This window comes from Streptomyces flavochromogenes (assembly GCF_000717595.1).
Classification (GTDB): domain Bacteria; phylum Actinomycetota; class Actinomycetes; order Streptomycetales; family Streptomycetaceae; genus Streptomyces; species Streptomyces flavochromogenes.
Map to the genome: position 1 here is coordinate 1 of NZ_JNZO01000043.1, position 57,671 is coordinate 57,671.

General features: G+C 73.4%; 44 protein-coding genes and 1 tRNA gene (1 of these 45 running past the window's edge). 19 read left to right on the plus strand and 26 right to left on the minus strand.

Annotated elements, in window-relative coordinates; all coding sequences use genetic code 11:
• Window positions 1-517: 517 nt before the first annotated feature.
• Both IF00_RS0136680 and IF00_RS0136685 read right to left on the minus strand, forming a co-directional pair.
• Window positions 518-1,777 carry an MFS transporter gene (locus IF00_RS0136680; RefSeq protein ID WP_030325769.1) on the minus strand — a complete coding sequence of 420 codons (1,260 nt, stop codon included), beginning with the start codon at window positions 1,775-1,777 and terminating at the stop codon, window positions 518-520.
• 120 nt (window positions 1,778-1,897) lie between these two features.
• Window positions 1,898-2,512 (minus strand): hypothetical protein, encoded by a 615-nt coding sequence (locus IF00_RS0136685; RefSeq protein WP_245234729.1) that lies wholly within the window; start codon window positions 2,510-2,512, stop codon window positions 1,898-1,900.
• Window positions 2,513-2,761: 249 nt separating this feature from the next.
• On the opposite strand from IF00_RS0136685, the gene IF00_RS0136690 reads away from it, so the two are divergent.
• Window positions 2,762-3,745, plus strand: a complete 984-nt coding sequence (locus IF00_RS0136690) for a GNAT family N-acetyltransferase (protein WP_030325773.1) — start codon at window positions 2,762-2,764, stop codon at window positions 3,743-3,745.
• Between the two features lie 169 nt (window positions 3,746-3,914).
• Window positions 3,915-4,358 (plus strand): pyridoxamine 5'-phosphate oxidase family protein, encoded by a 444-nt coding sequence (locus IF00_RS0136695; RefSeq protein WP_030325777.1) that lies wholly within the window; start codon window positions 3,915-3,917, stop codon window positions 4,356-4,358.
• Window positions 4,359-4,463: 105 nt separating this feature from the next.
• On the opposite strand, the gene IF00_RS0136700 is transcribed toward IF00_RS0136695, so the two are convergent.
• Window positions 4,464-5,498: a sigma-70 family RNA polymerase sigma factor gene (locus tag IF00_RS0136700; RefSeq protein ID WP_078944997.1), complete on the minus strand. Its 1,035-nt coding sequence runs from the start codon at window positions 5,496-5,498 to the stop codon at window positions 4,464-4,466.
• A 185-nt stretch (window positions 5,499-5,683) separates the two neighbouring features.
• A tRNA-Arg gene (locus IF00_RS0136705) sits at window positions 5,684-5,756 on the minus strand.
• Window positions 5,757-6,058: 302 nt separating this feature from the next.
• Here IF00_RS0136705 and IF00_RS0136710 point away from each other — a divergent pair.
• From IF00_RS0136710 to IF00_RS0136740, 7 genes are all read left to right on the plus strand, one after another.
• Entirely contained in the window at window positions 6,059-7,669 is a 1,611-nt protein-coding gene (locus tag IF00_RS0136710; RefSeq protein ID WP_030325780.1) for a dynamin family protein, read from the plus strand.
• A 1-nt stretch (window position 7,670) separates the two neighbouring features.
• Window positions 7,671-9,566 (plus strand): GTP-binding protein, encoded by a 1,896-nt coding sequence (locus tag IF00_RS0136715; RefSeq protein ID WP_078944998.1) that lies wholly within the window; start codon window positions 7,671-7,673, stop codon window positions 9,564-9,566.
• Between the two features lie 240 nt (window positions 9,567-9,806).
• A complete protein-coding gene (locus IF00_RS41825) occupies window positions 9,807-10,367 on the plus strand; it encodes a single-stranded DNA-binding protein (protein WP_037639987.1) in 561 nt (186 codons plus the stop codon).
• Between the two features lie 226 nt (window positions 10,368-10,593).
• Window positions 10,594-12,027 carry a Cys-Gln thioester bond-forming surface protein gene (locus IF00_RS0136725; protein WP_030325786.1) on the plus strand — a complete coding sequence of 478 codons (1,434 nt, stop codon included), beginning with the start codon at window positions 10,594-10,596 and terminating at the stop codon, window positions 12,025-12,027.
• Window positions 12,028-12,323: 296 nt separating this feature from the next.
• Window positions 12,324-13,988: an energy-dependent translational throttle protein EttA gene (ettA, locus tag IF00_RS0136730; RefSeq protein ID WP_030325788.1), complete on the plus strand. Its 1,665-nt coding sequence runs from the start codon at window positions 12,324-12,326 to the stop codon at window positions 13,986-13,988.
• Window positions 13,989-13,990: 2 nt separating this feature from the next.
• On the plus strand, window positions 13,991-14,413 hold the full coding sequence (locus tag IF00_RS0136735; protein ID WP_030325789.1) for an acyl-CoA thioesterase: 423 nt from the start codon (window positions 13,991-13,993) through the stop codon (window positions 14,411-14,413).
• On the plus strand, window positions 14,410-15,084 hold the full coding sequence (locus tag IF00_RS0136740) for a DUF8185 domain-containing protein (protein WP_030325790.1): 675 nt from the start codon (window positions 14,410-14,412) through the stop codon (window positions 15,082-15,084). The genes IF00_RS0136735 and IF00_RS0136740 overlap by 4 nt, the downstream gene beginning before the upstream one ends.
• Before the next feature lie 153 nt (window positions 15,085-15,237).
• Here IF00_RS0136740 and IF00_RS0136745 read toward each other — a convergent pair whose 3' ends face one another.
• From IF00_RS0136745 to IF00_RS0136765, 5 genes are all read right to left on the minus strand, one after another.
• Window positions 15,238-15,831: a hypothetical protein gene (locus IF00_RS0136745; protein WP_030325792.1), complete on the minus strand. Its 594-nt coding sequence runs from the start codon at window positions 15,829-15,831 to the stop codon at window positions 15,238-15,240.
• A gap of 159 nt (window positions 15,832-15,990) precedes the next feature.
• Entirely contained in the window at window positions 15,991-16,977 is a 987-nt protein-coding gene (locus IF00_RS0136750) for an ABC transporter ATP-binding protein (protein ID WP_030325795.1), read from the minus strand.
• The gene (locus tag IF00_RS0136755) at window positions 16,974-19,814 is read right to left on the minus strand and encodes an FtsX-like permease family protein (RefSeq protein ID WP_030325797.1); all 2,841 of its coding nucleotides are present in this window, start codon (window positions 19,812-19,814) and stop codon (window positions 16,974-16,976) included. The genes IF00_RS0136750 and IF00_RS0136755 overlap by 4 nt, the downstream gene beginning before the upstream one ends.
• 89 nt (window positions 19,815-19,903) lie before the next feature.
• Complete coding sequence (locus IF00_RS0136760) at window positions 19,904-23,260, minus strand: FtsX-like permease family protein (protein WP_030325799.1); 3,357 nt, start codon at window positions 23,258-23,260, stop codon at window positions 19,904-19,906.
• A gap of 243 nt (window positions 23,261-23,503) precedes the next feature.
• Window positions 23,504-23,908 carry a globin gene (locus tag IF00_RS0136765; protein WP_030325801.1) on the minus strand — a complete coding sequence of 135 codons (405 nt, stop codon included), beginning with the start codon at window positions 23,906-23,908 and terminating at the stop codon, window positions 23,504-23,506.
• An 85-nt stretch (window positions 23,909-23,993) separates the two neighbouring features.
• On the opposite strand from IF00_RS0136765, the gene IF00_RS0136770 reads away from it, so the two are divergent.
• Window positions 23,994-24,968, plus strand: coding sequence for a methyltransferase domain-containing protein (locus tag IF00_RS0136770; RefSeq protein WP_030325803.1), 975 nt, complete (start codon window positions 23,994-23,996; stop codon window positions 24,966-24,968).
• Here IF00_RS0136770 and IF00_RS0136775 read toward each other — a convergent pair.
• From IF00_RS0136775 to IF00_RS41830, 4 genes are all read right to left on the minus strand, one after another.
• The gene (locus IF00_RS0136775) at window positions 24,949-26,301 is read right to left on the minus strand and encodes an FHA domain-containing protein (RefSeq protein ID WP_030325805.1); all 1,353 of its coding nucleotides are present in this window, start codon (window positions 26,299-26,301) and stop codon (window positions 24,949-24,951) included. The genes IF00_RS0136770 and IF00_RS0136775 overlap by 20 nt on opposite strands.
• Before the next feature lie 40 nt (window positions 26,302-26,341).
• Entirely contained in the window at window positions 26,342-27,673 is a 1,332-nt protein-coding gene (locus tag IF00_RS0136780; protein WP_030325807.1) for a vWA domain-containing protein, read from the minus strand.
• A gap of 62 nt (window positions 27,674-27,735) precedes the next feature.
• Window positions 27,736-29,151, minus strand: coding sequence for a PP2C family protein-serine/threonine phosphatase (locus IF00_RS0136785; RefSeq protein ID WP_030325809.1), 1,416 nt, complete (start codon window positions 29,149-29,151; stop codon window positions 27,736-27,738).
• A 2-nt stretch (window positions 29,152-29,153) separates the two neighbouring features.
• Complete coding sequence (locus IF00_RS41830; RefSeq protein ID WP_063740715.1) at window positions 29,154-31,433, minus strand: tetratricopeptide repeat protein; 2,280 nt, start codon at window positions 31,431-31,433, stop codon at window positions 29,154-29,156.
• 10 nt (window positions 31,434-31,443) lie between these two features.
• Here IF00_RS41830 and IF00_RS48140 point away from each other — a divergent pair, with 10 nt between their 5' ends.
• A complete protein-coding gene (locus IF00_RS48140) occupies window positions 31,444-31,749 on the plus strand; it encodes a hypothetical protein (protein WP_051820798.1) in 306 nt (101 codons plus the stop codon).
• Window positions 31,750-31,794: 45 nt separating this feature from the next.
• Here IF00_RS48140 and IF00_RS0136795 read toward each other — a convergent pair whose 3' ends face one another.
• The 10 genes from IF00_RS0136795 to IF00_RS0136840 form a co-directional block, all read right to left on the minus strand.
• Window positions 31,795-33,072, minus strand: a complete 1,278-nt coding sequence (locus IF00_RS0136795) for a coiled-coil domain-containing protein (protein ID WP_030325815.1) — start codon at window positions 33,070-33,072, stop codon at window positions 31,795-31,797.
• 53 nt (window positions 33,073-33,125) lie between these two features.
• Window positions 33,126-34,163, minus strand: coding sequence for a glutamate ABC transporter substrate-binding protein (locus IF00_RS0136800; RefSeq protein WP_051820799.1), 1,038 nt, complete (start codon window positions 34,161-34,163; stop codon window positions 33,126-33,128).
• A gap of 11 nt (window positions 34,164-34,174) precedes the next feature.
• The gene (locus tag IF00_RS0136805) at window positions 34,175-35,602 is read right to left on the minus strand and encodes a hypothetical protein (RefSeq protein ID WP_030325819.1); all 1,428 of its coding nucleotides are present in this window, start codon (window positions 35,600-35,602) and stop codon (window positions 34,175-34,177) included.
• 283 nt (window positions 35,603-35,885) lie between these two features.
• Window positions 35,886-36,875 (minus strand): N-acetylglucosamine kinase, encoded by a 990-nt coding sequence (locus tag IF00_RS0136810; RefSeq protein WP_030325821.1) that lies wholly within the window; start codon window positions 36,873-36,875, stop codon window positions 35,886-35,888.
• Window positions 36,866-38,131, minus strand: a complete 1,266-nt coding sequence (locus tag IF00_RS0136815; RefSeq protein ID WP_030325823.1) for a 6-phospho-beta-glucosidase — start codon at window positions 38,129-38,131, stop codon at window positions 36,866-36,868. Before IF00_RS0136815 ends, IF00_RS0136810 begins: the two co-directional genes overlap by 10 nt.
• A gap of 8 nt (window positions 38,132-38,139) precedes the next feature.
• Complete coding sequence (locus tag IF00_RS0136820; protein ID WP_030325825.1) at window positions 38,140-39,036, minus strand: carbohydrate ABC transporter permease; 897 nt, start codon at window positions 39,034-39,036, stop codon at window positions 38,140-38,142.
• A gap of 3 nt (window positions 39,037-39,039) precedes the next feature.
• Window positions 39,040-40,038, minus strand: coding sequence for a carbohydrate ABC transporter permease (locus IF00_RS0136825; RefSeq protein ID WP_030325826.1), 999 nt, complete (start codon window positions 40,036-40,038; stop codon window positions 39,040-39,042).
• A 16-nt stretch (window positions 40,039-40,054) separates the two neighbouring features.
• A complete protein-coding gene (locus IF00_RS0136830; RefSeq protein WP_030325828.1) occupies window positions 40,055-41,401 on the minus strand; it encodes an ABC transporter substrate-binding protein in 1,347 nt (448 codons plus the stop codon).
• Window positions 41,402-41,463: 62 nt separating this feature from the next.
• Entirely contained in the window at window positions 41,464-42,678 is a 1,215-nt protein-coding gene (locus tag IF00_RS0136835; RefSeq protein WP_030325838.1) for an ROK family transcriptional regulator, read from the minus strand.
• A gap of 226 nt (window positions 42,679-42,904) precedes the next feature.
• Complete coding sequence (locus tag IF00_RS0136840) at window positions 42,905-43,984, minus strand: mechanosensitive ion channel family protein (protein ID WP_030325840.1); 1,080 nt, start codon at window positions 43,982-43,984, stop codon at window positions 42,905-42,907.
• A gap of 238 nt (window positions 43,985-44,222) precedes the next feature.
• Here IF00_RS0136840 and IF00_RS0136845 point away from each other — a divergent pair, with 238 nt between their 5' ends.
• Entirely contained in the window at window positions 44,223-44,786 is a 564-nt protein-coding gene (locus IF00_RS0136845; RefSeq protein WP_030325842.1) for an HNH endonuclease, read from the plus strand.
• A gap of 79 nt (window positions 44,787-44,865) precedes the next feature.
• Here the strand turns inward: IF00_RS0136845 and IF00_RS0136850 are convergent, their stop codons facing one another.
• Window positions 44,866-48,069 carry a beta-N-acetylglucosaminidase domain-containing protein gene (locus IF00_RS0136850; protein ID WP_078945000.1) on the minus strand — a complete coding sequence of 1,068 codons (3,204 nt, stop codon included), beginning with the start codon at window positions 48,067-48,069 and terminating at the stop codon, window positions 44,866-44,868.
• Window positions 48,070-48,307: 238 nt separating this feature from the next.
• Here IF00_RS0136850 and IF00_RS0136860 point away from each other — a divergent pair, with 238 nt between their 5' ends.
• From IF00_RS0136860 to IF00_RS0136870, 3 genes are read left to right on the plus strand one after another with little or no spacing between them, the layout of a single operon-like run.
• Window positions 48,308-48,505 carry a hypothetical protein gene (locus IF00_RS0136860; RefSeq protein WP_030325844.1) on the plus strand — a complete coding sequence of 66 codons (198 nt, stop codon included), beginning with the start codon at window positions 48,308-48,310 and terminating at the stop codon, window positions 48,503-48,505.
• A 1-nt stretch (window position 48,506) separates the two neighbouring features.
• Window positions 48,507-50,627 (plus strand): 4-alpha-glucanotransferase, encoded by a 2,121-nt coding sequence (gene malQ, locus IF00_RS0136865; RefSeq protein WP_030325845.1) that lies wholly within the window; start codon window positions 48,507-48,509, stop codon window positions 50,625-50,627.
• Window positions 50,628-50,647: 20 nt separating this feature from the next.
• Window positions 50,648-50,875 carry a hypothetical protein gene (locus tag IF00_RS0136870; protein ID WP_030325846.1) on the plus strand — a complete coding sequence of 76 codons (228 nt, stop codon included), beginning with the start codon at window positions 50,648-50,650 and terminating at the stop codon, window positions 50,873-50,875.
• Window positions 50,876-51,036: 161 nt separating this feature from the next.
• On the opposite strand, the gene IF00_RS0136875 is transcribed toward IF00_RS0136870, so the two are convergent.
• Window positions 51,037-51,555: a MarR family winged helix-turn-helix transcriptional regulator gene (locus IF00_RS0136875; RefSeq protein ID WP_030325847.1), complete on the minus strand. Its 519-nt coding sequence runs from the start codon at window positions 51,553-51,555 to the stop codon at window positions 51,037-51,039.
• Window positions 51,556-51,689: 134 nt separating this feature from the next.
• On the opposite strand from IF00_RS0136875, the gene IF00_RS0136880 reads away from it, so the two are divergent.
• The 4 genes from IF00_RS0136880 to alc are packed head-to-tail and all read left to right on the plus strand — an operon-like array spanning window position 51,690 to window position 55,749.
• Window positions 51,690-52,661, plus strand: coding sequence for an EamA family transporter (locus tag IF00_RS0136880; RefSeq protein ID WP_030325850.1), 972 nt, complete (start codon window positions 51,690-51,692; stop codon window positions 52,659-52,661).
• A 5-nt stretch (window positions 52,662-52,666) separates the two neighbouring features.
• A complete protein-coding gene (locus tag IF00_RS0136885) occupies window positions 52,667-53,608 on the plus strand; it encodes a DMT family transporter (RefSeq protein WP_051820801.1) in 942 nt (313 codons plus the stop codon).
• A gap of 20 nt (window positions 53,609-53,628) precedes the next feature.
• Window positions 53,629-54,555, plus strand: coding sequence for a LysR family transcriptional regulator (locus tag IF00_RS0136890; protein ID WP_030325854.1), 927 nt, complete (start codon window positions 53,629-53,631; stop codon window positions 54,553-54,555).
• 48 nt (window positions 54,556-54,603) lie between these two features.
• Window positions 54,604-55,749, plus strand: a complete 1,146-nt coding sequence (gene alc / locus IF00_RS0136895; protein ID WP_030325856.1) for an allantoicase — start codon at window positions 54,604-54,606, stop codon at window positions 55,747-55,749.
• 156 nt (window positions 55,750-55,905) lie between these two features.
• Here the strand turns inward: alc and pepN are convergent, their stop codons facing one another.
• A protein-coding gene (pepN, locus tag IF00_RS0136900) for an aminopeptidase N (RefSeq protein WP_030325858.1) crosses the window boundary here: on the minus strand, window positions 55,906-57,671 show its 3' portion. The gene runs 811 nt beyond the window's last position; 1,766 of the gene's 2,577 nt are visible here — the last part of the coding sequence; its start codon lies beyond the right edge, outside the window; the stop codon is at window positions 55,906-55,908.

Here is a 57,671-nt window from a genome sequence, read left to right on the forward strand (position 1 = left end):
GCCGAGGGGGCGGGGGAGGCGGCCGAGGGCGTCGGGGAGGGGGCTGCGACCGGGGGAACGAGCGACACGGGACCCGGCGCGCCGGTGGACGTACTGGCACCGTGATCGCCGGGGGCACCGTCAACGCCCGCGCAGCCGGCCGATGCGGTGAAACCCACGACGACGGCGGCGACCACGCCGACGAGAGCCGAGCGTGACCCTCGGCCGCGACTCCGCCTCTTTCCCGGGGACCCACCAGGTACGGCACCCATACCCCAAGAATGACCCACCTTCCCCGCCGGGGCACCCACGGCGAGACGCCCGGGCCTTCACGGGCGAGACTCCCGGGCCTTCATGGGGGAGACGCCCGGGTCCCGCGGCGAGACGCCCGGGGTACCCACCCGGCGAGGCGCCCGGGTACCCACCCGGCGAGGCGCCCGGGTACCCACGGCAGGAGCGCCCACGGGGCGGAAGGCACACGGCGCCCGGCGCCCACCCGGGCGGACGGCACACGGCGCCTGGTCCGGCTGGTCCCCGGTCACCCCGCCGCTTCCATGGCCACGGCCGGCTGCGGGCGGGTCCGGACGCCCCAGCGGGCGACCGCGGGGCCGGCCGCGCCCAGGGCCGCGAAGAACCCCGCGAGGAGCAGCCAGCCCGCCGTGCCGAGGCCGAGCACCACCGTGGTGAGGATCGCGGGGGCCAGGGCCTGCCCCGCGGTGAAGCCGAGGCCGAGGAGGCCTTGGTACTGGCCCTGGGCGTGGTCGGGCGCGAGGCCGAAGCCCAGGGCGAAGCCCGCCGAGGACTCCCAGATCTCCCCGAGGCTGTGGACGAAGATCGCCGCGACGAGCAGGCCCGCCGCCGCCCAGACCGGCGTGTACGCCGCCAGCGCCATCATCGGGCAGCTGACGAGGAAGAGCAGGCCCGCGTTGCGGAACGCCCTGCCGCCTTCCTGCGGGGTTTCGATACGGGACCCGATCCGAGTCTGGAGGAGCACGCAGAAGGCCGCGTTGACGGCGAACACCGCCGCCACCGTCCAGCGCGGTGCCTCGGTGTGCTGGGAGATCCAGATCGGCAGGAGCAGGGACACCGCCGAGTACTGCAGCCCCATGGCCCCGTACAGGGCGGTGAACGTCAGGTACGCGCCGTCCGAGAAGGCCGGCCGGCGACGCTCCCGCGGTGGTGGCGGCAGCACCGGGTAGTTCGGCAGGAGGAGGAGAAGCAGGGCGCACAGGGCGAAGCTCGCCGCGTTGCCGAGGATCAGCGCGACATAGGCGCCACGGGTGTCCGTCGCCACCGCCAGCCCGGAACCCACCGTTCCGAAGATGACGCCCAGATTGACGAAGGTGCGCAGCTTCGCCCGGAACAGCGCCGGCCGGTCGGTCCCGACCCGGGCCACCAGAGCGCCCGCGGCCGCCCCGCCGACCGCAGCGGCGATCTGGTCGACCGTCGCGAGGACCGTGAGCGCGGTCCAGCTCTCGACGAGCACGAGAGCCGACATCGACACCGCCTGGACCGCGAGGGCCAGCATCATGACCGTGCGCGCGCCGCGCCGGTCGGCGAGGTGGCCCCCGGGTATCCCTGCGAAGAGACCGACCAGTCCGGCGAGGGTGAGCGCGGACCCGACCTGCACGGCGGACAGTCCCACGATCAGGGTGAAGTAGAGCGCCGACGCCGCGTTGAACAGACCGTTCCCGACCCGGTTGACGAAACTGGCGGCGATCAGCACGCGCTCCGGCCTGTCGGCCCCTGCCACGCGGGCCAGGCGGGCTGTTCGACCGGCCGGACTGCCCTTGATCATGAGCAGCAGGCTAGCAGCGGTCCCGGACGCCGCCCAGGCCGCGCGGAGCCCCGCTGTGCGGAGTCCGTCGTCCTTGGCTCCTCGCACGAAGTCCTGCGCACGGAGCCCTCGTACGGAGTCCTACCCGGCCGATTCCCCCAGCCTCCCCACACGATCGGCCAGGTCCTCCCACGGGCGCGGAGCGACGACCGGCACGCCGGCCTCCCGTGCCCGCGCGGCGAGCCAACGGCCGTACAGCACGCTGACGCGGGCGCGATGGCGCTGCGGCCCGGCCGCCGGCTCCCGGCTCAGGTAGCCGGCCGTCACCCGCGCCTCGTCGTCCTCGTGGAGGAAGACGCCACGGACCGGCCCTCCGGGTGTCACCACTCGGGGCAGGAGGTAGTCCCCCTCCAGGATCACCGGGGTGTCGGTGTCCACATGGTTGGCCACCACCGCCTCGATCGCCGGGGCCAGCGCCTCGGCGATGGCGATCTGCCGCTCGACCACCGACTCGGGCGCCCGACGGGCCTCCTCCGGGTGGGTGCGCCAGAAGTGGACCTCCGGCAGGTGCTCGGGCCGCGTCACCGCGAGCAGCGCCTCCACGATGTCGTCGACCTCCACGACGGGGACGTCGTACCGCCGCGCCAGTGCCCGTCCGACACCGGTCTTCCCCATGCCCGACGCGCCCCCGACGACGAGAACCCGCCAGGGCGGCTCGGCCGGAGCGGCCGCCGGGCCGGGGGTCGTGAACCGCATTCCGTCCCTCCGGGAGCCACAGCACGTACGTCGACGAAGCAGAAAGCACCGGAAATGTATCAAGATCCACTAGCGGAGGCGGGCGGCTGGGCTCCGACCGGAAAATCACGGCGACCCGAACGCGAGCGATGGCACAGTCAGGGCCGGATCGTGTGAGCCGGCCCCCGGCGCACGCGCTCAAGCACCCGCGTGCACGCGCACGTACGGACATGAACGGGAGAAACAGTCATCGCCACCGATGCGTTCCACATGATCAACGTCGTCCCCCTCGCTCAGGTCTCGCCCGAGGACGCCGCCGCATGGCACGCGGTCGTGGAGGCCTCGCTCGCCGCCGATCTGCCCGAGGAGCAGGGGCCCACGTTCGAGCAGATCCACGCCCAACTCTCCGTCACCGGGCGGGACAACCGCCGACTGCTGTGGCTGGCCGCCGACGCCGGCGGCGCGGTGGTCGGTGTGGCCGGACTGCGGCTGTTCACCTCGCCCGGTCAGCAGCACCTGGCAGAGATGGAGTTGCACGTCACCCCGGACCGGCGGCGCTCGGGAGTGGGCTCGCACCTGCTGGCCACGGTCGTACGAGCGGCACGGGACGAGGAGCGCCGCAGCCTGGTGGCCGCCGCCCCCGGCGAGGGACCGGCCGGCGCGTTCGGCGCGGCCCGCGGCTTCCGGCGCGTCCTGGCGTTCGACCACCTGCTGCTCGACGTCGCGGACGCCGACATCGCCGACGCCGAGGCCGAGGCCGAACACCCCGGCTACGAACTGGTCAGCTGGACCGGCACGGTTCCCGACGAGCTCGCGGAGGCGTTCGCCTCGGTCAAGAACGCGATGAACGACATGCCCATGGGGGACATGGACTACGGCAGCCAGACCTGGACCGTCGACCGGGTCCGTGCGATGGCCGAAGTACTGGCCGACCGCGGTGACCTGCTGCTGACGACCGCCGCGCTCGGCAAGGGCGAGATGGCCGGATACACCGAGATCGTCATCCGCTCCGGGGAGACCCACCGGGCCCTGCAGTACGACACCGTCGTGGCGCCCGCCCACCGCGGCCACGGGCTCGGGCTGTGGGTCAAGGCGGAGATGGTGCGCCGGCTCCGTGCCGAGCACCCCGGAATCGAGGAGATCGAGACGGACAACGCACAGGACAACACCCACATGATCGCGGTGAACCGCCGACTGGGCTTCCGCTTCCACCGCAGCACGCACGAATACCAGTTGGACCTGCTCGCCGACTGACCCCTGCGCGCCGGGTGTGGCCGGCAGGGCCGCAGGTGGAACCGCATACGGGTCCGAGACCGATAGTCTGCAACAAAACTATCTGCTACGGTTCCTCGTGTGCGCCAACGGCCGGGAGGGGGCGCATGTTTGCCGCCGCACCCACCCCGATCACCGAAATGGGCCGTCCATGAGCGAGCACGCCGCCACCGAATCCGACACCGCCGGCACCACCCGGAACGACGGCCCGGCCCCTCGCGCGCTCACGGACGGGGAGCTCTCCCGGCTGCTGAGCGGGCAGCGGTTCGGCGTCCTCGCGAGCGTCAGGAGCACCGGTCACCCGCACCTGTCGACCGTCCTCTACGACTGGAACGCCGAGGAGCGCGTCCTGCGGGTCTCCTCGACGGCAGATCGCCTCAAGGTCCGCCAGCTGCGGCGCGACCCGCGCGCCTCGCTGCACGTCGGCGGTCCGGACGTCTGGTCGTTCGCCGTGGCGGAGGGTGAGGCGGAGATCGTGGACCCGGCGGCCGGGGCGGGCCCCGGCGAGCAGCCGCTGCCGGACCGGCGCGTGGTGATCCTGATCAAGGTCTCCCGCCTGTACGGAACCGCCCTGGACGTCCCCGCACAGGACTGAGGAGCCCGGCGCGCACGCCGACTCGCGGAAGGCGCGCCCGCCGGTATCGCCCGCTCGCCGGCGAAGGGAGGTGGTGCGGGCGAGGGGGGAGTACGTCCCGGAGGGTCACCTCGCGGGTACGCCGGCGTCCTCGTCCAGATGGTCCGGCAGGCCGAAGAGCGGAAAGAGCCGCTCGGTGTCGCGGAAGGCCGTGATGCCGGTGATCCGGTCACCGGAGAAGTCGATCACCTGCAGCGCCCAGGGCGTGTAGCCGACTCCGTCCGTGCGGGGCCGGTACTGGCCGAAGGCGGGGGCGCCGTTCGCCATGACCGGGATCAGGCGGGAGCCGCGGCAGCCGACAGCCGGGCCGGTCAGCCACACCTGGATGTCGGGGACCCCGCGCATCCACTTCACGTACGGGGGCAGGCACAGGGTGGCGTCGACGTGGAGCAGCATGTTCAGCTCCTCCATGTCGTAACGGGAGAACGCCGTGGCGTACCGCTCGGCCAGTACGCGCAGGATGCTGTCGGACGGCTGCGGGCGCTCCCCGTCCGTCCCTCCGCGGCGACCCGCCAGCGTGGTGCGGGCGCGCTGCAGGGCGCTGTTGGCCGCGGCGACCGAGGAACCGTGCAGATCGGCCACCTCGCGGGCGGAGAACCCCAGGACGTCCCGCAGGACCAGCGTGGCACGTTGCTTCGGCGGCAGGTGCTGAAGCGCGGCGACGAACGCCAGCCGGATCGACTCGCTCGTCGTCGCGGACGACTCCGGATCCCCGCTCGGGCAGGGTTCCACCCAGAGTGCGGCGTCCTCCGGGGACGCCGGCGGGGTGCCGCCGTCGCTGGGTCCGGTCAGGTCCATGGGCAACGCTCGGCGCCGGCCGGACGCGAGGGCGTCCAGGCAGACGTTGGTGGCGATGCGGTACACCCACGAGCGCAGCGACGAGCGGCCTTCGAACCGGTCGATGTTCCGCCAGGCCCGGACCAGCGTCTCCTGCACGGCGTCCTCGGCCTCGGTGTACGACCCCAGCATCCGGTAGCAGTACCCGGTCAGCTCTCGCCGGTACCCCTCGAGCCGGTCCATCGCACTGTCAGCCGCGCCGTCCCTCACGCGCTCCCCTTCGGCTCCGAGTCGAGCGAGCCTCCGCCCGGTCACCGCCACCATAGAGCCCCGGCGGGCGGCCCGAACTCCGGGCCTTTTCCGGGCCGATCGGCCGCCCAACCCGCCGCCGGCCGGTTGCAGCCGGCCATTTCAAGCCGCCTCGGCTCGCTTCCCGACGCCTGGACCGGCGGCTGGAAATCACCCCTGACCAGCAAAAAGACCCTCCCGAAGGAGGGTCGATCGCGGAGCGCCCCCGGCAGGACTCGAACCTGCGGCCAAGTGCTTAGAAGGCACCTGCTCTATCCACTGAGCTACGGGGGCCGGGTGGTGGCCGTGTGGCCAGGAGCCCCTTGTGGGTGGGGTGTGGCCCGCCGGGACAAGGATAGGGCTCCGATCGCCTTGACCCGGTTGCTTCACCTGCGTGGCACGATGTGGAGGTTCGGTGAAGCGGAACGATAATCGCAGGCAGGTGCGATTCGCGCAGCGCTTTTCACACCGCTCGGGGCGGGTGTTGTGCACTCGTTATGCCTGAGGTTCCGGTCACCACCCTTCTCTTCGGCGCGCAGGGCCGCAATAGGCTTCAAAAACACTCATAAATTGGGCATTCTTCGCATGTGGTGACCTTGGACGAACGGCCTCAGCTGATCGACGCACTCTCCGCCCTGCGCGACCGTGTCGCCGCCGTGCGCCTTCCTCTCCCCCTCCCCGACACACCACGCGCCCGGCAGACCCGGGCCGAGCTGCTCGCTCAGCTCGACGACTATCTGGTGCCCCGGCTCAAAGATCCCGACGCCCCGCTGCTCGCCGTCGTCGGCGGGTCCACCGGGGCCGGCAAGTCCACCCTCGTCAACTCCCTTGTCGGGCGGCGCGTCAGCGAGTCCGGTGTGCTCCGGCCCACCACTCGCACGCCCGTGCTCGTCTGCCACCCCGAGGACCACCACTGGTTCGCCGGGATGCGGGTCCTCCCGCAGCTCACCCGCGTCTGGCTGCCCCAGGCCGACGACGACCACGCCGACGACGCCCCGCCCCCCGAGGAGAACGCGCTCCGCGTCGAGACCGCCTCCTCCATGCCCCGCGGCCTCGCCCTCCTCGACGCGCCCGACATCGACTCCCTCGTCGTCGAGAACCGGCTCCTCGCCTCCGAGTTGATCTGCGCCGCCGACATCTGGGTGATGGTCACCACCGCCTCGCGGTACGCCGACGCCGTGCCCTGGCACCTCCTCCGTACCGCCAAGGAGTACGACGCCACCCTCGTCACCGTCCTCGACCGCGTCCCCCACCAGGTCATCGGCGAGGTCTCCCGCCAGTACGAGGCCCTCCTCGACAAGGCCGGTCTCGGCGACGTGCCCCGCTTCACCATCCCCGAACTCCCCGAATCCGCCGACGGCGGCAGCGGCCTCCTCCCCGACTCCGCCGTCGCCGCCCTCCGCGGCTGGCTCGCCCACCGGGCCGAGGACCCCGCCGCCCGTCAGCAGGCCGCCGACCGGACCGCCACCGGCGTCATCGACTCCCTCGACGCCCGGCTCCCCGAACTGGCAGGCGCCGTCGCCGCGCAGTACGCCGCCTCCGTCCGCCTCGGCGGCGCCGTCGAAGCCGCCTACGGCGAACAGGCCAAGCGGGTACGCGAACAGCTCGGCCGCGGCGCCGTCCTCGCCGGCGACGCCCGCACCCGCTGGCGCGCCTACCCCCGCGACAGCACCGCCGACGAGGTGCTCGACGCCCTCGCCGAGTCCCTCGCCGCCCTCCTCCACTGCGCCGTCTCCGCCGCCGAGGAACGTGTCCGCGACGCCTGGCGCCGCGAACCCGCCGCCGAGGCCCTCGGCCCCGCCCGGACCGGCGGCGACCGCGACACGGCCGAGCGGATCGGCGTGGAGGTACGGCGCTGGCGCCGCGTCCTGGAGGAGATCGCCGAGGACGAGGTGCGCACCGTCGAACGCCCGTCCGCCCCCCGTACGGCCGCCCCCGAGGCCGACACCGTCGCCGCCCTCCTCGCCGCGGCCCTCCTCGGCGGGCGCCGCACCCGGGCCGCGGGCGAGCGCCTGGCCGAACTCCTCGGCGCCCAGGCCGCCCTGCGCCTGCGCGACAAGGGCGGCGAACTCGTCCTCTCGTACGTCGACCGTGTCCTGCACGCCGAACGCGACCGGCGCCTCGCGCCCCTCGAAGCGCTCGACGTGACCCCCGAGCCGCAGGCGGAGCTGATCGCCGCGCTCTCCGTACTGCAGAAGGAGAAGTGACGTGGTGGACGATGACGAGTCGCGCGCCGGAGCCCGTGCCGAGAGGGGCGGAAGCGGCGCCGCCGCCCGCCCCGGTACCCGTACCGGGGCAGGCGGCGGTGACAGTGACCGAGAGCGACCCGGCCGCTGGGACGACGGGCTGATCGCGCGCCGCGCCGCCGAGCGGGGCGCCGCGGTCGCCGACGTGCCCCCCGGCGCGGACGACACGCAGGAGCCCGACACCCTGCCGCCCCTCGGCGGGAGTTACGGCGGGCCCCTCCGCGCCCGCCTCGACGCCCTCCACGAACTCGTCGGGCTCTCCCGCACACGGGTCGAGAGCGAGGCCCTCGCCGAGGCCGGGCGGGTGCTGGACGAAGCCGCCGCCCGGCAGCGGCTCTCCGCCCGGCACACCGTGATCGCGATCGCCGGCGCCACCGGCAGCGGCAAGTCCACGCTCTTCAACGCCCTCGCCGGCGTCCCCGTGTCCGAGACCGGACTCCGCCGCCCCACCACCTCCGCGCCCATGGCGCTCTCGTGGTCCGAGGGCGCCGCCGGGCTGCTCGACCGGCTCGCGGTCCCCAGCCGGCTGCGCCGTCGGCCGCTCGCGGGCGGCGCCGCCGACACCGAGCTCCAGGGGCTCGTCCTCATCGACCTCCCCGACCACGACTCGGCGGTCACCGCCCACCGCGACCAGGTCGACCGGGTCCTCGGTCTCGTCGACGCCGTCATCTGGGTCGTCGACCCCGAGAAGTACGCCGACGCCGCCCTCCACGAGCGCTACCTCCGGCCGCTCGCCGGGCACGCCGAGGTCACCTTCGTCGTCCTCAACCAGATCGACCGGCTCGGCACGGAGGCCGCCGACCTCGTCCTCGACGACCTCCGCCGCCTCCTCGACGAGGACGGCGTCGCGCTCGGCGAACACGGCGAGCCCGGCGCCACCGTCCTCGCCGTCTCCGCCCTGACCGGCGAGGGCGTACCCGAACTGCGGGAGATGGTCGCCGGATTCGTCCAGGAACGTACCGCCCCCGAGCGCCGGCTCGCCGCCGACGTCGACGCCGCCGCGGCCCGGCTGCGCCCCGCCTACCTCGGCGACGGCCGGTCCGGGCTCGACGAACGCGCCCGCGACGCCTTCACCGACCGGCTCGCCGTCGCCGTCGGCGCCCACGCCGCCGGCGAAGCCGCCGAACGGGTCTGGCGCCGCGGTGCCATCCGCGCCTGCGGAACCCCCTGGCTGCGCCTCTACCGCTGGTACGAGCGGATCCGCGAGCACGGCTCCACCGACCCGCACCTCGCCACGCCGGTCGAGGACGAACTGACGGCACGCCAGCGCGTGGAGCAGGCCGTACGGGTCGTCGCCGACGAGGCCTCCCGCGGTCTCCCGACCCCCTGGGCGCAGGCCGTGCGCGAGGCGGCGGCGCGCGGGGCGGAAGGGCTGCCCGAGGCACTGGACGAGCTCACGGTCACCATCGGCGACGCGGCGGCCCGGCCGCCCCGCCCCGCCTGGTGGCCCGCGGCCGTCCTCGCGCAGGCCGTGATGACGCTCCTGCAGATCTTCGGCGCGCTGTGGCTGGTGGGCCAGATCGTCGGCGTCGTCGAGCCGGGACTGCTTCCGCCGGTCCTCGTGATGCTCGGCGGCATCATCGGCGGGCCGCTCGTCGAATGGGCCTGCGAGGGGGCCGTCAAGGGCCCGGCGCGGCGGTACGGGCAGGAGGCCGAACGCCGCCTGCGCGAGGCGACGGCGGCCTGCGGCCGGGCCCGGGTGCTCGACCCGATGGCGGCGGAGTTGATGCGCTACCGCGAGGTGCGCGAGCAGTACGCGACGGTGGTGGGGACGCGCCCGTCGGCACGGATCGTCGGTGCAGGGCGCGGTGGTACGGGGCGGCTGGGCGCGACGCGCACGGGGGTGCGGGGGAGGTAGCGACGCCCTCGTCCGCGGGCGCCCTCTCGGCAGGGGCCTTCCCGTTCGGTACGCCCCCGGAGCACCCGCGGCACACCTCCGGAGCGTTTTCAGAGCGCCTCCGGTACCTCTTCCGGGTGGGGGAGTCGTCCACATTCCTGTCCTTGTCCACAGCCCCCGGCGGCATCTTCTCCGCGGCCCCACGATGGTGTCCGACCGGTGAAGAGACGGCAGCGTGAACGCAGGATGGGGGAACGGACCATGAACGACACGACGGTGACGCTCGTCGGCAACGTGGCGACGGCGGTGGAGTACCGGGACACGGCGACGGGCGGGGTCGCGAGGTTCCGCTTCGCGGTGACCGCGCGCCGCTGGGACCGTGAGAAGGGGCTCTGGTCCGACGGGCCCACCAGCTTCTACACGGTGTCGGCCTGGCGTTCCCTCGGGGCCAATCTGGCAGCCTCGGTGTCCGTCGGGGAACCGCTCGTGGTGCACGGCCGGCTGAGGGTCCGTGAGGACGAGCGGGACGGGCAGCGCAAGACCTTCGTGGACGTGGCCGCGCTGGCCGTGGGGCACGATCTGAGCCGTGGGACGGCGGCCTTCCGGCGTTCCGCACGGCCGCTCAGGGCGGATTCGGAACCAGGAGCCGGGCCAGGAGCCGGTCCGGGAGCGGAACCTGGGGCAGGGCCAGGGGCGGAACCGCAGTTGGGGGCGGTGGAGATGGTGTCGGCGTTCGGTCCGGCGCCGGACCGGGACCCGTGGGCGGTGGCGGCGGAGGAGGCCGCGGCGGAGTCGGCGACGCGGTTGGTGACCGTGTCCTGACCTTGTGTTGTGGCGATTTGTCGACCAACTCGCCCTGCGTGATAACGATTCCGATTCGGAATGGTTATCTGACCGTATGGCCGGGCACCCGGGGGTTCCGCATCCCTAGGATTCCCGGGTACTCATGTGGCACGTGAGCCCATCGGGTCTGTGATCTGCTGGCGTGCGCTCCCCCCACGCGAATCTGACGATGGTTCGTGGAGCGACTCGCCCGGAGGGGAAAGCAATGTATTCAGTTCGTGGACGAGGCGCTGCCCGCCTCGCCGCAGCCGCCCTCGTCTCCGGCCTTGTCATGGCCGGTGCGATAGCGACCGCCGGTCCGGCGCTGGCCGACGACGGTGCCCCGGGCACCGGCGGTGTGACGGCGAAGCTCGGCGGGATGACCGACCGGGACGACGTCGAGATCGCCGAGAAGAACGGCGAGAAGTGGGGCGTCAAGGGCGGCCTCTTCAAGATGCAGGTCGAGGGCGGGGGAACCCTCCAGACCTACTGCATCGACCTCCGGACGCCGGCCAAGCACGACTTCGACTACAAGGAAGTCGGCTGGGACGAGTCCTCCCTGCACAACAACGACAACGCCGGAAAGATCCTCTGGATCCTCGAGAACGGCTACCCGAAGCTCTCCGCCGAGGAGCTCGGCAAGAAGCTCGACGTCGACCTGTCGAAGAACGAGGCCGCCGCGGCCACCCAGGCCGCCATCTGGACCCTGTCCGACAACGTGACGGCGACGCCGAAGAGCCCCGACGCCCAGAAGCTCACCGAGCAGCTCCTGAAGGACGCGGTCAAGCTCGAGGAGCCGAAGGCCTCCCTCTCGCTCTCCCCGTCCTCCGTCGCGGGCAAGGCCGGTGACCGGATCGGCCCGATCACCGTCTCCACCAACGCCCAGATCGCCAAGCTGACGACCGCCCCGGGCACCCCGGACGGCGTCAAGATCGTGGACAAGGACGGCAAGCCCGTCACCGAGGCCAAGAACGGCGACCAGGTCTACTTCGACGTTGCCGCCGGCACCGCCGACGGCACCGCCGGTCTGACCGCCGAGGCCACCACCAATGTGTCCCTGGGCCGTGCGTTCGTCTCCATCGACGGCCCGTCCCAGACCCTGATCCTGGCCGGCTCCAGCGAGTCGACCGTCAACGCCCAGGCCTCGGCCACGTGGGCGAAGAAGGGTGCCGTCCCGGCCGTCACGGTCGCCAAGGACTGCGCCAAGGGCGGCCTGGAGGTCATCGCCTCCAACAAGGGCGACGAGGCCTGGACCTTCGACCTGAAGGGCACCTCGTACACGATCGCCGCCGGTGAGACGAAGACCATCGCGGTCCCGCTCGCCGAGGACGAGGCCTACAAGTTCACCATCACCGGCCCGAACGGCTTCGAGGAGACCTTCGAGGGCGTCCTGGACTGCAAGACGGCCACCCCCGGCCCGAAGCCGTCCGAGACCCCCACCACGGAGCCCTCGACCGAGCCCTCCCCGTCGACCACCGCTCCCACGACCGGTGACACCACGGGCGGCACCACCGGCTCCACCACGACCGGTGGCGGCGACCTCGCCGAGACCGGCAGCTCCAACGCCACCCCGATGATCGCGGGCATCGCCGCCGCGCTCGTCGTGATCGGCGGCGGCGCGGTGTTCTTCCTCCGCAAGAAGAAGACCGCCGGCGCCTGATCCGGGCCCCCGGTGCCGGCCCCGCCGGCACCGGGAAGCCACCCGATCCCGTGGAGTGATCCGCGTCACAGCATGATCGCCCCGTGATCACCGCACGACCCCGGAACGCGTCAGCGTCCGGGGTCGTCGCACGTCCGGGCTCCGTTTCCGCCCCCTACCGCCCGGTACGGCTCCGTCCCGGGCCCCGGCGCGACCCCCGTCGGGGCCCCGCTCCCGGCTTACCGGTTTCCGCCCGGGGGCGCCGGTCAGGCAAGATGGGTGTATCTGCCCACTCACTCCTTGCCGGACGGTTTCTCTTGGCTGAGTACATCTACACGATGCGCAAGACGCGCAAGGCGCACGGCGACAAGGTCATCCTCGATGACGTGACGCTGAGCTTCCTGCCGGGTGCGAAGATCGGTGTGGTCGGCCCGAACGGTGCCGGTAAGTCCACCGTTCTCAAGATCATGGCTGGCCTCGAGCAGCCGTCCAACGGTGACGCGTTCCTGTCGCCCGGCTTCACCGTCGGCATGCTCCTCCAGGAGCCCCCGCTCGACGAGACCAAGACCGTCCTGGAGAACGTCCAGGACGGCGCCGCCGAGGTCATGGCGAAGCTGAAGCGCTTCAACGAGGTCGCCGAGCTGATGGCGACCGACTACTCGGACGCGCTCATGGACGAGATGGGCAAGCTCCAGGAGGACCTGGACCACGCCAACGCCTGGGACCTCGACGCCCAGCTCGAGCAGGCCATGGACGCCCTCGGCTGCCCGCCCAGCGACTGGCCGGTCACCAACCTCTCCGGTGGCGAGAAGCGCCGCGTCGCGCTCTGCAAGCTCCTCATCGAGGCGCCCGACCTGCTCCTCCTCGACGAGCCCACCAACCACCTCGACGCCGAGTCGGTGAACTGGCTGGAGCAGCACCTCGCCAAGTACCCCGGCACCGTCGTCGCCGTCACCCACGACCGGTACTTCCTCGACAACGTGGCCGAGTGGATCCTTGAGCTCGACCGCGGTCGCGCCCACCCGTACGAGGGCAACTACTCCACCTACCTCGACACCAAGGCCACCCGCCTCAAGGTCGAGGGCCAGAAGGACGCCAAGCGTGCGAAGCGTCTGAAGGAGGAGCTCGAGTGGGTGCGGTCGAACGCCAAGGGGCGTCAGGCCAAGTCCAAGGCCCGTCTCGCGCGCTACGAGGAGATGGCGGCCGAGGCCGACAAGATGCGGAAGCTGGACTTCGAGGAGATCCAGATCCCGCCGGGCCCGCGTCTGGGCTCCATCGTCGTCGAGGTCGAGAACCTCTCCAAGGCCTTCGGCGACAAGGTCCTCATCGACGACCTGAGCTTCACCCTGCCGCGTAACGGCATCGTCGGCGTCATCGGCCCGAACGGCGCCGGCAAGACCACGCTCTTCAAGATGCTCCAGGGTCTGGAGACCCCGGACTCCGGCTCCGTCAAGGTCGGCGACACCGTCAAGATCTCGTACGTCGACCAGAGCCGCGCCAACATCGACCCGAAGAAGACGCTGTGGGCCGTCGTCTCCGACGAGCTCGACTACATCAACGTCGGCCACGTCGAGATGCCCTCCCGCGCCTACGTCTCCGCGTTCGGCTTCAAGGGCCCGGACCAGCAGAAGCCGGCCGGTGTGCTCTCCGGCGGTGAGCGCAACCGTCTGAACCTCGCGCTCACCCTCAAGCAGGGCGGCAACCTGCTGCTCCTCGACGAGCCCACCAACGACCTCGACGTCGAGACCCTCTCCTCGCTGGAGAACGCGCTGCTCGAGTTCCCGGGTGCGGCCGTGGTCATCTCCCACGACCGCTGGTTCCTGGACCGAGTGGCGACGCACATCCTCGCGTACGAGGGTGAGTCGAAGTGGTTCTGGTTCGAGGGCAACTTCGAGTCGTACGAGAAGAACAAGGTCGAGCGTCTCGGCCCGGACGCGGCCCGCCCGCACCGCGCCACGTACAAGAAGCTGACCCGAGGCTGAACGTGCGCCACATCTACAGCTGTCCCCTGCGCTGGTCGGACATGGACGCCTTCGGGCACGTCAACAACGTCGTCTTCCTGCGGTACCTGGAAGAGGCGCGGATCGACTTCATGTTCCGGCTGGCACCGGGGGACGGTTCCCCCTCGTTCTCCGGCGGGTCCGTCGTGGCCCGGCACGAGATCGACTACAAGCGGCCGCTGGTCCACCGGCACGAGCCGGTGACCATCGAGTCCTGGGTCACGAAGATAGGCGCGGCGTCGCTGACGATCGCGTACGAGGTCAAGGACGCCGACGTCGTGTACGTCCGGGCGTCCACGGTCGTCGTGCCCTTCGACCTGGAGGCACAGCGGCCGCGCAGGATCTCCGCGGAGGAGCGCGAGTTCCTCCAGGAGTACGTCGACGACGGGATGACGTCCGCAGCATGACCGTGCTCGCACCGCTGCACTTCGACGACGCCAGGGAGGCGGCGGCCCTCGCCGCCTTCCTGACCCGGCTCGTCCACTACGACCGGGCCGCCGCCGTCCGCATCCAGGCGGGCGGCGGGGCGCTGGCCGTCTTCGGCCGGCCGCCGTCCTTCGAGGTGCTCGCGATCCGTACGGCCCGGCTGGTCGACGCCGTCGACCTCGACGTCACCGTCTCCGCCGGTGAACTCCTCGAAGGCATCGAGGAGTCGGCGGGCAAGGCGGTCGTCCCGGAGTCCGTCACCGGGCCGCCGTGGACCGGCGTCCTCCCGCCCCGGGCCGGCTGGCAGCCGGTCGCCGGGCTGCCGGGCGCCGCAGAGATGCGCGCCGCGGTCGCCGCGGCCGTCGCCGAATTCCGTACGCGGGACGAGGAGTTGTCCGAGGAGCGGCGCACCAGGGCCGAGCGCGACCGGATCGGCCACGAGATCTGGTCCCGGACCCTCGGTCCCACCGGGCTCCCGCTGCGGGCCGTGCACGCCGCGCAGTCCCTGGGCTTCCTGCCGCCCGCGGACACCGAGGCCCCGGTCGCCCTCTTCGCCTCCGGTCCCTGGCTGCGGCTCCGCACCCCGTACGGCTCGATCGCCCTCCGTACGGTGTCCATGTCGCTGACCGTCACCCCCGGCGCACCCGTCTGACGGAGCTCGTCGTCGAGGTCGACGCGGCGCTCACCGGCGACGAGCCCGACATCCTCTTCCACGCCGCCCGGCCCGGGCACCGGGACACCGACCTCGGTCCCGTCCTGGCCCAGCGCGGCACGCACTGGCCGCACGTGGACGTCGAGCCCCACCTCACCGCCTTCCACGAGCGGTGCGGCTTCCGGCCGACGGCGGCCGGCCTGATGGACCCGAGCGGGCCTCTCGCTCCCGTCGGCCCGCGCGGCTGAACCTCCGCGCTCCCGCCGTCGCGGCCGCGAGGAGCAGTACGGCGAAGACCGCCTGGCCCCAGGGCGGAGACGAGCCCTCCACCGCCGGTGCCACCCGTCGCCGTGGGTCGTAGGCGACCCGTACCTCCCCGCCGTCCGGGGCGATCCGGCGGTTCTCCGCCAGGGCCGACGGATAGCCGCCCGGGCAGCGCAGGGTGTGGCGGTACACGGTCCGCTCGCCGCCGCCCTCGCCGACCGATACGTGCCTCTCCTCGTGGACCTTCACCACGACGCAGTCCGCGACCGCCCCGCGCGAGGCCCACTGGTCGGCGGTGGCCACGGTGAGCAGCAGCGCGCCGACCAGCGCAAGCGCGCCCCAGAGGCCCATGACCCCGTCGACGAGCAGGTAGTAGGCCACGGCCGAGACGAGGACAGCCGCCCCGCCGACCGAGACCGCGACCGTGGTGGACGGCGCCGAGGCGCTCCCGAAGGACCAGGCCGACCAGGCGTAGACGGCCACCGCGCAGAACAGGGGCAGGAGCGTGGCCGGCCAGGGCCCCGCGCTCGCCCTTCTCCGCGCGCCCGACGAGCTCCCCGTCCCCGACGGACTCCCGGCACCCGTAGATGACATGAACATCACCCCCGCAGGGTGGGACGTCCGGCGGCCCCTCGCGGTTGCTCAGCCCTCCGCGTCGTCCGGCCACACCCCGATGTGGTCCTGCTCCAGTTCCAGGGCCACCCGGTGCTCCATGCCGAGCGCCTGCGTGTAGTCCGCCGGGAGCTGGAGCCGGCCCGCGCGGTCGAGCATCGCGTACTCCCGGGCCACCAGGGACTCCTTGCCCTGCTCGTCGACCTCCGTGCGGCGCAGGACCTCGGATGAGGTGCGGCCGTCGCGGATGGCGACCGTGCGGCGGACCTCGGAGGCGACCGCCTGGTCGTGGGTGACGATCACGATCGTCGTGCCCAGCTCCTCGTTGGCGCGGCGGAAGGCCGCGAAGACCTGCTCGCCGGTGGCCGAGTCCAGCTCGCCCGTCGGCTCGTCGGCGAGGAGCACGGCCGGGTTGTTGGCCAGGGCGACAGCGATCGCCACCCGCTGCTGCTGGCCGCCGGAGAGCTGGTGGGGCCGCCGGTCGCGGGCGTCCGCGATGCCCAGCAGGGCGAGGAGTTCCTCGGCGCGCTCCGCCTTGTGCTTCGCGCGACCCTTCAACTGCATGGGCAGTGCGACGTTCTGGGCGGCCGTCAGATAGGGAAGCAGGTTGCGGGCGGTCTGCTGCCAGACGAAGCCGACGACCTCGCGGCGGTAGCGCAGTCGCGCCTTGCCGTCCATTGCGAGCAGATCGGCCCCGGCGACCCGGGCCGCGCCGGCGGTCGGCACGTCCAGGCCCGCGAGGATGTTCATGAGCGTCGACTTGCCGGAGCCCGAGGCGCCGACCAGAGCCATCAACTCGCCCTCCTTCACGAGGAGATCGAGCCCCTGGAGGGCCTGCACCTCCACCCCGTCCGTGGTGAAGATCCGGACGAGGCGGTCGCAGGCGATGAGCGCGTCATGGCCGTACGAGGGCCGGTCGCGCCGCGCGGTCGCCTTCCGCTCCAGCTCCTCCAGGGTGGTGGGGTCGGAGGCGGACCCGGCCGCGCCGGCCCGGATCGACGTGTCGGTCTTCGTCATCGTGCGTCTCCTGCCCTGAGTTCCTTGATCGAGCCCTTGCGGCCCGCCCACCAGGCCTGTCCGGCCGCCGCCATCGCCGTGATCAGGACGACCGCGACCGCCGGTACCACCAGGGACCACGGGTCGGCCCGCAGCGGCGCGCTGTCCAGCGGGGCGAACCCCGGTGTCGTCGCGAGCGCGAGCCGGAACAGGTCGATGCCGGGGGCGAGCAGCGGCACCGTCGCCCAGCCGACGAGCGTGCCGCCGATCGCCGCGAGGACCGCCTGCGGCAGCGCCTCGAGACCGAGCAGCCGCCGGCCCTGCCTGCGGGTCAGGCCCATCGTCCGCAGCCGCGCGAGGAGCGTGGTCCGCTCCGGCGCGTTCTGCATCAGCGAGAGCAGCACGGCCACCACGGCGAACGCGGCGCCCGCGCCGATCGCGCCCAGGTACATCCGCTCGGCGCCCGACTGGAGCGGCGAGTCCACATAGCCGGCCCGTTCCTCGGTCCGCATCGACACCAGGAGCGCGTCGGACTCGGCCTTCACCGCCGCCCGCAGCGCGGCCCCGTCCTTCGGGCCCGTGACAAGCAGGGCCGTGTTCGTCCGGTGGGTGAGGTCGACGGCGTTGACCACGAGGAAGTCGGCACCCTGCAGGGCGGGGGTGTTCGACCGGACGGCGACGACCTTCACCCGGAACACCCCGGCCGCCGACACGATCTCCTGCGGCGTGCTGCCGAGCCGCTGGGCGACCGAGGGCGAGGCGATCGCGGGCAGCACCCGCTCCGTGTCCGCCGCGGCCTCCTTGCCGCCCTTGCCCGTCGATGCGAGCAGCGCCGCGGGGAACGGGCCGAAGCCGGTCCGCTGCGCGAGCCGGGTGTACGAGTCGGGCTCGACGCCCACGAGCGCCGAGCTCATCGGCTGGGCGGTGGTGCTCCGGGGGGAGGGCAGCGACACCCCGTACTCGACCTGCAGCGGCGCCACGTCCTGTACGCCCGCCGTCCCGCGCACCGCCTCGGTGAGGCCGGCCGGCACCGGGGTCCACTCGACCGAGCCGTCGATCCGGGCGTCCGCGCCGGTCGCGAGGAGCGAGGCCCGGTCGCGGGCGTCGGCGACGCCGGCCAGGACGGAGCCGCCGAAGGCGGCCGTGGTCAGGGCGAGGACGAGCGCGAGCAGGGGCAGGGTGCCCGCCGAGGACGTGCGTCCGGCGCGGGCCAGGGCCAGCGGCCCGACGGCCCCGCGCAGCCGACGGGCCGGACGGGCCGCCCACCGCAGGGGCAGCGGATAGATCCGTACGAGCACCATGGCGGCGATCAGGCCGACGAGCACCGGTGCGGCGCTCACCAGATGGTCCCCGGAGTCTCCGGTTCCCCGGAGCCGCAGCGAGGCGACCGCGCCCACGGCCAGGACGAGCAGGGTGATTTCGAGGACCGTACGGCGCCGGGAGGGGCGGGCGGTGAGCAGGTCGTCGCGACCGCCGTGCAGCCGCGGGCGCCGGTGCACGACGACGGCCCGCAGCGGCAGGACCAGCATCGCGACGAGGGCGACGCCGGAGGCCGCGAGGACCGAGGGGAGCAGCGGGATTCCACCGAACGCGCCCGCGGACCCGCCGTCCCGGCCCCGTACCGTCACCACCGCGAGCCCCAGCGCGAGCGCCGCGGCCGGTACGGCGACCGCCGAGGTCTCGCCGAGCAGTCGCAGCCCGATTCCGGTGAGCGAGGCGCCCCGGGAGCGGATCAGGGCCAGTTCGCTGTCCCGGCGGGCGACGAAGAGGCCGCCGGTCATGGCGAGGACGACCGCCGCGACCGCGCCGATCCCGAAGACGGCGACGGCCACGACCGGGTTGATCGCCTCGCGCATCGAACCGTACGAGTCGACGATCGAGTCGAGTTCGGTGGTCAGTGCACCGGTGGGTCCCACGACCTCGCGCATCCTGACCAGATCGGGGCCGCCGGCCGCCGAGTCGAGCGCCGCGCCCAGCCGGTCGGTGTCCCGTCCGGTGAGATGCGAGACGGTGGGCATGTACCGGAAGAAGACCTCCGGCTCACCGGTGGTGGAGAGCATGGCGGGCGCCGAGGTGGGGGAGAGCAGCAGCGCTCCCTGCCAGTAGTACTTGATCTCGTCGCCGACCAGGGGGGCGAGGGCCGGGGTGCGGAGCAGCGGCTCGACCGCCCAGTACGGGCCCTCGGGGTGGCGCGGCTCCACGATCCCGGTGATGGTCAGGGCGATCGGTTCCGCGCTGACCCGGCCCGGCACGTGCACGACGGAGCCGGGCTTCAGGCGCAGCGCCTCGGCGGTCTTCACGGTCACCGCCGCTTCCGGAGCACGGGCCGTGCCCGCGGGGAGGCGGCCCGCGCGCAGCGTGGTGTGTTCCGTCAGGCCGGACGGGGAGGAGAGGACGAACTCGGGGGAGATGCCGTCCGGCCGGGGGAGCCACGGGTCGAGCCCGTCGACCCGCTTGACCGTGCGCAGGCCGTGGACGGTCTGCTCGGGGTCGGTCCGCAGCGGCTCGGGCAGCAGGGCGCGCGTCGCGTCGCGCTGTTTCAGGAGCACGGCGGGGGCCAGGCCCGCCTCGCGCACGGGCAGGTCGAGTTCGAGTCCCGGCGGCTCGGCGGTCACTTCGAGGACGCTGTTGCGGGGTGCGGCGGTCCGGATGTCGTGCCGCAGGCCTTCGGTCTCGTACGCGTCCATGGCGCGTGGCAGGGCGGCCGCGAGGTAGCCGGTGACGAGGACGAGGGCGGCGAGGGAGGCGGCGGCCCAGGGCGCGGTCCGCAGCCGGGTCCGCACCCAGGGGGCGACGGCACGGGCAGGCTTCTCGGACCGGGACGACCGGGACGACCGGGGCGACCGGGACCGGGACATGTCGGGTGCCTTCCTGCGTACGGCGGGTGTGTCGGGGGTCTTCTTCCGGTGCGGGCCCTCGTCCGGGTGCTGCCCGGCCGTGCCGGACATCAGCTCTCCCCCTGGTGGCGCAGCGTCACGGCCGGGTCGGTGCGCCGCAGGGCGATCGCGGCGACCATGGCGAGCGGCAGCGCGGCGACGCCGGCGAGCAGCAGGGCCACCTGGCCGAGGGGCAGTTCGACAAGGACCGGGGGTACGGGCCGGGCGGCCTGGCCGGTCAGGACGACGAGCGGGACGACGGCCCGGGCGAGGACGGTGCCGAGTCCGATGCCGATGAGCAGGCCGATGCCGATGAGGAGCCCCTGTTCGGCGGCGATCAGCCGGGCGAGGCGGCGGCGTGGTGCGCCGAGTGCCCGCAGGACGCCGAACTCGGCGGAACGTTCCCGCATGGCGCCGGCCGAGCCGACCGCGAAGCCGACGGCGGCGAGTGCTGCCGCTGCGGCGGCGACCGCCATGAGCGCGGCGTTGGGGCCGGCGCCGAGCGGGTCGCCGAGCAGCTCGGCGGCGACCTCGTCGCGTACGAGGACCTGGGCGGGGTCGGCGTTGGGCCGGGCGCGCAGGGCGGCGGCGACGTCGTCGGCCCGGCCGGGTTCGACGGTCAGCCACCACTCGGTCGCCGCCACGGTCGAGGCCTCACCGGTGGACAGGTACTGGTTGACGGAGGCCAGGTCGAGGAGGATCGTGCCGCCGTCCTCGGGGGTGGCGACCGGGCTGGTCGCGGACGCGGCCTGGGCGCCGGGACCGGTGGTGGGCAGCTCCTCGACGACGCGGGAGACGGTGACGTCGATCCGGCGGCCGCCGAGGGCGACCTCGATCACGTCGCCGGGCCCGGCGCCGGCCGCCGTCATGAAGGTCCGGGTGGCCACGGCCGAGAGGCGGCCGGGCGCCTTGGGCCCGGGGGCCTTCATGCGGACGACGAACTCCTCGGCCGACCAGAACATCTCGCTCAGGGGCGTGCCGGAGACGGCGAAGGTGAGGACGTACGGGGCGGGGCGGCCGCCCGGGCCGGCGGCGCCGGGCACGCCGGAGGTGGGGACGGGGTTCTGGGGGTCGCCCTGCTTGGTCTGCTCGAAGGAGTGCGCCCAGGAGCCGAGGACCGCCCCGGGGGCGTGGACCTTCTCGCCGCCGTCCGCGCCGACGACACCGAACCGTTCCGCGTGGAGGGTCTGGGTGCCCTTCGAGTCGGCGGTGATCTCTCCGTTGAACTCCAGACCGACGAGGGTGAGCAGTCCGGCGGAGCCCCGGTCGCCCCCGGTGCTGCCGGGGCCCGCGGTCATGGCGCCGATGTTCAGGGTCAGCCGGTGCGTCCGGCCGTCGTCGGGCAGCGACCCCAGGGCCCGTCGGTAGGGGACGCCGTTCGGGTCCTCGAGGACCGCCGTGACCCGGGCGTCGCCCTTCCGGTCGGTGAGCCGAAGGTCGGCGGTGAGCGTCCGGGTGCCGGCGGGCAACGGGAGGCCGGGGCGGGTGGTGGCCTTGGGGGCCAGTGGGGAGAGGAGGGAGCGGGCGGGGACGTCGGCGAGGTCGGAGCGGAGCAGCATGCCGTCGGCGGCGTGACGGGTGTCCACGGCCAGGATGGTCGCGTTCTTGCCGGACAGGTCCATGGTGGTGCGGTGCACCGGGGCCACGGCGCGGACGCCGGGTACCTTGCCCAGCTGTTCGGTCTCGGTGGGCTCACCGGGGCCCGCGCTGAGGACGCGGACGGCCGCGCCGATGCGGAAGTCGGCCTGGTCGCGCTGCGAACGCTCCCAGGAACCGCTCTGTCCGATGGCCAGCATCCCCATCGCCACGGCGAGGACGAGCAGCAGGACGGGACCCGCGCCGCGCAGCGGCCGGCGGCTGAACTGCCAGCCGGCGAGGGCGGCGGAGAGCCCCCGTCCGCCCGCCGCGCGCCGCTCGGCGAGCTTGGCGGCGGGCGGCAGCAGACGCAGCGTCAGGACGGTGCCGGCGAGCAGGGCGAGGGCGGGCGCGGCGATGAGCACCGGGTCGATGGATCCGACGCCGTCCCCGTCCGTGCCGAGGGTGCCGCCCGCGGCGGCGGGCCGCTGCAACTGCCAGTAGGCGACGGCGGCGATGGCGAGCAGGCCGAGGTCCGCGCCGGCCCGTACGGGACCGGGCAGCGAGGCAGAGCGGGCTTTGCGCAGCGAGACGACGGAGCCGTCCCCGGCGGCGAGCGCGGGCGCGACGACGGCCGCCGCGCAGCACAGGGCGACCGCGGCGGCCACCAGCCAGACCTGGAGCGACGGGGTCGTGTCGAGCTGGACGCCGAAGGAGGAGAGCGCGGACCGCTCGGCGAAGAGCCGGGTCAGCGGTCCCGAGAGGAGCGGGGCCGCGATCGCGGCCGGCAGGGCGAGCAGCAGCGCCTCGGCGGCGGCGAGGCCGGCGATCCGGCGCCGCGAACCACCGCGGGCCCGCAGCAGCGCGGTCTCCCCGGACCGCTCGGTGCTGAGCAGCCGGGCGACGAGGAGCAGCGCGTACGCGGCGAGGAGGACCAGCTGGACGGCGACGATCAGCAGGGTGGAGCGGGAGACGAGCAGGGACCGCTGGGTCTGTTCCAGGAGGGTCGGCAGCGCGGTGGACGCGGCGACGGTCGTACCGAACCGGTCGGTGGCGCCGGCCAGCGCCTTAGGGCCCTCGGTCGCGGTGGCGCGCAGCGTGTCGATGCGGTCGGTGGTGAATCCGGTGAAGTCGGCGGAGCCCAGCCAGGCCGTCTCGCCGGTGGTCAGCGCGCCGGAGGTGATGACGGCCGGGTCGACCAGCAGCGGCCCGTACGTCGTGAACGCGACCGTCCGCACACCGCGGCCTCCGGCCGGATCCAGCTGCCAGTACAGGTCGCCGGTGTCGGCGGGCCGGTAGACGCCGGTGACCCTGGCCTTCAGCTTCCGGGCGTCGAGCCGGTCGGTGAGGTCGAGCACGGCTCCGGGAGCGACCTTCAGCCGTCGTGCGGCCTCCTCGGGCAGCGCCGTCTCCACGACACCGGCGCTGCGGGCGGCCGAGGGCCAGGCACCCTTGACGAGGGTGAGCCGCGAACGGTCGAGCGCGGCGAAGTGCGTCAGGTCTGGGTCGCCCTTACGGGCGGAGGGCGGCTGAAGACTCCGGGGCAGCGCGTACGGCCCCGAGCGCTCGACCCGCCGTACGGTCACGGGCAGCCCGTCGAAGGTCTTCCGCATCCCCTCCTGGACGGCCTCCTCGGCATCCGCCCGCTTGGCGGCGGACACCTGCCCGCTCACGAGCAGCGAGGCGGCGGCCGCGGAGCGCCCCCGCAGACCCGCCTGGAGCGCGGCGTCCCCGATCGTCCCGGAGAACGAGGCGAGGGTGGCGAGCACGGAGGTCGTCAGGAGTACGGCGAGCAGTGCCGCGGCGAGCAGCAGTCGGTGCGCCCTGACGCGCAGAAAAACGAACCCCGTCACCCATCCCCCTGGCCACCCTGATCACGGTGCGCACGTCGCACATGTGTCGAACGCCCCCGAAACTTCTCTCGGATGCTTTCAGAGTGCATGTGCCGCTGGAAACCGCTTGCGGGCCGACCTTGATCCGATCGTGACCGTTATTCGGGGTTCCGACTCCGGAATGTGTCCGTCCGTGGGGGCGGGAGGGGTGACGGGGTGGGGCGGGGGTGGGAACGGCGGCGACGACGGGAGCGTGAGGGGCCGTCAGCCGGCCGTGTTCACCATCGACGCCGCCGCGTACGTCAGATAGCGCCACAGTTCGGCCTCGTGCTCCGGGGCCAGGGCGAGGTCGTCCAGCGCCGCGCGCATGTGAAGGAGCCACGCGTCGTGGGCCGCCTGGTCCACGGTGAACGGAGCGTGGCGCATGCGCAGGCGCGGGTGGCCGCGGTGGTCGCTGTAGGTGCGGGGGCCGCCCCAGTACTGCATCAGGAAGAGCGCGAGACGCTCCTCCGCCGGGCCCAGGTCCTCCTCGGGGTACATCGGGCGGAGCAGCGGGTCCGCCGCGACGCCCTCGTAGAAGCGGCGGACCAGACGGCGGAAGGTCTCCTCGCCGCCGACCTGCTCGTAGAAGGTCTGCTCCTGCACTGTTTCCCCGGGAATCTCGTTCACCATTCCATCGTCTCAGATGCCCCGCCCTAGGACTTGAGGTCCAGGACCGCTCGCCGGGGCCCCCGGGCGGCGGGACAGTGGAGGCATGGGTGAGCGGCGGGACGAGTTCGCCGAGGCCGGCGCGCGGGCGCGACAGGCGCTCGTGCGGGAGATCGAGGCCGAGGGCGTGCCGGCCGACGCCCACTGGCGGCAGGCCTTCGCCGAGGTCCCGCGCCATCTCTTCGTGCCCTACTACTACGTGCCCGGCACCGGCGGCTACGAGCGGCTCTGGTCCGGCGACCCCGAGCCCGAGCGGCGGGACCGCTGGCTGAGCGGGGCCTACGCGGACACCGCGATCGCCACCCGGGTACGGGACGGGGAGCTGGTCTCCTCCGCCAGCCAGCCCTCCCTGATGGCCCTGATGCTCGACGCCCTCGACGTCCGCGAGGGCGACGACGTCCTGGAGATCGGCGCCGGGACCGGCTACCACGCCGCCCTGCTCTGCCACCGCCTCGGCGAGGAGCACGTGACCACCGTCGACCTGGACGCGGAGATCGCCGAGTCCGCCCGGACCCATCTGGCCGCCGCCGGGTACCGGCCCGCCGTGGTCGCCGCCGACGGCGCCCGCGGCTGCCCGGAGCGCGCCCCCTTCGACCGGATCGTGGCGACCTGCGCGATCCCCTCGGTCCCGTACCCGTGGCTCGCCCAGTGCAGGCCCGGCGCCCTGGTGCTCGCCCCGCTCTCCACCGGGCTCCTGCTGCTGCGGGTGCGCGATGCCACCCATGCGGAGGGACGGTTCCTCGCGACCTCGGCGTACTTCGTGGCGCTGCGTGGCGTCGCGGGACGGGCCCCGCGCCAGGGCCCGGCCGGGGACGAGCGTTTCCGCTTCTTCTGGGGGCTGGTCGACCAGGCCCTGGACAGGAACGAAGCGCTCTCGCTCTGGCTGCGCGAGGGGCGGCCGGAGCGGGAGCGCTTCGGTGTGACGGTCAGCGGCGAGCGGCAGTGGGCCTGGCTGGACGACCCCGGAGGACCGTACGCCTGGCCGCTGCTCCGCGAGGGAATCAGCCCACGCGGATCGTGATCGTCGTCCAGGCGCCGACGTGCACCCGGTCGCCGTCCTGGAGCTGGACGGGGACGTAGGGCTGGATCGGCTCCTCGCCGCCGTTGATCGTGGTGCCGTTGGTGGAGTTCTGGTCCACCACCGCCCACGAACCGTCCGGCTGCTGCACGAGCACGGCGTGCTGATGCGAGACGCCCGGGTCCTCCGGCGGCACCGCCAGGTCGATGTCCGGGGACTCGCCGGTGGAGTGCCGGCGGCGGCCGATGGAGATCTGGTTGCCCTGGAGCGGCAGGTGCTTGTCCGGCGAGTACGCGGGCAGGTTCAGCCCACCGGCCTCCGGGCCGCTGCGCTGCATCATCGCCATGAAGTACTCGCGGTCCGGACCGATGACCGCGGTCCAGGTCAGCGGCTGCCGCGGCGGCTGGAACTGCTGCTGCGGGGGCGCCTGGAACTGCTGCTGCTGCGGGGGTGCCATGTGCTGCGGGGGCCCCTGGTGCTGCTGCGGCTGCGGCGGTGCCTGGTGCTGCTGGGGCGGTGCCTGGTGCTGCGACGGCGGCGAGAGCACCCAGTCGTCGTCCGCACGCGGCTGCGGAGGTGCGGGCGGCGCCGGGGCCTGAGCGCCCGGGGGCGCGGACGGCGGAGCCGACGGGGCCTGGAGGTACGCCGGAGGCGCGGGCGGCTGCTGACCGGGCGGACCGAAGGGGTCGCCCTGACCGGCGGCGCCGGGCGGCTGCTGCTGCGCCGGCGGGCGCTGCGGCGGGGCCTGGTGGTGCGTGGGGTCGCCGCCCAGCGGTTCGGCGGGGCGGTTCACCTGCGAGGGCCGCGAGCCCTGGTAGCCGAAGGGGTCCTGCCCGGGAGGCGGTCCCTGCTGCCCGTGCGGACCCTGCGGCCCGGGCTGCTGCCCCGGGTGGCCCGGCTGGGGTCCCGGCGGGGGCGGCGGCGTGGACTGGAAGCCCGGCGGCAGGTTCAGGCCGGGCGGAGGGCCCGCCGGGCGCTGCGCGGACGGCACGTTCTGCGGGGCCACGGGCGTGTACGAGGTCGCCGTGTTCGTGAGGAAGTTCCAGCGGCACTCCTCGCAGAACGGCGCCATGTGCTCGCGCGGCGTCCGGCACTGCGGGCAGAGCTCGGCCTGGGCCGTCGCGTTCGGGTCGCCGCCGTGGCCGAAGCCACCGGGAGCACCGGGTGCGTCGTAGCCACCGGGGCCACCGGGGCCGGGATATCCGTACGCGGGGGGCGGCGGCGGGGGAGGCGGCGGTACGGCACCCGTCGGCGCACCCGCCCCGGCCATGCGATGGCCGCAGACCTCGCACCAGTCGTCGGAGACCGACTGGTGTCCGTTCGGGCAGGTCGGCATGTCGGTGCTTCCCCCTCTCGTCGTCCGGCCCGTGGCCGGGCTACCTCTTGACGCGAACGGTCTTGGTGGAGCGGGTCTCGAGTGTCATCTCGTCCGCTTCCGCGACCTTCGCCTTCAAACGCACAGTACCGGTCGCCGCATCGACGACGTCGACCACCTTCGAAAGGAGTTTCGCCGTATCCGCGTTGCCGGAGGCCGCCGCGAGCTGCACGGCGCGGCCCAGTTTCGCCGTCGCGCCGTCGTGATCGCCCGATTTGCGGGCATCCAACCCCTGCTGGATGACGTCCGCGAGCTCGGCCTGGCCCGTGTAGTGGGCGACCTGCGGATTGATCGACGTCGACATCGCCAGGTCGTCGGTCCACACCGCCCGTACCAGTCCTTGGGACAGCGGCTTCGGATCGCCGCCCAGCGGGTCCGGCGCGATCAGGGAGACCCTGGCCGCCAGCATCTCCTGGCCGATCGCGGCCTGCGGGACCCGCACGCTCACGTGGTAGTCGCGGGACTCGTCGCCCCAGGAGCCCGTGGGGTAGTCCCCGGCGCGCGGTCCGGCCTCCGTACGGCGCCCGGTCAGGTCCTCGACCGTCGGCGCCACCTGCTTCACATAGGCGATCTCCACCCCGACCGGGGTCCACAGCCGCAGTGAGACGTCCGCCACGCCCTTGCCCATCGCGTGCTCCATCATCGCCGTGAAGTCGGCGGTGAGGGCGGCAGGGTCGGCGACGATGTCGGCGGAACCGAGGAGCGCCGAGGCGATCCCGGTGACCTCCTTGACCTCCCAGTCGGTGCCCACCCCCCGCGCGTCACAGGTGAAGCGGCCGGCGCAGGCGTCGAGCGCGGCCCGCAACTCCTCCGGCGTCTCGTGCTCGTTGCGGCCGTCGGTGAGCAGGATGCCGTGCCGGATGGCGGGGCCGGCCGTGGAGAGCAGCCGGTCCGCGAGCCGCAGCCAGCTGCCGATGGCCGTGCCGCCGCCCGCGCTCAGCCGGCGCAGCGACTCCTTGGCCTCGGCCCGGGTCCTGGCGTCGGCGACGGCGAGCCCGCCGTTCCCCGGGTAGACCTCCTTCGCGACGTGCGTACCGGCGACGACGGCGAAGGCCGTGCCGTCGCGCAGGGTGTCGACGGCGGCGGCGGTCGCCTCACGGGCGCCGCGCATCTTGGTGGCGGGGAAGTCCATCGAGCCGGAGCAGTCGACCATGATCACGACGCCGGCCGTGCCGCCGCCCGCCGTGGCGAGCGGCTGCCGTCCGGTGGTGCCGCCGCCGGTCGAGGTGACCGTGATGATCGCGCTGACGTCCCGGCCGCCCTCGGGCAGGAACTCGTTCTGGTAGACGTCCACAGAGAACTGCGGCACGGTCGACTTGGAGAAGTTCGCCATTCGTTACGGCTCCTCGGACAACAACGGTCGATCGGTGGAGGGACGGGGGGATCGGCGGCCGCTCAGGCGGATCCTGCCCCTTGGGGAGTGACGGTGAACGGCACGAGCGCGACCGTGATGTTGTCGTGGCCTCCGCCGTCCAGGGCGTGGCCGACGAGGACCTGGGCGCTGTGCAGCGGTCGGTCGGAGGCGTCGGCCGGGACGACCCTGGCCATGTCGTCGGCGCCCTCCGCGTAGTTCCACAGGCCGTCCGTGCAGACGACGACCACGCCGGACCGGTCGGGCTTGAACGCGGCCGTGTGCGGCTCCAGTTCGTACGCGTCGGCGCCGAGCCAGCCGGTGATCGCGTGGGCGCGCTCGTCCGCGTACGCCTCCGCCTCGTTCATCAGGCCGGCCGAGACCATCTGCGCGGCCCACGAGTCGTCCTCGGTGAGCCGGGCGGCCGGGGTGGCCCGGTCGTCCGGCACCCAGTAGACGCGGCTGTCGCCGACCCAGCCGACGACGAGCAGGCCGTCGGCGACGACGGAGCCCACGATGGTGCAGGCCGGGGCGTTGCGGTGGCGGTGCGGTTCGTGCTCGGAGCCGTCCTGACCGGGCTCCTCCGCGAGGGAGTTGACGGCCTCGGCGGCGGCCACGATCGCCTCGTGCATGGCCTGCTGCGGGTGCGTTCCCCGGGGCAGCGCGGCGAGCAGCGAGGCGCCGGCCGCCTCCGCGGCGGCCGCGGACGCCTCGTCGGGCCGGGTCGCGGAGGACACCCCGTCGCAGACGATCGCGAGGGTGGCGGGGGAGCCGTCGGGGAGCGTGGTCGCCGATACGGCGAACGCGTCCTCGTTGCGGTGATGGCGCAGTCCCCGGTCGGAGACGGCGGCGACGCTGCCGAGCTCCCGCTCCATGTGGTCGCGCTCGCGGGGCTGCGCGTGCCCGCAGTTCTCGCAGTAGCCGTCGGTGTCCACCCGCCCGGCCCGGCAGGCCACGCACAGGGCGGAGCCGGGGGCGGCGGCGGCCGGATCCGCGGCCGGAGCCGCCGGGGCGGGCGCCGGTGCGGGGGAGGGCGCGGCCGACGGCGCGGGTGCGGCCGGCGCCGGGTCCACCCGTACCGCCGCACGCGGGTCCGGAGCGGCCAGCTCGAAGTCGCCGCTGCCCGTCGTGGTCCGCCCCGCGGGGTCGGCACCGGGCGGCACCGGCCCGTCCGTGCGGACCGCCATCGTGGGCAGGTCGCGGCCACCGGAGTCGGTGCCGGGAAGGTCGCCCGGGTGCTGGGTGGCGGTCGACAGCGAACCGGGGTCCCGGGGCGGGGCGTCCGGCCAGGCCACGGGGGTGCCGATGGCCACGGTCGGGCGGTCCGGCTCGACCCCGGCGACCGGCACGGCCGTCAGGTCGTAACCGCACGCCCCGCAGAACCGGTCACCCGACTCCAGGGGCTCCGCGCAGTCCGGGCAGACGGTGAGGCCGTGCGACGGCTTCGGCTTCTGGGACATCCTCACACCCACGTCCGGGGGCGGAAGCGGTTGGCCCGCTCCACCAGTTCGATCCTCTCCTCGCCCTGCTGGGCGAGCCGGGCCAGCACCCGGTACGAGCGTTCGAGGCCGAAGCGCAGTCCGCGCTCGTCCAGTTCACTCCCGAGCAGCAGCGCGCCGCCGCCCGGTTCCGCACCGGGACTCCCGGAGAGTACCCAGTCGAGGGCGGTCCCGAGGACCTCCGTCGACAACTGCTCCCGGCGCACGGCGTCCAGACCGAAGCCCTGGAGCGCCGAGACCTGCGCGGCGGCCGCCGTCAGATCGGCGGCGAGCGGCTCCCACGCCGGGCGCCGCCGCAGCCGCGCCCGCACGGTCGCGACCCGCGCCGCCGTGTAGTGGATCGAGGCCTCCGGAACGGACTCCAGCGTCTGTACGGCTCCGATCCGGTCCCCGGCCGCGAGCTGCACCCGGGCGAGGCCGAAGGCGGCGCTGACGAAGCTCGGGTCGGTGGCCCACACCAGGCGGTAGTACTCGGCGGCGTTGTCCAGCTGGCCCAGCACCTCGGCGCAGATCCCGAGGGCCAGCTTCGGCGAGGGCTCGCCGGGGAAGGCGTCGTAGACCGCGTCGAAGGCGAGCGCCGCGTGTTCGTGGTCACCGGTCACCAGGGAGGCGACGCCCCGGTACCAGACGACCCGCCAGTCGTCCGGGTCCCGCTCCTCGAGGCCGGCCAGGGTCCGGGCGGCTGACGGCAGGTCGCCCAGCTCCAGCTCAGCCCGCAGGGTCCGCAGCCGCAGCTCGGCGGAGGGCGCGGGTGCGGCCTGCAGCGCGGCGAGCAGCTCGCCGGGCGCGGCGGCGGCGAGACCGGCGAGGAAGCCGGCGTTGGGGTCGCCCGTGTCGACGCGCGGGACGGGCAGCGCGAGCGCGGTGGCGGGCGTGTCGAGCGGCGCGAGCAGCTCCCCGAGCCCGGGCGTCGCCCCCGGAGTCACGGCACCGGGTCCGGCGGGCAGCGCGGCCCCGGGCACGGCACCCGGCAGCGCGGCCCCGGGCCCGGAGCCGTACGCGGCCCCCGGAACGGCGGCGGGCGGCGCGGACCGCTTGCGTCCCCGTCGGGCCCCGAGCAGCGACACGTCCTCCGTCGGTTCGGCGAACAGGGCCGTGTCCGTGACCCGTACCTCCGTGCCGAACAGCGTCGACAGCGCGGGCCGCGGCCGCCCCGACTGGAGCGCCACGACCTCCCGCAGCACACCCGTCAGCTGCTCCGCCATCTCCTGCGCGGAGGCGAACCGGCGTGCCGGGTCCGGGTCCGTGGCGCGGACCAGGAAGCGGTAGAACGACTCGTACGTCCGGAAGACCGCGATGTTGTCCGGGTCGGGCAGCGAGTCCAGGAAGACGTTCGTGTAGCCCTGGAAGTCGAAGGTCATCACCGCGAGGGTGCGCGCCACCGTGTACAGGTCGCTCGCCACCGACGGCCCGACCTCGGCCACCTCCGGTGCCTGGTAGCCGACGGTGCCGTAGATCGCGGACTCTTCGTCGTCCATCCGCCGGACCGCGCCCATGTCGATGAGCTTCAGCTGGTCCTCGGTCTGGATGGCGTTGTCGACCTTGAAGTCGCAGTAGAGGAGGTTGCGGCTGTGCAGGTGGCCGAGGGCCTCCAGGGCCTCGATCCCGTACGCGCAGGCCTGCTCGACCGGCAGCGGATCGCGGCGGCCGTCCGGGGTGCGCCGGTCGTTGGCGATCTCCTTGAGGGACTTGCCGCCGACGTACTCCATGACGATGTAGCCGTCCATGGAGCCGGTGCGCTGGTCGAGGTGCTCGACGAAGTTGTAGATGCGGACGATGTTGGAGTGCTCGATCTCGGCGAGGAAGCGGCGTTCGGAGATCGCGGCGGCCATGGCGTCCTGGTCGCCGGTGTCGAGGAGGCCCTTGAGGACGACCCAGCGGTCGGAGACGGCGCGGTCGACGGCGAGGTAGATCCAGCCGAGGCCGCCGTGCGCGAGGCAGCCCGCGACCTCGTACTGGCCGTGGACGATGTCCCCGCCGCGCAGCTTCGGCACGAAGGAGTACGGGTGCCCGCACTTGGTGCAGAAGCCCTCCGTACGGCCCGGCCGCTCACCGCGCGAACGGCCCACCGGTGCGCCGCAGTCGGAACGGGAGCAGAAACGCTTCCGCTCGGGAACCTCGGCGTTCTCCATGACCGCCGCCCGCGGGTCCGGACGCGGCACCTCGGGAATCGACACCAGACCGGCGCCCAGCCGGTTGCGGGCGGACTGACCGGTCGACGAACCGGAACTGCGCACCGACACCGAGCGGGACGTGGAGGCCCCGGAGAGCGAGCGCGAGAGCCGCCCGGAGACCGAACGGCGGGAGGTCGACGAACGCGACGAGGCCCGCGAGGACGCCCGCGAACTGCTCCGCGACGAGCTGGAGTCCGGACCCCCGACAACGGAGCCCCCAGCGACCCCGCTGCCCGTGCCCGTGCCTCTCCCCGGCACGGCCACCCCCGTGGGCGTCGAGCCGATGAGCCCTCCGGCCGCGACCACCGGGGCGAGGCCGCAGGTGTCGCAGTACAGCTCGCCGCCTCCCATGTCCTCGTACGAACCCTCGCACGAAGGACGCTGACAGCTCCCCACGCCCGTCTCCCCGCCGCTCACCACTGTTCCCCGCTCACCACTGTCGTCCTCCCGCGTCTCTCGGGCCGGACAGTACGTCCGCGGCCGCCTGCTGGTAACGCAGTACGGCCTGTTCCGCGACCCGCAGATCGCAGGGCGCGCTCCACAGCATCCGGCGGGCCGCGTCGTACCGCTCCACGAGCAGCGGGTCCTCCGCCGCGCCGAGCCGCGCCACCTTCGCCTTGTACGCGTCGAGCCTGCCGCGCAGCTCGGCCCTGACCGCGAGCGGGGCCGTGACCGCGGTCAGCGACTCCCGGGCCCGCAGCAGTTCGTCCTCCGCATCCCGCTCCAGGGACTCCAGGAGCGGGGAGAGCCGGTGCCACTGGGCGTGCCTGCGGTACTCGGCGGCCGCCACGAGCCGCTCCTGCAGCACGATCGGCGGCCCGCTGACGGCCGGCACCTCGGAGGCGGCGATCTTCGCGAGGACCTCGCCGCGCGCGGCCCGCGCCTCGGCGAGCGTCCGGTCCGCCCGCGACAGCACGTCCCGCAGCCGGAGCAGCCGGTCCTCGGAGTCCTGCCGGACGGCGAGCACCGCCTCGATCTCGCGCCGGATGTCCTCCAGGGCCAGGGCCGCCCGGTCGTACCGCTCGGTGTCGGGGCGGCCGCCGCCCGGCGCCGAACTCCCGGTCGCCGGGCGCCAGAAGGCCAGCGGATCGGTGACGACCTGGGAACGCAGCGCGGTCAGCTCGGCGGTGATGTCCTCCAGCTCGTCGCCGGCCGGGTGCTCCCCGGGCCGTACGCCGACCGAGTGCGCGAGCGAACGCGTCCGCCCCAGCTCGGCGGCGAGGAGGTCTATCCGGGCGGGCAGCGCCGACCAGACCGCGTCGGCGGTCACCACCACGTCCAGCGAGGACGCGTACAGCTCGTTCATCCGCCGGACGAGGCCCTCCAGGGTGAACCGCTCGGTGAGGAGCCCCTGTTCACCCGCACCGCCCGCCACGTGGACGCTCTCGCCGCGCAGCCGGTCGGTCAGCTCCGCGAGCTCCTCACGGCCGGGCCAGCGGCGCCGGGCGCGCACCTCGCGGGCGTCCCTCAGGGCGCCGGTGTACACGTCGAAGCAGCTCCAGAGCAGGGTGATGGTCCGCTCGGTCGCCACCCAGCGGTCCCGGGTCGTGCCGGTCAGCTCCGCCCCTTCGAGCAGCCTGCGGCCCGCGTGGTCCTGGAGCGCGAGGAGCGAGTCCTCGACCGCTTTGTGCTCGGCTCCGAGGCGCGCCAGCGCACGGTCCACCTCGTCCCGGTCCATCACCGGCCCAGGGGGTCCCGTGACGCCCATCGATCACCTCTTCCTCTCCGTGTACAGGGCTGCTTGTACGGGCGTGTCCGGCGCTACTTGTACAGGGGGGCGGGCGGCCCGGTTATCCCGGGCAGGTCCTTCTCCAGCCACGTCCTGTACGCCTGCTGCCAGGGGCCCTGGCGGTAGCCCACGAGGACCTGATTGACCCGGCGGACCAGGTCGTCGTTGCCGAGCTTGGCGGCCACGCCGTAGAACTCGGTGGTGAACGGGACGCCCTTGAGCTCGACCGCCGGGTCCTGGGCGGCCTGGCCGGCCGCCAGGGCGTTGTCGGTGACGACGGCGTCGACCTCGCCCATCTGGAGCCTGGCCAGGCAGTCCAGCTGATTGGGCACGGTCAGCAGGTCCTTGTCGTTCCTGGTGCCGTCGGCCTCGTCCTTGAAGAGCGCGCCGAAGGACTTCTCCTCCAGGGCCTCGTAGGCCGTGGAGCCCTCGGCGGTGCAGACCCGCTTGCCCTTCAGCGAGGTGTCGTAGCCGGTGATGTCCGTGGCCAGCTTGGGGGCGAGGACCTGCTGTCCGGCCTGGAAGTAGGCGGTGGAGAAGGCGACCTGCTGGATCCGCTTGCAGTTGATCGTCATGGTGCGCACGACGAGGTCGACCTTGCCGCTGTCGAGGGCGGCGATCCGCTGGTTCGTGGGGATCGCCCGGAAGATGACGGCGTCCGGGCTGCCGAGGATGTCCTCGGCGATGGCCCGCGCCAGATCGATGTCGAAGCCTTCGAGGGCGCGCGTCTCCGGGTTGCGGTAGCCCCAGCGGTAGCTGGACTGGTCGACGCCGACGACGAGCTTCCCGCGCTTCTTGATCGCCTCGATGGACGGGCCGTCCGACGCCGAGGGAGTGAGGGAGGCCCAGGGCTTGTCGCAGGTGTCCGCCTTGACCTGGACCCCGGTGCCGATGCCGGGCCCCGGCCCCGCGATGCCGGGCACGGCCGCCGCGTCGCTGCCGTCGTGGGCCAGCGGGAGCAGGGTGAGCGAGGCGGTGAGCCCGCAGGCCACGGCCATCGCGGCCACGCCGCCCCAGCCGCGGAAGCGCTGCGCCGTCCGCCGCACCAGCGGGTACGTGCCGTTCGGCATCCCGCCCCCTCTCACCGGTACTCCGACAGTCTGCGGTTGATGCCGAGCACGGCGCCCGCCGCGCCCAGTATCCCGAGGGCCAGCGCGCCGAGCGGCAGCGCCGTCAGCGCGTCCCTGGCATCCCCGGCGGCGCGGGTGAACTCGGTCTGCTCGTGCGCCAGGGCACGGTCCAGGGCGGCGTCGACCTGGTCGAAGGACTGGCCCGTCGAGTCCTCGGGGCCGACGATGCGGCCGAGCGCGCCCTCGAAGTCGCCCGCATCGTCCTTGCCGCGGGCGTCCTTGTGACGCTGCTTCCACTCCGCCGTACGCGAGGCGGCCTCGTCGACGGGGACGCGGCCGGCGTCGTCGTCGGCCCGTTCCCGCGCCGTGGCGAGCGCGTCCGTCAGGGTGTCCGTGCTCGACGTGTACTCGGCCTCGTACTTGTCGCTCTTGCCGTCCTCGGTGAGGACGGCGCCCCGGGCGACCAGGGTCAGGAGCTCGTTGGCGCGGGCCGTGAGGGAGCCGATCCGGGCCGTGTTGAGGGCCTGGAGGGACTCCTGTCCGTGCGTGCGCGCGTTGTCGAGGCCGCTGCGGGCGACGGTGTGCGCGGCGAGCAGCCAGAGCAGCACGGTCAGCGTGGCGGCGGTGGCGGCGAGCAGCCCGTGGTTGAAGACCCGGTTCGTCCGCGCGTAGGTGCGGCGCTGGGCCCAGAACAGGACGGCGAGGGTGAGGAGTCCGAGGCCCAGGGCGAGGAACGGCCAGGTGCGGGCCGACTCGTCGTCCTCGTGGAGCCGTACCGTCTCGGCCTCGTAGAGCCGCTCGGCGGCGGGCAGCAGGATGCTGGTCATCTGCTGGTTGGCGTACCGCAGATAGGCCCCGCCCAGCGGGAGGCCCTGCCGGTTGGCGGCGCGGGCGCGCTCGATCAGGCCCGTGTAGCGCGGGAGCTGTTCGTTGAGGGTGGCGATCTCGCGGGCCGACTCGCCCGAACCGTCCGTGCTCGCGGCGGCCTTGACGAGCAGTCGGGCGGCGGTGGCGATGTCCCGGTCGTACCGTGCGCGGGACTCCGCGGGCTCCAGGGTGCCCGCGAGGAAGCCGCCGGCGGCGGTGGTGTCCGCGTCGGCCAGGGAGCGGTAGATCGCGGCGGCGTCCGCCGACAGCGGCTGGCTGCGGCTGACGACGTCGTCGGCGGCGGTCGTCCGGTCGCCGACCTGGAAGGCGGTGACGGCCCCGAACGCGACGACGAGCAGCGCGAGAACGGCCCCGAGGATCTGGAGCCGGCCCGGCTCGGTCGTCGTGGCGACCCGCAGCCGCTCCCGCCCCACGGCCCAGGCGCTCTGCCCCGCGGGCGGGGCGGCGCCCGGCGCGGGCGACGGCTGCGCGGGCACGCCGGCCGGGCGCGCGGGCGCCTGCGCCGTGCTCCGCGCCGCCGGGGCGGCGGGTGCGTTCGGCGGGTGTGTCACGTGACCTCCCCCTGGTCGCCGACTTCGGCCGGTCCGGCCTGCAGTATGGCCGCAGGGGGCCGTCCGCACACCGGGATTGACTGGATCTTGTTCTTATCGTGCCGCATGCCCCCGGCACGTCCGCGGGCCAACCCCCCACTTCGAGGGGCGAATCCCCCCACTCTGAATACGTCGTCCGGCCGTGATCGGTTCCGTATCGGACATCGCTCGAACAGGTGAACATGCCTGCGGGGCGCCTCCCCCGGCAGAGGAGACGCCCCGCGACCACACCCCCACGGGCCGCTCAGGCCCCGTAGTGCTCCCGCAGCCGGGCCGCCGCCTCCGGCCCCGCCGCCACCTCGTCCAGGGCGAGCAGCCCCGCCCCGAGGACCGGCGGCGCCGTCACGAAGCCGATCACCGCCTTCGGCGCCCGCTCGGCGAGGAGTTCACGGATCCTCTCCTCCAGCTGCGGATGCCGCGCGGCGAGCACGCTGCCGCCCAGCATCACCGGCGCCTCCTCGTCCAGGAGCCCGAGCCGCCCGAGCGCGACCGCCGACAGCGCGACGACCTCCTCGGCGAGCCGGTGCACCAGCGACAGCGCGACCGGGTCGCCGTCCGCGCTCACCCGGAACAGGACCGGCGTCAGCTCGTGCCGCCGCTCCAGGGGCACAAGACCCAGGTGCAGCGCCTCGATCAGCGCGTACATCGTCTCCAGACCGAAGTGCGCCGGCAGCGCACGGGCCAGCTCGGACGGCTCGCCGCGGCCGTCCTCGGCGCGCGCCGCGAACCAGAGCGCCTCCTCGGCCATGCCGCTGCCGCCGCCCCAGTCACCGGAGAGCTTGCCGATCGCGGGGAAGCGCGCGGTCCGGCCGTCCGGGGTCATCCCGACACAGTTGATGCCCGCCCCGCACACCACCGCGACACCGCGCGGCTCGTCGAGCCCGGCCCGCAGTATGGCGAAGGTGTCGTTGTGCACCCGCACCGACCGGCTCCAGCCCCTGCGCAGCAGTTCGGCCTGGAGGGCGGTCTCCTCGACGGGCAGGTCGGCGTTGGCGAGACACGCCGCGACATGGGCGAACGCGGGGGAGACGCCGGTGCCGCCGGCCTCCTCCCACGCCCGCCCGACGATCTCCGCCAGGGCGTCGACGGCCGTCTCCACCCCCACCACCGGCGGCTGGAACCCGCCGCCGCGCGCCGCGCCGAGGACGGTGCCGTCCGGGGCGAGGACCGCGACGTCGGTCTTGCTGTTCCCCGCGTCGATCGCGAGGAGGACGCCGTCCAGGTTCACGCCCACGCGAGGTGCTCCCGGTTGTGTGCGATCAGCCGGTCGGTGAGCCCGTCGGCGTACGCGTACTGACCCACCAGCGGGTGCGCGAGCAGCGCCTTGAACACCCGGTCCCGGCCGCCCCGCAGCGCCGCTTCGAGCGCCAGGGCCTCGTAGGCCGTGACGTTCGCGACGAGACCGGCGTACAGCGGGTCCAGCGGGGCGACCGGCAGCGGCGCGGCACCGTGGGCGCCGACCGCGGCCTGCGTCTCGATGACGGCGTCGTCGGGGAGGAACGGCAGCGTGCCGTTGTTGTACGTGTTGACCACCTGGTACGGCGAACCGCCGCCGCCGAGCAGGGATGCCGCCAGGTCCACGGCCGCCTCCGAGTAGAAGGCGCCGCCGCGCTTGCCGAGCAGGGCCGGCTTCTCGTCGAGCGCCGGATCCCCGTACATCTCCAGGAGTTCCTTCTCCATCGCGGCGACCTCGGCGGCCCGCGAGGGCTTGGTGCCGAGCTCCCGGACGACCTCGTCGTGCGCGTAGAAGTAGCGCAGGTAGTACGAGGGGACGACGCCGAGCCGGTCCAGGACGGGGCGCGGCAGCCGCAGGTCGTCGGCGATCGCGTCGCCGTGCTCGGCGAGCAGCCGGGGCAGCACGTTCTCGCCCTCGGGGCCCCCGACGCGTACGGCACGCTCCCAGGTCAGGTGGTTGAGCCCGACGTGGTCCAGGTGGACCTCGGACGGGGCGACGCCGAGGAGCCCGGCGAACTTCCGCTGGAAGCCGATGGCCACGTTGCACAGGCCGACGGCCTTGTGGCCGGCCTGGAGCAGCGCGCGCGTGACGATGCCGACCGGGTTGGTGAAGTCGATGATCCAGGCGTCCGGGTTGGCGCGGCGGACCCGCTCCGCGATGTCCAGGACGACCGGGACCGTGCGCAGCGCCTTGGCGAGACCGCCGGCGCCGGTGGTCTCCTGGCCGACGCAGCCGCACTCCAGCGGCCAGGTCTCGTCCTGTTCGCGGGCGGCCTGCCCGCCGACCCGCAGCTGGAGCAGGACGGCGTCGGCGCCCTCGACCCCGGCGTCGAGGTCGGAGGTGGTGGTGATCTTTCCCTCGTGGTCCTGCTTGGCGAAGATCCGCCGGGCGAGACCGCCGACCAGGTCGAGCCGGTCCGCGGCCGGGTCGACGAGGACGAGTTCGGTGAGGGGCAGGGTGTCGCGCAGCCGCGCGAATCCGTCGATCAGTTCGGGGGTGTAGGTGGAACCGCCCCCCACGACAGTGAGCTTCATGGTGTGAGTCAGCCCTTCACTCCGGTCAGTGTGACTCCCTCGACGAACGCCTTCTGGGCGAAGAAGAAGACGAGGATCACAGGGGCCATGACCAGGACGGTCGCGGCCATGGTCAGATTCCAGTCGGTGTGGTGCGCGCCCTTGAAGGACTCCAGGCCGTAGCTGAGCGTCCAGGCACCCGGGTTCTCCGAGGCGTAGATCTGCGGCCCGAAGTAGTCGTTCCAGCTGTAGAAGAACTGGAAGAGAGCGACGGCGGCGACACCGGGCTTCGCCATCGGGAGCACGATTCGGATCAGGGTGCGGAACTCTCCGCAGCCGTCGATCCTCGCGGCCTCGACGTACTCGTTCGGGATGGTCAGCAGGAACTGGCGCAGCAGGAAGATGGCGAAGGCGTCACCGAAGGCCATCGGGATGATGAGCGGCCACAGGGTGCCGGACAGGTCCATCTGCTTGGCCCAGAACAGGTACATCGGGATGATGATCACCTGCGGCGGCAGCATCATCATCGAGATGACGAGCAGCAGCGACAGATGCCGGCCGCGGAAGCGGAACTTGGCGAGCGCGTACGCCACGGGTATCGACGACACCACGACGAGGACGGTGCCGAGGCCCGCGTACAGCAGGGAGTTCCGCCACCAGGTGAGGAAGCCCTCGACCTGGAAGACCTTGACGTAGTTGTCCCAGTGCCAGGAGTTCGGCGTCAGGTCCCGGGTGAGCGCCTGCTGGTCGCTCATCAGGGAGGTCAGGAAGACGAAGACGAACGGGAGCACGAAGAACAGGGCTGCGGCGACGCCGAGCGAGTGCACGGCGATCCAGTGCAGCAGCGCCTTGCGGCCGGCCCGCTTCCGAGCGGGGCTCGGCGTGCGGTTCTCCGCGGCGCGGGCGGGAGCGGTTGCGGTCGTCATGTGTCAGTCACCCGAGCCGATCAGGCCGCCGCGCCGACGCATCAGGAGCGCGGTGAAGGCCATGGAGAAGGCGAAGAGCACCAGGGCCACGACGCAGGCGGCGCCGTAGTTGAACTGGCTGAAGCCGAGGCTGTAGACGAGCTGCGGGAGGGTCAGCGTGGAGTCGTCCGGGTAGCCGGGCTGGAAGGTCGCGCCGGAGCCGCCCATCACGCCCGAGGCGACCTTGGAGGCCACGATCGGCTGCGTGTAGTACTGCATCGCGCCGATGATCCCGGTGACGACCGCGAACAGCACGATCGGCGAGATGTTCGGCAGCGTGATGTAGCGGAACCGCTGCCACGCGGACACGCCGTCGAGCTCGGCGGCCTCGTACTGCTCCTTCGGTACGTCGAGCAGCGCGGCCATGAAGATGACCATGAGGTCGCCGACGCCCCACACGGCGAGGACGGTGAGGGCCGGCTTGGCCCAGTCCGCGTCGTTGAACCAGGAGGGGGCGGGGATGCCGACCGCCTCCAGGAGCGAGTTGACCGGGCCGGTACCGGGGTTGAGCAGGAAGACGAAGGCGAGCGTGGCCGCCACCGGCGGGGCCAGGTAGGGCAGGTAGAAGAGGGTGCGGAAGATCCCGGCGCCCGACTTGATCTTGATGATGAGCATGCCGATGCCGAGGCCGAAGACCACCCGGCAGGAGACCATCACGACGGCCAGCCAGAGGGTGTTCTGCATCGCCGGCCAGAACTTCGGCAGGTCGGAGAAGACGTACGTCCAGTTCTCCACGCCCCGCCAGGTCGGCGGGTTGAGGCCGTCGTACCGCATGAACGAGAAGTACAGCGTGGAGACGAGCGGATAGGCGAAGAAGAAGCCGAATCCGATCAGCCAGGGCGACATGAACGCCAGGGTGCGGAGCGCGTTGCGCCGGCGCTTGGACCGGAGCGTGTTCCGTCCTCCGGGGGAGGCGGCGGCCGGGGCGGCCGCCTCCTTCGCGGGCAGGGTGTCCGTGCTCATGGGTGGGTTCCGGCCGTCACTTCGTCGCGGCGATGTCGCGGTCGATCTGCGCCGCGGTGTCCGCGAGGGCCTTCTTCAGGTCCGGGACCTGGCCCTTCTCGTACTTGTGGGCCAGCGCGGAGAGGGTCTCCTGGTAGCTGGCGCCGTTCACGGCGCCGTCCATGGTGGTGGACTCGGGGTGCCGGGCGATCTCCAGGAAGGTCTTGAAGCGCGGGTCGAACTTCAGGTTCGGGGACTTCAGCGCCTCCAGGGTGGAGGGCACGTTGCCGATGTCGTTGGCGAAGCCGACCACGGCGTCGGTGTCCGTGGTCATGTACTTGACCAGCTCCCAGGCCGCGTTCTGCTTCTTGCTCTGCGGGGCGATGCCCATGATCGTGCCGGAGAGGTAGCCCTTGCCGTACTCGGCGATCTCGTCGTCGGCGACGGGCATCGGCGCGACGCCGACGTCGAAGCTCACGTTGGCCTTCTTGACGAAGTTCAGCCGCCATTCGCCGTCCAGCTGCATGGCGACCTGACCGGTGTGGAAGGGGTGCTTGGCGCCCCACTCGTCACCGAAGGTGGTGCGGTACTTGTCGAGCTTCTGGAACCCGCCCAGGGAGTCCACCAGGGACTTCTGGTACGTCATCATCTCGGCGAACGCCGGGTCCTTCGCGACGGTCGACCGACCGTCCGCGTCGAAGTACCCGTTGTGCTTCCACTGCGACATGTAGTGCTCCACGACGGTCTCGTAGCCGAGGTAGTTCGGCATGAAGCCGAGCTGCTCGTAGGAGTCACCCTTGGGCTTGGTGAGCGTCTTGGCGACCTTGGCGAACTCGGACCAGGTCTTCGGCGGGGCCTCGGGGTCGAGACCGGCCGCCTTGAAGGCGTCCTTGTTGTAGTAGAGGCCGTACGCGTCGGAGAGCAGCGGCAGCGAGCAGCGCCTGCCCTCGAACTGCGTGTACTCCTGGAGGACCTTCGGGAAGACCTTGTCGAGGTCCAGCTTGTCCTTCTCGATGAAGGGCTTGAGGTCCGCGAGCGCGCCCGAGGAACAGAACTTGCCGACGTTGGAGGTGGTGAAGGAGGAGACGACGTCGGGCCCGTTCGACCCGCCCGCGCGCAGCGCCTGGCCCAGCTTGTCGTCGTTGATGCCGCCGACGACCTTCACCTTGATGTTCGGGTGCGCCTTCTCGAAGCGGGCGACGTTGTCCGTGATCGCCTTCACCTCGGCGGGGTCCAGCCAGCCGTGCCAGAAGGTGATGGTGGTCTGGGCCTTGGGGTCGTCGGAGGCCGCGTTGTTCGCGGAGCCCGTACAGGCCGAGGCGAAGAGGGCTATCGAGGCGGTGGCGGCGAGCGCTGCGGCTGCTCTGCGCGGACGTACGGGCATGACGGTGTCTCCCTGTGGCGGAGGCTTACGGGGGAAGGGGAACGTGTGGGGCGGTCGGTGGGTCAGCGCGAGGTGTCGAAGACCTCGGCGCGCGTGGTGGCGAGGGCGCTTTCGAGGGCGCCGCGCAGTACGGGGCGCCGGGGAACGGCGGCGAGGACCAGCCGTGGCCGGGAGGCGGCGAGGTCGGCGAGTTCGGACTGCACGCGCGCGCGGAGGGGTTCGCCGCCGGCGACGAGGACGTCACCGGACAGCACGATGAGTTCGGGGTCGAGGACGGCGACGATCGAGGAGAGTCCGATGGCGACGCGCTCGGCGTACCGGTCGAGCAGCTCCGCGTACCGGGGGTCCTCGCCGTGCGCCTCGACGGCGTGCGCGAGCAGCCCGCTCGCGACCGCCACGTACGGCTGCTCGGGGGTGTCGATGCCGATGGCGCGGGCGATCCGGGGCACGGCCTGGACGCCGGCGAGCTCCTGGAAGCCGCCGGAGTTGGCCTTGGTGACCTGCCGTACGAGCGGGGTGCCGGGCACGGGCAGGAAGCCGACCTCGCCGGCGCCGCCGGTGAAGCCGCGGTGCAGCCGCCCGCCGAGGACGAGGGCGGCGCCGAGGCCCTCCTCGTTCCACAGCAGGACGAAGTCCGTGTGACCGCGGGCCGCGCCGACACGCTGCTCGGCGACGGCGACGAGGTTGACGTCGTTCTCGTACTCGAACGGCATCGGCAGGACGGCGGCCAGCTCCTCCAGGAGCGTGGGGGAGTGCCAGCCGGGCAGGTGGGAGGCGTACCGCAGGCGTCCGGTGGCCGGGTCGAAGGCGCCGGGGGTGCCGATGACCAGGCGCCGGACGTCCTCGCGGGTGATCCCGGCCGCCTTGACGGCCCCGTCGAGGGCGTCGGTGACCTGGCGGACGACGCCGGAGGCGGCGCGGCCGGGGGTGCGGAGCTCGTACTCGCCGACGATCTCGCCCGCGATGTCGGTGACGGCGGCGTGGATGCGGAACGGGTTGACGTCGAGTCCGGCGGCGTACGCGGCCCGCGCGTTCACCGCGTAGAGCTGGGCGTTCGGTCCGGGCCGGCCCGCGGTGGTGCCGGTGGCGACGACGAGACCGGCCGCTTCGAGGCGGGCGAGCAGCTGGGAGGCGGTCGGTTTGGACAGGCCGGTGAGCTTGCCGATCCGGGTCCGCGAGAGGGGGCCGTGCTCCAGGAGCAGGTCCAGGGCGGCGCGGTCGTTCATGGCGCGCAGCACGCGTGGCGTGCCGGGGGTTCCCGGAGTCGTACCGGCCATGAGGTCGCACCTGCCCTTCGGTTACTGGTCGGGCCATTCTGCTGCCTCGCGGCGGCCCGTCTCTCCGACTCCACTGTTAGGAAAGTTTCCTATTCGGTGGGAGGAAAATAAGGCGGCCGTCACGGGGCCGTCAATACCCGGGCACGCGAGACGCCCCCGAAGGCAACCAAAGCGTTACCTGCGGGGGCGTCGCCCACGCGCGCGTTCCTCCTCGCGGAGGCCCCGTCTACTTGTTGAGGTCCGCCTTCGGCAGCGGGGTCGCCGCCGCCGACTGCGGCGAGGTCGCCGAGGCGAAGGCCGACGGCGCCGCCATGCCCGCGGTCGGGTCGGCGGCCGACTCCTCGGCCTGCGCCGGAAGCCCGCCCACGATCCGGATGCCGGCCCGGTCCAGGCCCTGCTTGATCCGCCAGCGCAGCTCGCGCTCCACGCCCAGCGCCTTCCCCGGCATCGTCTTCGCCGAGACCCGGACGGTCATCGAGTCGAGCAGCACCTCGCTGAGACCGAGCACCTCCACCGGACCCCAGAGGCGCTCGTTCCACGGCTCCTCCTTGGCCATGGACTCCGCCGCCTCGACGATCACGGACCTCACCCGGTCCAGGTCCTCCGTCGGCCGGACGGTCACGTCCACGCCCGCCGTCGCCCAGCCCTGGCTCAGGTTCCCTATCCGCTTGATCTCGCCGTTGCGCACGTACCAGATCTCGCCGTCCACGCCGCGCAGCTTGGTCACCCGCAGACCGACCTCCACGACCTCGCCGGAGGCCACGCCCGCGTCGACCGAGTCACCCACGCCGTACTGGTCCTCCAGGATCATGAAGACACCCGACAGGAAGTCCGTCACCAGGTTCCGCGCGCCGAAACCGATGGCCACACCGGCCACACCGGCCGAGGCGAGCAGCGGCGCCAGGTCGATCTTGAAGGCGCCCAGGATCATCAGCCCGGCCGTACCCAGGATCAGGAACGAAGCCACCGAACGCAGCACCGAACCGATCGCCTCCGAGCGCTGGCGCCGGCGCTCGGTGTTGACGAGGAGACCGCCGAGGGCGGTCCCCTCCACCGCCTGCGCCGAACGGTTCATCCGCTCGATCAGCTTCGTCAGGGCCCGCCGGACGGCCATCCGCAGAAGCAGCGCGACGATCAGGATCAGCAGGATGCGCAGGCCCGTGTTCAGCCAGGTGGACCAGTTCTCCTCCACCCAGCTCGCCGCGTTCGTGGCCTTCTCCGCCGCCTCGTCGAGGGTCACCGGAATGGGCTCGGGTTCGGTGGCAGCCGCAAGGGCGGACCAAGACACGGGAGGACCTCCAGGCATCGCGTACGCAGACCATCCACAGTAACGGGGCGTCGGACATGGTCCCGTTGCTCTGTTCGAGGGAGAGACCGACCTCACCCGGGCAAAGAGTAAGGAGACATGCCGATGTGGTCGAGAACACGCCGGGCCCGTCACCCCGATCCCGGTACGTGGTGGCGTTCCGACCAGGCATGAGGAGAGACTGAGAGCAGTTCGTCCCGGCGCGAGCCACGCGCCGCCGGCGTCATAGGAGGCATCCGTGCCGCATGTCCTGGTCCTCAACGCGTCGTACGAGCCGCTCGGCGTCGTACCGCTCCGCCGCGCACTCGTCCTCGTCCTGGAGAACAAGGCTCTCTGCCTCGAGGAATCCGGCGCCTTCCTGCACAGCGAGACCCAAGTCGTCCCCGCGCCCAGCGTGGTGCGACTGAAGCGCTTCGTGCGGGTCCCCTACCGGGGGCCCGTTCCCTTGACCCGCAGAGCCCTCTTCGCACGAGACGGCGGGCGCTGCATGTACTGCGGGGGCGTCGCGACCAGCGTCGACCACGTCATCCCCCGCAGCCGCGGGGGCACGCACGCCTGGGAGAACGTGGTGGCGGCCTGCCGCCGCTGCAACCACGTCAAGGCCGACCGGCACCTGCGCGAGATCGGCTGGCGGCTGCGCCACCAACCGGCCCCGCCGACCGGCCTGGCCTGGCGGATCATCGGGACCGGACACCGGGACCCCCGCTGGCTGCCGTACCTCCAGCCGTACGGCGCCGAGGATGTGATGGCCCGGATCGACTCCGTCGCCGACGCCCCCGTGAGGGCGCTGACGACGGGTTGAGCCGGGCCTTTCGCGTCCGTACGCGGAACCACGCGCGTACGGACGCGGGGTCGGGTACGGCACGGGAGCGGCGTGCCCCTCAGGGGGCGGGCCGCTCCTCGGGCGTGCCCTCCGACGCCTCGTCCGGTGCCGTGCCGGCGGCCTCGGTCGGCGGCTGCGCCGGCTTCGGGGCCGGCTGAGCGGGCCGGTCCGGCTGCTGCTGCCCGGCCACCGCGTAGGTCTCCACCGACCAGAGCGAATAGCCGTACTGCGTCGCCCGCGCGTCGCCCTGCACCCGCAGGAACCGCGTGTCCGCCGCGTCCATCCGCACCGACTCCCTGCCGCCCCGGCCCTCCGCGACCGTCGCCGCCGTACGCCACACGCGCCCGTCGGCCGAGACCTGGACCCGGTAGCGGGAGGCGTACGCGTCCTGCCAGTGCAGCACCACCTGCCCTATCCGGGCCGGCTCCGGCAGTTCCAGCTGCCACCAGGCGCCGTCCTCCGCCGGCGAGGACCAGCGGGTGGCCGGATCGCCGTCCACCGCCAGGGCGGCCGGGAAGTCCGGCGTCTCGTCGCCCGAGGAGGAGGCCGTCGCCGTCCGCGCCAGATCGGGGCCTGCCGTACGGGGGAAGGCCCGGACCGTCAGCACCCGCTCCTCGCCCGCGAACGACACCGGCACCCGATACGTGCCCGCGTGCGCGTCCGGCGCCACCGACACCTCCAGGGGCACCGTCGACCGGGCACCGCGCTCGACCACCGCCTGCTCCGGCAGCGTGACCGTGATCCCCTTCGGGGCCTTCGCCGTCAGCGGCCCCCGCACCTCGCCCGCGCGCAGACCCGACAGCTCCACGTCCACCCGCTGGGCCGGGCCGCCGATCTCCGCGTCCGTCTCCGTCCGGGCCAGGTCGAGCGCCGCGCGCGGCCCGTCCGCGAACCACGGCACCAGCGAGCGCACCGCGGGCGCCGGCCCGTCGCCACTCCACACCACCCGCAGCGCCTCCGCCCGCAGCCCCTTGAGCTCGGCCTGCGTCCAGCCGGACGCGGACAGCGGGCCGAGCGACCGCCAGCCCTCGCCCTCGACGTACGCCTCCACGCGCGCGTCGCGCGGGTCCCCGGCACCCGGATCCGTCATCACCGTCAGGGCCTCCACGGGCCGTGCCCGGTCGAGCCGCACGGTGTACGAGTCGGTGGCGCGGTCGGCACGCGCCTTCGCCGTCCGGTCGGCGCCGGTCCAGGCCTTCGCCCGGTCCACCGCGCGCGTGAGGAACGGGTCGAGCACCCCCGCGCCGACGGTCACCCGGCCGGCCGAGAGGTCCTTCCGCAGCGACTCCAGGCTCAACTGCGCCCGCCAGGCCGCGGCCCCGTCACCGGCCTCCTGGGCGACCAGCATGTCGACCGCCGTCTCGCCCGCCCGGCCGTACCGGGACAGCCGATCGAGCCAGGGGCCGGTCTCGTCGTCGAGGGTGCCGCCGGCGGCGCCCGAGAGCCGCCCGGGGGCCTCGCGCATCACGGTGAACGCGGCCCGCAGCTCCCGCGCCGCCTTCTCCCGCCCGGGGTCCGCACCGGTCCCCGCGCTCGTGCGGGAGGCCCAGAAGGCCGCCAGGAGGGGCTTCAGGTACGCCGATTCGGCCGCCGGGTCGAGCACCGACGAGGCGCCGTTCCCCACGAGCGCCCGCAGCGCCTCCCGGGCGGCCGGCTCCGGGCCCGCGAGGTCCTCGACGGCCGCCCGCCAGGACTCCTCCGGCCGGTAGCCGCGCGGGTTCCAGGCGTAGTCGGCGGTGGTGAAGAGCGGGACGCGGGAGGCGGCGGGCTGCTCCATCGCGAGCGCGAGGAAGGCCGCGGAACCGGCGGCCACGGCCGGCTCCCGGCCCGTCGCGGGGCCGAGGAACAGCCGGTCCTGCGCGTAGTCGTTGACCGGGTAGTTGTCCATGGTGACCAGCGGATGCCGCAGGGCGGCCCGGGTCCGCGCCAGCTCCCCGCCGGTGATCGAGCGCGGTACGACACCGACGCCGGTCCACGCCACCCGCACGTCCGCGTCGAGCGCCTCGCCGAGCCGGGTGCGGTAGGCGGTCGCACCGTCCTGGTAGTACTCCGTCGGCATCACGGTCAGCGGCTCGGCGTCCGGATACCGCTCGGCGAGGTGCCGGGCCACCGTGTTCGCCACGCGCGCGTGGGCGGCGGCCGCGGCCTCGGGGCCCCGCCCGAAGGTGTCGGCGTCCCGGTCGCAGTGCCACTCGTCGTACGAGGCGTCCTGGAACTGGAGCTGGAAGGAGCGCACCCCGAGCGCCCACATCGCGTCGAGCTTCCGCGTCAGCGCCGCCATGTCACCGCCCGAGGACAGGCACATGGACTGGGCGGGCGCCACGGCCCAGCCGAGCGTCACATGATTGGCGCGGGCCCGCTCCGCGAGCGCCCGGAACTCGGCCTGCTGCGCGGCCGGGTAGGGGTCGCGCCACTGCACGCCCCGGTACGGGTCGTCGCCGGGCGCGTACAGATAGCGGTTCTGCTTGGTCCGGCCCAGGAAGTCGATCTGGGCGAGACGCTGTTCGGCCGTCCAGGGCGTCCCGTAGAAGCCCTCGGTGATCCCGCGCTCGGCCGTGCCCGGCCAGTCCCGCACGACGACCCCCGGGATCTCCCGGCCGCCGCCGAGGAGCTGACGCAGCGTCTGCACGGCGTGGAACACCCCGTCGCCGCCCACCCCGTCCAGGACGACCGTGTCCCGGCCCCCGAGGCGGCCCGTGGCGAGCCGGTAGCCACCGCGCGGCAGATCGAGCCGGTCGGGCACCCGCAGGGCGCTCAGCGCGTCCTCGGCGGCTTCGCCCGAGGGGCCCGCGACCCGGAAGAGCGGCCCACGGCCCGGGAGCCCGGTGTGGACGGTCCGCACCCCGGCGGCCCGCAGCAGCTCGCGCAGGGCGGCGAGGGCGTACGGATCGGCGTCGGCGTCCGCGAGCAGCGTCACCTCGTCGCCGAGGGACACGGCGGGTCCGGCGGCGGTCAGCGACTGCGGACGCGGCCAGACGGCGGGCACGCGCGCGGAGGCCGCCTCCGCGGATCCGGCGGAGGGGGCGGTGGTCGAGGAAGCCGGGGAGGCGACCGGGGTGCCCGGCGCCGTCGGAACGCCCGGCGTCGCCGGGGCGGACGGCGCCGTCGGGGCGAACGGCGCGGCCTTCGCGCGCTCGTTCGGCGACGCCCCCGGGACCGCCTGCGCCGAGCCCGGCACCGCCCCGCCGAGGAGGCCGCCGATGACGGCGGCGGCGACGGCCGTCGCGGTGCGCCTGCTGCGCCCGAGGTGCCCGAGGTGCACGGGGGTCTCCCTTCGGCCGGGGCCACCGGCCGCTCGCCGGTTTGGTCACGAGTGGGTCACGAGCCCACCACCCGTCGCACTGAGGTGTCAATGCACAGGGCCGATGTGTCGCCTTTGCCCGGCGAGCCGTCGGCGAGGTGACGTCACTTCGCCACTTTCCGCCGGTAAAACGAGGTGCGGTGGGTAGGGCTCAGTCGTTACCCAGGTCCCACCAGTCGAGACGAATCGGGAGACCCCCGTGACCACGACCGCCCCGCACCTCGGACGGATACGGATTCCGGAGCAGCCGGCCAGGACGGACGAACCGCTGACCAGCGAGCCGCCGCTCCCCGACGCCGCGCCCCTCACCAGCGAGCCGCCGCTGACCGTGGCGGCTCCCCTCACCAGCGAACCCACCGCCCCAGGAAGTGCGGGCACGGAGTCCCCCGGAGTGTGAAGTGACCCTGGCCCGTCTCGCCGCCCGTCACGGCGTCGCCACCGCCTACAGCCCCTCCGCGGGGGTCACCGTCCCGGTGCCGGACGCCACCGTGGTGGCCGTCCTCGGCGCCCTCGGCGTGGACGCGGCGACGCCGGAAGCGGTCGCCGCCGCCCTCGACGCGGCCGAACGGGCCGACCGGGAGCGCCTGTTGCCCCCGACCCTGGTCCGGTGGCGCGGCGCGGAGCCCGCCGGCCCGCCGGCGGATCTACCGCCCGGCACCCGGCTCCGGGTCACCACGGAGGACGGCGACGCCGTCACCGGCCGGAGCTGGGAGCACCTTCCCCTCGGCGTCCACGCGGTCGAGGCGCAGGCCCCCGACGGGCGCACCGCCACCGCCACCCTGGTCGTCGCCCCCGCGCGTGTGCCCGCCCCCGAGCGGCGCGCGTACGGGCTGCTCGTCCAGCTCTACTCGCTGCTCTCCACCCGCTCCTGGGGCATGGGCGACCTCGGCGACCTGCGCGAACTCGCCACCTGGGCCGGCCGCACGCACGGCGCCGGCTTCGTCCAGGTCAACCCGCTCCACGCGGGCGTGCCCGGGGCTCCGAGCGACCCCTCCCCCTACCGTCCGTCCTCGCGCCGCTTCCCCGACCCGGTCCATCTGCGGATCGAGGAGATCCCCGAGTACGCCCTGGTCGGCCCCGAGCACCGCGAGGAACTCGACCTGATCCTCGCCGATGCCGCCGACCTGCGTGAACGGGTCCTCGGCAAGGGCGCGGTGATCGACCGGGACGCCGTGTGGGAGGTCAAGCGGCGCGCCCTCGAACTCGTCGTCGGCGGCGTGGAACTCGGTCCCGGCAGGCGCGCCGACTTCCACGACTTCCTCGCCGCGCGCGGCCGTGCCCTGGAGGACCACGCCACCTACCAGGCCCTCGCCGAGCGGCACGGCCACCACTGGCGGACCTGGCCCGAGGAGCTGCGCTCCCCGCGCGCGGCGGAGGCCGTCGTCCGTGACGACCCCGCCCTCGCCGTCCGGGTCGACTTCCACTGCCGGCTCGCCTGGCTGACGGACCGGCAGCTCGCGGACGCCGCCGCGGCCGCCCGCGAGGCCGGGATGGAGGTCGGGATCGTCCACGACCTGGCGGTCGGCGTCCACCCGGAGGGCTCCGACGCCTGGGCTCAGCAGGACGCCTTCGCGGCCGGCATGTCGGTCGGCGCCCCGCCCGACGCCTTCAACTCCCGCGGCCAGGACTGGGGCCTGCCGCCCTGGCGGCCCGACGCCCTGGCCGCCGCCGGCTACGGCCCGTACCGCGGACTCCTGCGTGAACTCCTGCGCCACGCGGGCGCGCTGCGCATCGACCATGTGATGGGCCTCTTCCGGCTGTGGTGGGTGCCGGAGGGCCGCGAGCCCACCGAGGGCACCTATGTCCGGTACGACGCCGGGGCGATGCTCGCCGTCCTCGTCCTGGAGGCCCATCGTGCCGGCGCCCTCGTCATCGGCGAGGACCTCGGCACGGTCGAGTCCGGAGTACGGGAGGAGCTGGCCGCGCGCGGGGTGTTCGGCACCTCCGTGCTCTGGTTCGAGCGCGACTGGGCCGCCTCGGGCCGTCCGCTGGCCCCCGCCGAGTGGCGTGCGGAGTGCGTGGCCACCGCCACGACCCACGACCTGCCCCCGACCGCCGCCCGGCTCTCCGGCGACCACGTCACCCTGCGGCACCGCCTCGGCATGCTCCCCGGAGAGCTGGCACGCGAGCGGGCGGCGGACGCCGCCGAGACCGCCGAGTGGCTGGGCCTGTTCCAGCGGCTCGGTCTGCTCCCGGAGGGCGCGGGAGCCGAGGAGACCGAGATCAGGGCCGTCCACCGGTTCCTGCTCGACACCCCGGCCCGGATGGTGGGCGTCTGGCTGCCGGACGCGGTGGGCGACCGCAGACCGCAGAACCTGCCCGGCACATGGGACGAGTACCCCAACTGGCGGCTGCCGCTCGCGGACGAGGGCGGGCAGCCGATGACCCTGGAGCGCCTCGCCGCCTCGCCCCGGGCGCACGCCCTGCTGCGCGAACTCCACGCGCGCACGGCGGTCCCGGAGGCGCGCACCACCCCCTCCGACGCCCGTACGGCACCCCCGGGCGCGCGGTCCGATTAGGTGTTCGCTACGTTTGCACCGTGGACAAGAAGAACGCACTGCGCGCCGGCTCGCTCGCGGCCGGTACGACGCTGATGATGCTGCTCATGTCGTCCCCCGCGCTCGCGCTCACCCGCGACGACGGCGACGACCCGGCCCCCAAGCTGTCGGTCATCGACACCATCGGCCTGTTCGTGGCCGCGCCGCTGGTGCTGTTCCTGGTGATCATCGGTCTCGTGATGCTGCTCGACAAGTCCAAGAAGGCCTGACCGCCTCCTCCTCGGCTCCGTCGAGGGCGCCGCACGGTACGACGTACCGTGCGGCGCCCTCGCGTGCGTGAAAACAGGGGCCCCGTGCGTGGCATCCGTGCGGTGCCCTCGCCTGCGGGGAAACCGCGTGCGGAAACGTGGGCGCGACCCCCTTCGGGGTCTCAGGCCGTGGTCGCCAGCAGCTTGCGCAGCAGGCCGGCCAGCTGCGTCGCCTCCTCCTCGCTGAGCGCTCCCTCCAGGGCCGCCCGCTGCTGTGCGAGACCGGCCGCGACGGACTGGTCCACCAGCTCCCGGCCGTGCTCGGTGAGCGTGACCCGCAGTCCGCGCCGGTCGTGCGGATCGGGGCTGCGGGTGACGAGCCCCGCCTTCTCCAGCTTGTCCAGCCGGCCGGTCATCCCGCCGGTGGTGATCATCAGTGTCGCCGTCAGCTCGCGCGGCGAGAGCGTGTACGGCTCCCCTGAGCGGCGCAGGGTCGCCAGCACGTCGAACTCCCCGAGCGCCAGACCGTAGGGCGCGTACGCCTTGTCCACCCGGGCGCGCATGGCGTTCGCGAGCCGGTAGATCCGCCCGAAGACGGCCATCGGCACGGTGTCCAGGTCGGGGCGGACCACCGCCCACTGGTCGGTGATGGCGTCGACGGCGTCGTGGGCGGGGCCGGCCCCGGGGGTCTTCGTGTCCATGTGAGCAGTCTCCCCTTCCGCATGACTCGATGGCAAGAAAGCCACTTGCAAGTAAGTAGCTTAGTGGTAAGTTAATTACCGCCAAGCCAGTCCGGCTCGCCCAGGCCGGCATCCGCAGCGAGGGGGAGACCGTCATGTCCCGCAAGGCAGCCGTCGTCGCACTGACCGCCCTGGCCCCGATCTCCTGGGGCTCCACCTACTTCGTCACCACGGAGTTCCTGCCGCCCGACCGGCCGCTCTTCACCGGCCTGATGCGCGCCCTGCCCGCCGGGCTCCTGCTCCTGGCGCTCACCCGGAAGCTCCCGCAAGGCGCCTGGTGGTGGAAGTCCGCCGTCCTCGGAGCCCTCAACATCGGCGCGTTCTTCCCGCTGCTCTTCCTCGCCGCCTACCGGCTCCCCGGCGGCGTCGCCGCCGTCGTCGGCTCGGTCGGCCCTCTCTTCGTCGTCGGGCTCGCCGCCCTCCTTCTCGGCGAGAAGCCCACGGTGAGGACCCTGCTCACCGCCATCGCCGCCGCCTTCGGCGTCAGCCTGGTGGTCCTCAAGGCGGGGGCGGCGTTCGACACCGTCGGCGTGCTCGCCGGACTGCTCTCCTCCCTGTCGATGTCGGCGGGTGTCGTCTTCACCAAGCGCTGGGGCCGTCCCGAGGGGGTCGGCGCCCTCGCGCTCACCGGCTGGCAGCTCACCGCGGGCGGCCCGGTCATCCTGCCGATCGCCTTCCTGATCGAGGGCGCCCCGCCGGCCCTGACCGGCACCAACCTGGCCGGGTACGCCTACCTCGCCTTCGGCAACACCGCGATCTCGTACTTCCTCTGGTTCCGCGGCATCGAGCGGCTCAGCGCGTCCTCCGCCACCCTCCTTGGCCCGCTCTCGCCCATCACCGCCGCGATCATCGGCTGGGCGGCGCTCGGCCAGGCCCTCGGCGCGGTGCAGCTGCTCGGCATGGCGATCGCCTTCGGTGCGACCCTGGCGGGCCAGCTGGGCCCCCGTACGCCGAAGGGGACCGGACCGGCCGTCGAGAAGGGCACGGGAACCGAATCGTTCAGCCCTGCTGAAGAGAATGGTCAGGAAGTTTCGATGGACCTGGAAGGTTCGGGGGTGCGACGGTAAGCCGCATGAGCCTGATCACCGCACGTCACCCGACCCTCGTCGTCACCCGGAAGCCGGCGCCCTCCCGAGGCGCCGGCTTCGGTGTTCTCCTCGCCCTGCTGGCCACCGTCGTCTGGTCCGGCAGCTTCGTCGCCACCCGCGACATGGCCGACTCGGTCCCACCGGTCCAGGCCGTGTTCTGGCGCTGGATCATCGCCCTCGTCGCCGTCGCCCCGTTCGCCGCCCGCCCGTTCTGGCGGCAGCGGAAGGCGATCCGGCGGCACTTCGGATTCGTCGCGCTCGCCTCGCTCTTCGGCGTCGCGCTCTACAACACCCTGGTGCACCAGGCGGGACTGACCACCTCCGCCACCAACATGGGCATGATCATGGCCGCCTCCCCGGTGATCATGGCGGTGTGGTCCCGGCTCGGCGGCGAACGCCTCGGCGTCCGCCGCGTCCTCGGCATGCTGGCCGCCGTCATCGGCGTCCTGCTGCTCGTCGGAAAGGGCTCCCTCGCCGTCGACTTCGGAGCGGGCGACCTGTGGATGTTCGCCGCGGCCCTGTCCTTCGCCTCGTACAGCGCCCTGCTCAAGCGCAGGCCCGCGGAGATCGGCGGACTCGCCTTCCTCTTCGTCACCTTCCTGCTCGGCGCGCTGATGCTCGCCCCCGTGTACGGCGTGTCCCTCGCCGTCCAGGGCGGGTTCACCGCAGGCGTCGCCACCGTCGGCCCGCTGCTCTACGTGGGCGTCGCGTCCTCCGCCGTCGCCTTCTTCGCCTGGAACAAGGCCATCTCCCTCATCGGCGCGGCCCGCGCGGGCGTCGTCTACCACCTCCAGCCCGTCTGCGTCGCCCTCCTCTCGTACGCCCTGCTCGGCGAACGGCTCGGCGTCCTCGGCGTGGCCTGCATGGTGCTCATCCTCGGCGGAGTGGCCCTGAGCTCGGCGACCGGCGCGCGCGGGGCCGCATAGGTCCGGATAGGTTGCGCCCCATGACCGAGTGGGACATCAAGAAACTCCAGATCCTCCGCACCCTCCGTGACCGCGGCACCGTCACCGCGACCGCGGAGGCGCTGCTCATGACCCCCTCGGCCGTGTCGCAGCAGCTCACCAACCTCGCCAAACAGCTCGGCGTGCCCGTCCTTGAGGCCCAGGGCCGCCGCGTCCGGCTCACCGACGCCGCCCATCTCGTGCTGCGGCACGCGGAGGTGGTCTTCGCCCAGCTGGAGCGCGCCGACGCCGAACTCGACGGCTATCTGCGGGGTGAGGCCGGAGAGGTGCGGGTGGCGGCGTTCTCGACGGCGGTGCCCGCGCTCGTCGTGCCCGCCGTACGGCAGTTGCGGAGTGCGCACCCCGGGCTCGACGTCCGGATCCGGGAGGCCGAGGCGGCGGAGGCGTACGAGCTGCTCTCGGCCGGCGAGGTCGATCTGGCGCTCTCGCTCGCCGCCCACGCGCCCTCCGCGCGCGACCCCAAGTTCAGCCGGGTCCCGCTGCTCGCCGACCCCCTCGACGTGGCCCTGCCCGCCGGGCACCCGCACGCCGACGCGCCCGGCCTGCGGCTCGCCGACCTCGCCGCCGAGCCCTGGATCTTCGGCGGCTCGGGCCCCTGGTCGGAGATCACCACCGCCGCCTGCGAGGCGGCCGGCTTCGTGCCCGAGCAGGCCCACAGCGCCTCCGGCTGGACCGCGATCCTCGCCATGGTCGAGGCCGGGATGGGCATCGCCCTGGTGCCCCGGATGGCCTCCGCGGAACGCCGGGGCGGCGCCGGGATCGTGATGCGCGTCCTCGCCGCCGACCAGCCGCGCCGCCATGTCGTCGCGGCGGTACGACGCGGGGCGGAAGAGGGCCCGGCGGTGGCGCGGGTGCTCGCCGCGCTCCGGCAGGCCGCGGCCCAGCGGGAGACCCTTCAGCAGGGATGACCCGCGGCATTGTTCAGCAGAACTGAAGATGTCCATCGAAAACATTCGATGGACCCACCAGGTCGTGAGGGCCCACAGTCGACGCATGACCAGGACCCGCACGCCAACGACGCCGCCCCGTACTCCGGCGGCGACCCGTACGCCGACTACCGGACCGGTGACTTCCCCTTCACCGAGCTGGTCGACCTCGCCGACCGCCGTCTCGGCGCCGGCGTCGTCGCCGCGAACGACGAGTTCTTCGCCGAGCGGGAGAACCTCCTCGTCCGTGAGCGGGCCGTCTTCGACCCGGAGCACTTCGGCCACAAGGGCAAGATCATGGACGGCTGGGAGACCCGCCGCCGCCGCGGCGCCGACGCCGAGAACGTCTTCCCCGCTCCCGAGGACCACGACTGGGCGATCGTCCGGCTCGGTGCCCCCGGGGTGATCCGCGGGATCATCGTCGACACCGCCCACTTCCGCGGCAACTACCCGCAGCGCGTGAGCATCCAGGCCACCTCGGTGGAAGGATCCCCGAGCCCCGAGGAACTGCTGGACGCCACGTGGGAGGAGCTCGTCCCGCCGACCCCTGTCCGGGGCCACGCCGAGAACGGCTTCGCCATCACCGCCGAACGCCGCTGGACCCACCTCCGGGTCTGCCAGCACCCCGACGGCGGCATCGCCCGCCTCCGCGTCCACGGCGAGGTCGTACCCGACCCCGAATGGCTGGAGCTGCTCGGCACCCTCGACCTGATATCCGTACTCAACGGCGGTTCGTACGAGGACGCCTCGGACAGGTTCTACTCCTCGCCCACCCAGATCATCCTGCCCGGCACCTCACGCAAGATGGACGACGGCTGGGAGAACCGCCGCCGCCGGGTGCGCGGCACCAACGACTGGGTGCGCTTCCGGCTCGCCGCGCAGGGCGCCGTCCGCGCCGTCGAGATCGACACCGCCTACCTCAAGGGCAACTCGGCCGGCTGGATCGCCCTTCAGGGACGCAACGGCGAGGCGGGGGAGTGGTTCGAGATCATCCCCCGCACCAAGCTCCAGCCCGACACCCTCCACCGCTTCAAGCTCCCGGCCCAGGCCGTCGTCACCCACGTCCGCCTCGACGCCTTCCCCGACGGCGGCGTCGCCCGGATGCGGCTGCACGGAGCGCTGACCGAGCAGGGCGCGGCCGACCTGCGCGCCCGGTTCACGGCGCTCGGCGGCTGAGCGCGGCCCCGAGCCGCGCACTTCCGCCCGGCGGCGCGGCAGCGCGCCGACGCCCGCCCGCCGGGCGGATCCCACGGCCGGTCCTTCGTGACCGGTACACGCCGAAGGGGTCCCGGACCGACACGGTCCGGGACCCCTTCCTCGCTACGGGGTGCGCTACTTCGCCGCCGCCGCGTCCGCCGCCCGCGCCCGGAGCGCACGCTCGACGCCCGCGCGGCTCTCCGTCACCAGGCGTCGCAGCGCCGGGGCCGGGTTGTTCTCGGCGATCCAGGCGTCCGTCGCGTCCAGGGTGGCCTGTGAGACCTGGAGGCTCGGGTAGAGGCCGACCACGATCTGCTGGACGATCTCGTGGCTGCGGGTCTCCGAGACGTGCTTGATCGACGCGAAGTACTTCGCCGTGTACGGGGCGAGCAGTTCGCGCTGGTCGGCCTGAACGAAGCCGCCGATGACGGCCTCCTGCACGGCGTTCGCCAGCTTGTCGTCCTCGACGACCGAGGCCCAGGCCTCCGCCTTGGCCGCCTCCGTGGGACGGGCCGCGCGCGCGGTGGCCGCGTGCCGCTCGCCCGCCGCGGTGCGGTCGCGCTCCAGCTCGGCGGCGATCTCCGCCTCGTCGTAGACGCCGGTGGCCGCGAGCCGCTGGACGAACGTCCAGCGCAGTTCGGTGTCGACCGCCAGGCCCTCGATGGTCTCGCGGCCCTCCAGGAGGGACGCGAGCAGGTCCAGCTGCTGCGGGGTGCGGGCGGTCGCCGCGAAGGCGCGTGCCCACGCCAGCTGGTGGTCGCTCGCGGGCGTGGCCGCCTGGAGGTGCGCGAGGGTGGCCTCGGTCCAGCGGGCCAGACCGGCCTCACGCCACTCCGGCGCCGCGTACATCTCCAGGGCGGCCTTGACCTGGCCCTGGAGCGACTGGACCACGCCGATGTCGGACTCCTTGGCGACACCGGAGAGCACGAGCTCCAGGTAGTCGCGGGTGGCCAGCTCGCCGTCGCGGGTCATGTCCCAGGCCGAGGCCCAGCACAGGGCGCGCGGGAGCGACTCGGCGAAGTCGCCGAGGTGCGCGGTGACGTTCTTCAGGGACACCTCGTCGAGGCGGACCTTGGCGTACGACAGGTCGTCGTCGTTGAGGAGGACGACCGCCGGGCGGGCCTTGCCCACGAGCTGCGGGACGGCGGTCAGCCCGGCGGCCTCGAGGTCGAGTTCGAGACGCTCGGTGCGGACCAGCTTGCTGGCCGCGTCGAGGTCGTAGAAGCCGATCGCGATCCGGTGGGGGCGCAGGACGGCTTCGCCCTTGGCGCCGGCGGGGAGCGCGGGCGCCTCCTGCTGGACGGCGAAGGAGGTGATCGAGCCGTTCTCGTCGGTCTCGATCTCCGGGCGGAGGATGTTGATGCCGGCCGTCTCCAGCCATGCCTTCGACCAGGTCTTCAGGTCGCGGCCGGAGGTCTCCTCCAGGGCGCCGAGGAGGTCGGAGAGGCGGGTGTTGCCGAAGGCGTGGGCCTGGAAGTAGGCCTGGACGCCCTTGAAGAACTCGTCCTGGCCGACGTAGGCGACGAGCTGCTTCAGGACCGAGGCGCCCTTGGCGTACGTGATCCCGTCGAAGTTGACGAGCACGTCCTCCAGGTCGTTGATCTCGGCCATGATCGGGTGCGTGGACGGCAGCTGGTCCTGGCGGTAGGCCCAGGTCTTCTCCGCGTTGGCGAAGGTCGTCCAGGCGTTGGGCCAGCGGGTGCCCGCCACCGAGGCCTGGCAGGCGACGGACGTGTAGGTGGCGAACGACTCGTTCAGCCAGAGGTCGTTCCACCACTCCATCGTCACGAGGTCGCCGAACCACATGTGGGCGAGCTCGTGCAGGATGGTCTCGGCGCGCCGCTCGTACGCCGCGTCCGTCACCTTCGAGCGGAAGACGTACTGGTCGCGGATGGTGACCG

What these genes read in the sequence shown, in the direction of transcription:
- IF00_RS0136695 (WP_030325777.1), top strand. Translation starts at nt 3,915, where the DNA reads ATGAGCGAGCACGCCGCCACCGAATCCGACACCGCCGGCACCACCCGG.
- IF00_RS0136700 (WP_078944997.1), bottom strand. Translation starts at nt 5,498, where the DNA reads ATGGTGGCGGTGACCGGGCGGAGGCTCGCTCGACTCGGAGCCGAAGGG.
- IF00_RS0136815 (WP_030325823.1), bottom strand. Translation starts at nt 38,131, where the DNA reads ATGAAGCTCACTGTCGTGGGGGGCGGTTCCACCTACACCCCCGAACTG.
- IF00_RS0136840 (WP_030325840.1), bottom strand. Translation starts at nt 43,984, where the DNA reads ATGCCTGGAGGTCCTCCCGTGTCTTGGTCCGCCCTTGCGGCTGCCACC.
- IF00_RS0136690 (WP_030325773.1), top strand. Translation starts at nt 2,762, where the DNA reads ATGATCAACGTCGTCCCCCTCGCTCAGGTCTCGCCCGAGGACGCCGCC.
- IF00_RS0136780 (WP_030325807.1), bottom strand. Translation starts at nt 27,673, where the DNA reads ATGGCGAACTTCTCCAAGTCGACCGTGCCGCAGTTCTCTGTGGACGTC.
- IF00_RS0136835 (WP_030325838.1), bottom strand. Translation starts at nt 42,678, where the DNA reads ATGGCCGGTACGACTCCGGGAACCCCCGGCACGCCACGCGTGCTGCGC.
- IF00_RS0136725 (WP_030325786.1), top strand. Translation starts at nt 10,594, where the DNA reads ATGTATTCAGTTCGTGGACGAGGCGCTGCCCGCCTCGCCGCAGCCGCC.
- IF00_RS0136825 (WP_030325826.1), bottom strand. Translation starts at nt 40,038, where the DNA reads ATGAGCACGGACACCCTGCCCGCGAAGGAGGCGGCCGCCCCGGCCGCC.
- IF00_RS0136750 (WP_030325795.1), bottom strand. Translation starts at nt 16,977, where the DNA reads ATGACGAAGACCGACACGTCGATCCGGGCCGGCGCGGCCGGGTCCGCC.
- IF00_RS0136785 (WP_030325809.1), bottom strand. Translation starts at nt 29,151, where the DNA reads ATGTCCCAGAAGCCGAAGCCGTCGCACGGCCTCACCGTCTGCCCGGAC.
- IF00_RS0136885 (WP_051820801.1), top strand. Translation starts at nt 52,667, where the DNA reads ATGAGCCTGATCACCGCACGTCACCCGACCCTCGTCGTCACCCGGAAG.
- IF00_RS0136875 (WP_030325847.1), bottom strand. Translation starts at nt 51,555, where the DNA reads ATGGACACGAAGACCCCCGGGGCCGGCCCCGCCCACGACGCCGTCGAC.
- IF00_RS0136800 (WP_051820799.1), bottom strand. Translation starts at nt 34,163, where the DNA reads ATGCCGAACGGCACGTACCCGCTGGTGCGGCGGACGGCGCAGCGCTTC.
- IF00_RS0136680 (WP_030325769.1), bottom strand. Translation starts at nt 1,777, where the DNA reads ATGATCAAGGGCAGTCCGGCCGGTCGAACAGCCCGCCTGGCCCGCGTG.
- IF00_RS0136890 (WP_030325854.1), top strand. Translation starts at nt 53,629, where the DNA reads ATGACCGAGTGGGACATCAAGAAACTCCAGATCCTCCGCACCCTCCGT.
- IF00_RS0136755 (WP_030325797.1), bottom strand. Translation starts at nt 19,814, where the DNA reads ATGTCCCGGTCCCGGTCGCCCCGGTCGTCCCGGTCGTCCCGGTCCGAG.
- IF00_RS0136775 (WP_030325805.1), bottom strand. Translation starts at nt 26,301, where the DNA reads ATGCCGACCTGCCCGAACGGACACCAGTCGGTCTCCGACGACTGGTGC.
- IF00_RS0136770 (WP_030325803.1), top strand. Translation starts at nt 23,994, where the DNA reads ATGGGTGAGCGGCGGGACGAGTTCGCCGAGGCCGGCGCGCGGGCGCGA.
- alc (WP_030325856.1), top strand. Translation starts at nt 54,604, where the DNA reads ATGGACCCACCAGGTCGTGAGGGCCCACAGTCGACGCATGACCAGGAC.
- IF00_RS0136820 (WP_030325825.1), bottom strand. Translation starts at nt 39,036, where the DNA reads ATGACGACCGCAACCGCTCCCGCCCGCGCCGCGGAGAACCGCACGCCG.
- IF00_RS41825 (WP_037639987.1), top strand. Translation starts at nt 9,807, where the DNA reads ATGAACGACACGACGGTGACGCTCGTCGGCAACGTGGCGACGGCGGTG.
- IF00_RS0136740 (WP_030325790.1), top strand. Translation starts at nt 14,410, where the DNA reads ATGACCGTGCTCGCACCGCTGCACTTCGACGACGCCAGGGAGGCGGCG.
- IF00_RS0136880 (WP_030325850.1), top strand. Translation starts at nt 51,690, where the DNA reads ATGTCCCGCAAGGCAGCCGTCGTCGCACTGACCGCCCTGGCCCCGATC.
- IF00_RS0136830 (WP_030325828.1), bottom strand. Translation starts at nt 41,401, where the DNA reads ATGCCCGTACGTCCGCGCAGAGCAGCCGCAGCGCTCGCCGCCACCGCC.
- IF00_RS0136685 (WP_245234729.1), bottom strand. Translation starts at nt 2,512, where the DNA reads ATGCGGTTCACGACCCCCGGCCCGGCGGCCGCTCCGGCCGAGCCGCCC.
- IF00_RS0136795 (WP_030325815.1), bottom strand. Translation starts at nt 33,072, where the DNA reads ATGGGCGTCACGGGACCCCCTGGGCCGGTGATGGACCGGGACGAGGTG.